This window comes from candidate division KSB1 bacterium (assembly GCA_034505495.1).
In the GTDB taxonomy this organism is placed as follows: domain Bacteria; phylum Zhuqueibacterota; class Zhuqueibacteria; order Residuimicrobiales; family Krinioviventaceae; genus Fontimicrobium_A.
Window position 1 is genome coordinate 1 of sequence record JAPDQV010000031.1, and the last position, 47,823, is coordinate 47,823.

The following is a 47,823-nucleotide window of genomic DNA, read 5'->3' on the forward strand; positions in this document are numbered from 1 at the left end:
AGACGCCGATCGGAACCATGACCATGTTGTCCATGCTGTCGCCGAACATGTTGCCCTTTTTTTCGGCCACGCCGATGACCGTAAACTTGCGTCCTCCGATGCTGATGCGTTTGCCGATCGGATCGCCGGTGGGAAAGAGCACTTTCAGCACATCCTGTCCCAAAACACAGACGGACCGGCGATGCCGCACATCCGTTTCTGAGAGAAAGCGACCGGTCTCGGGCAAAACGTTCGAGGTCTCCATATAGTCTTCAGTGGTGCCGACAATGATGACGCCGTCCGCGGTGCGGTCGCGATACGACACAGGGCGCCGTGCATAGAGCGTCGGCGCAACCGCCACAGCCGTGGTCATCATCTCCTTCAGTTTTTGCGCTTCATGAACCGTCAGATTCGGTCGATTGCGAAAGGTGAACCATTCGCGACCGCCCATTATCCAAGGAAATTTAGAAACATAGAGCGTCGTTGTTCCGATTTTGGAGATTTCTGTAGCAAAAGCGCGGTTGAGGCCTTGAATGAGCGCCACAATCGTGATTACCGTCATCACACCGATGACAATACCGAGGGTCGTCAACAACGAACGCAGCTTGTAGGAGAGCAGAGCTCGGTAAGCGATCTTGACGCTTTCGCCGATATAGATGAGCCAACGTCTCATAAAGGGTGTTACTCCACGGCTTCGTCGCGTTCGATCATGCCGTCCCGCAGTCGAATAATGCGGTCCGAATGCTCGGCGATGTATTCTTCGTGTGTGACCAAGATGATTGTATTGCCGGCGTCATGCAGTTTTTCGAAAATCTCCATAATTTCCTCGCCGGTGCGACTGTCCAAGTTGCCGGTGGGCTCGTCGGCAAGAATGATGGAGGGGTTGTTGACCAAAGCGCGGGCGATGGCCACGCGCTGCCGCTGCCCGCCGGACAGCTCATTGGGTTTATGATGCATGCGGTCGGCAAGTCCCACACGCGCCAACGCCTCTTCGGCCAGTTTGCGCCGCTTGGCGGCCGGGGTTCCATTGTAAATCAAGGGCAGCTCGACATTGTGCAGCGCATCGGCGCGCGGCAGCAAATTGAAGGTCTGAAAAACAAAGCCGATTTCCTTGTTGCGAATTTCGGCCAGCTCGTCGTCGCTCATTTCACTGACGTTGATGCCGTTCAGCCGGTACGTTCCGCTCGTCGGCGTGTCCAAACAACCCAGAATATTCATTAGAGTCGATTTTCCGGACCCCGACGGACCCATTACGGCGATATATTCGTTCCGCTCCACCTTTAAATTCACACCCCTAAGCGCCTGTACCGCCACCGCACCGACTTCGTATATCTTGACCAGATCGTTCAATTCGATCAACATCGAGCCGTTCCTTTCTACTCGGATTTTTTCGCTTTGTCCGATTTACCTTCTTGTTTGATCTTTATCGGGCTCCCGTCCTTCAAGTCGCGCGAAATGGCCCGAAAGCTGCCGGACACCACTTTCTGTCCTTCCTCCAATCCGCTGATAATCTCGATATTGGCTTCGTCGCTGATGCCGGTCTTGACTTCGACCATTTTTACCTTACCGCCTTCAACCACAAAAACGACCTGCTTTTCCTCTTCTTTCTGCTTTTTTTCGTCCTTCTGGGAAGAAGGCGAAGCGGTTCCGGCCTCTTCTTTTTCCTTTTTTTCCGGCTTTCCAGCCTTTTTTTCCTTTTCGCTTCTCGTCGTCACACACTGAATGGGGATATAAAGCACATCATGCCGCGTCTCTGTGGTAATGTCGACGGTGCACGACATGCCGGGGCGTAGTTTGGGATGCTTGGTCAGGATTCCTACTTTGACTTCAAAATTGGTTACCTGCTCCTGGGTGCCGCGGTTCCGCGTGGTCGCCTCGTGGGCGATTTCCGTTACACGGCCTTCGAGCACCGTATCAGACAGGGCGTCCACTTCGATCCTGGCCGGATCGTCGAGCGACACCAGCACCACGTCGTTCTCATCGATTTCGGCCAGAACTTCCATGCGATCGAGATCGGCAATGGTCATGATGGGATCGGCCTGAAAATCCGATCCTACGGCGATTTCTCCTTTCTCTTTGTTGATTTTGGAAACGATGCCGTCCATCGGCGCGGTGATGCGCGTCTTGCGGATGTTGTCCAGCGCTTCATCCAAGCCGGCTTTTGCCTGGCGCAGCTGACTTTCCGCCAGCAACCGCTCGGCTTCGGCCGCATCGAGTTCAGCCTGCGAAACAAGATGCTGATCGAACAATCCTTTGACGCGATCATAATCGGCCTTGGCGCGCTTGAGCGACGCTTCCGCAGACATGACCGCCGACTCGGCGCGCGCCGCCAATGCCTCATAACGCTGCCTATCCAGTTCAACCAGCAGCTGACCCTTTTTGACCTGATCCCCCTCCCTTACATGGATGGAGGTAATTTCTGCCGAAATGCGCGCCGAAATGCGGACGTCCGTCTCCGGCTGTACATAGCCGGCGCCCGACACCGTTTTGACAATATCCCCCCGCTTTACTTCCGTGACCGTGACTTCGACGGCTTTGCCGCTGCTTTTTTTCAAATTGAGCACCGCCATGACGGCGATCAATATAATGAGGCCCAGCCCGATCAAAAGCTTCTTTTTCCCAGACATTCAAATTTCCTTTCAGTCGAATCAATTCTTCGGATTCAGCCAAAAACCGTAGCTGCGGACGAACTTGTTGTCCAAATAGACCTCCGCTACCCACTTTCCTGTCGGCGCCGTCAGGCTGGTATCCAACCACATGTAGGTCACCATCTTGCCGGTCTTGGATTCGAACGTCGAAGTTGCTTCGATGGTCTTGTCGTTAGGATCCACCCAAAGAACCTTCAGCTCATGCTGACCGGAGACGTTGACCCACGACAACCAAATGTAGATGACGTCATCGACAAAGAACTCGTTGTCAATGCCGACCGGGCGGCCTTCGAATACATTCGCGCAAAGGAAACCCTCAATGATTTCGGGATCCGTACTGCCGGGCTCCAATCCGCCGCCGCCTTTGCCTTCCGAAGTACTGCAGGCAAGGTAGAGAATTAGGGGCAGCAGCAGAAAGACAATAATCCGTTTCGCCATTACTCTTCCTCCCTTTATTCGATGATACCGATTGCCGCCGCAAGATAGGCCTGCGCAATCTGGGCATTGTATTGAGCGCTGACCAGCGCCTCCTGAGCCTGCACGACCATCAACTGCGCCTGCATGACTTCCAGCTCAGTACCTGCACCGACACGCCGCTTTTCCTCCTGCAGCCGCAGGTTTTCTTTGTAGGCGTTGAGATTTTCCTGGTTGATTTTAATCATATCCATATAGGCCTGAAGGGCGAGAAAGAACTCGTTGATGTCGGCCACCAGCAGCCGCTTTCTTTCCTTCAATTCTTCCAGCGCCTGTTGTTTTTGAATTTTTTGCTGCTCGACCCGCGCCTTGTTGGCAAAGCCTTGAAAGACGTCTAGGTTGATGCCGGCACCGATCGATGCGGTATAGTCTTCATCCAGCTTGCCGGTGTAAACGCGGGTAATGTCGTCGTTATCGCGATTGTAGCTCACCCGCGCACCGATCGAGGGCGCATACTGCGCCCTGGCGGACCTGACGCCGTACTCGGCGGCTTTGATTTGCTCTTCCAACATCTTGAGCTGCTCGTTGCGCTGCAGGGCAATTTCGACTGCTTGTTCAAAAGTAAAATCAGCCTGCACCGGCGCCAAGACATCCTCCAACGCAGCAATCGGAGTATCCGGCGCGCGTCCCATGGCGCTGTTCAATTCCGCCTTGGCAAACTCGACGGCATTTTTCTGGTTGATGAGGCGGCTTTTTTGTTCACCCAAATTGACCCTGGCCTGATAGATCTCGGCATTGGATTTCAAGCCGACGTTCATCATCGTTTCATTGTACTGCAGATTTTCTTCGGCATGCCTGACCGCCTCCTGATACACATCATAAAGCTTCATCGCCATAAGGACCTTAAAGTATTTGTCCTTGACGTTGGCGATCACCATATGACGTGTGTTAAGGAGTGCATGCTCATAAGCATTGCGAAGCGCTTTGGCCTGCCGAATCGCATTGGCCGTCAAACCAAAATCATAGATGTTTTGGTTTAGGAATATCGACGCACCATAATTATTCCTCTCGGTCTGGCTGATGGTTACGCTTTTTTGTTCATAGATGTAGCGACCGGTTGTCGGATCGACACCTACAGGCGTATCCTGGAGAATGTTGCGTCTGCCTTGGATCCATTTTCCAAAGGTAAACGAAGAGCCGATCTGAGGCAGCCACGCCGAACGCGCCAAGACGATCTGCTGCTCCGCATTGCGCATCTGCAGCTCGGCCGAACGCAATGAATAATTGTTTTCCAAAGCGATGCGGACGCACTCTGCAAGCGTCAGAGTCTGTGCCTGTGCCGTGATAAAACCTAAAAAGATGAATGTCGCACTAAGTGCTGAAAATCGTTTTTTCATACCAGCTCCATCTTTCTATTAGATATCAAGCTGCTAAAATCCGAAAGCGGACTGCATTGCCGCCGCGCCCAAAAAGTAAATCAGGAAAAAGAGCGCGGTCCACGGCCAAACCTGCTGCGCTTTTTTACCGGTCATCACTGCAATACCGATCGTGACCAGGAAAAAACACCAGATATTGAACAGATCGAATTGCGCCAATAGTTTGTAAATAAAAGAATCCTCATTGGAAAGGATGACGGCCGGTGAAAAATGGACGTTGATGCTCTCTTTTGCCGTCATGATCGGCGCCTTGATAAGCATGCCCACGGCGACCACCAGCCAGCTGTAGGCGGTTACGCTCAACATTTGTACATAGCGCACATTTCCGGCTAAAATGACATTGGCAACAAAGAGCCACAAAGCGGCGATAATAAAAAAGGTCGCCGTCTGGATCAACACCGCCGGTACAATCGTCATGACCGCGCCCATGTTTCTGGTCCGTTCGAGCGCCTCATCGATTTGCTCCTGCGGCAAGCCCTGCTTTTCCATGGTTTCGACTATTTTTTCTTCCTGAATTCTTTGCGTCAGCGGCCGCATTATCAGCGTGCCGGCAATTGTCAGAACAAGAAAAAGTACAAATGGAACATACCATAGTGACTTTTCTTGCTCCGCTTGAAAGGCGGCATGCGGCGCTGCAAAGGCATTAATCACACGACTCACCGAATTCATCGTTTTCTCTCCTTTTTGATGACGGTTCAAGGACGTGACAAAATAGGAAAAGTTTCACCTCGGAATTAGCTTTAACGATATTAAAATTTATCGAATATAAACAGAGGCAAGTTTTTTATTCGCAGGATGTCTGACCTTTTTATTGACAAAATCACTTTGTCAAAACATGAATCTGATCTATGAATCTTCCCCCAAAGACGGCAGCGGCGGCGATTTCGGCCGCCGCTGCTCAAATCCTGTGTTAAAAATAGATCGAAAGGGTGTACTGATGGACAGAGTTGAGGAGGCCAAAGTCTTGATAGGCATAATCCAAAGAAAGGCGTGAATTTCCCGAATGAAATTTGATGCCCCCGCCGAAGGTCAACCCCAACGTATCTTTGTCATAATTGAAATGGTGGCCTGCCCGCAGGGAGAATAGCGAATTCCATTCGTATTCAAGTCCGAGATTTGCGCGCAAAAAGTGATCAAGAGGATCGTTGGCATCGGCAATCAGCGTAAATCGATGTTGTTGGGAAACAAAAAGCTCGCTTGTGCCTCCAACGATGTCCATCATGATGCCCATCCGAAAAATCATCGGCAGAGGCCAATCAAGCGTCGCGAGTCGGCTTTTGGTGTTCCGATTGCCGGCCAGCTGCGGGTTGGTGTCCGTTGTCGCCGACAGGTCAGGGCCGTCGAGCCGCATTTTGCCGCCGAAATTGGTTACGGCCATGGCCAGACGAATGCCGTAGAGTCCGGTATCGAATTGAGAGCCGATGTCAAACGCCAACGTGCTCGCCGATTCACGGTAGATGGCCTCCCGCACCATTTTTAGGGTGACGCCGACGGTTAAACGATCGGTCAACCAACGGGCATAAGAGACGCCCAGAACCATGCCGTTGTAATCATAATAGGTGCCGGTACCGTTCGGCTGCGCGATGGTCGTGATCTCGATCGGATCGGTGGTAATAAACATGCCGGAAAATCCGAGCGTGGATACACGGTCCACCGGCAGCGTCAATCCGATAAAGCTGTAGGTGATGTCGGCAAAATATCTGTTGTAAGTGCCGCCCAGCGAGCGCTGCTGAATGCGGCCGATGCCGGCCGGATTCCAAGCCATGGCATAGACATCTTCCGAAGCGGCGGCATAGGCGCCGCCCAGCGCCGCACCCCTCGCTCCGGCCGGTATCTTGAGAAACTGAGCCATCGAAGTGCCGACGCGCGAAAACGGCTCGGGAAAAACCGCCTGTGCCGTCACCAAGACGGCGGCGATGAGCGATATGGCTTTGTTCATGCTCTTACTCCTGCTGTTGATGAGCTCGAAAAGCTCTCCGATCTTTGCCGCTTTTACTAACGAATGACGGCAAACTTGCCGATCTTTTTCCTGCCCTCCGGCGTCTCGACCACATAAACGTAAAGCCCGGCCGCGATCTCTTGACGATTGACAGTCCACAAATTCCAATCTTCGGTGCCGCTGCCGGGACTGTCGTCCGGTGCCCAATGCTGCAGCGTGTTCACCTTTTCGCCGGAAAGCGTAAAAATGTGAATGGTACACCGTCTCGGTAAATTGGTAAATTGAATTTTAAGATGATTGGGGTCCGTCTCCCAATATGCCGATACAATATAAGGATTGGGAACGACGCGAACATTGGCCAACGGATCCGTGCTGTTCGGATCGACCATCCAGTGGGTGGTAGTGAACTCGAAAACATCATCGGCAGACAGAGGTTTCCAGGTGGTGATAAAAAGCGTATCGCCGTTTGCCCACGGTTTGTTGGCGCGGACGTATACTGAATCCGCCGGAATAATGGTCGTGTCGGAGACAGTCTGGTTTGTCTGGGGATCGACTGTGGTCGTAATGATTGTATCCGGCGGAAAAACGATCCACTGATCGCGATCGTACCAAGTAAAACTCAGCCGCCAAGTACGATCGCCGCGGGGAATCTTGCCGGACGGCGTCTGCAGAAACGTGGCGTTTTCGATAAAGCCGATATAGTCTTTGCTGCTGAATACTCCTTTCGGCTCTTCATCCACATCCATCCACAGGGCACCGACCGGAACCGCTTTCTGTTTTCCCGCCGTTACATCGAAAGCTTTGAAGGGGACAGGAATCCGTTCAATGGCGGTGCCGCTCACCTTATAGGCTGAATCGGGAAAGCTTTGGTTCCACACCAGCATATAGTCGCGGGGAAGAGCGTTCGCCCATTTGTCAAAAGTAATCTTGTAATCGCATGCTCCCGTCCATTTTGCACGCCGGAAATAGGGGCGTTTAGTGATATTTGTTATCTTGAGCCGCAGCCCGTCAAAGATGGGAGCGTATTCGGTACCGTTTATGAGCCCGCGGTTTATGCTGTCGATCGTCGCTGCAACCCCGATCGCCTCCCCGTCCAGGTGCAGGATATGAGTGTCAAAAACCGGTGCCCCTGTCGCATCGGTGAACATATACTTGCCGGTATTGATATCCAGAACGTTATAGGTCAGAACCGTTTCTTTTTTGACGACCATGGTGTCGACAAAATAGTCATACAGCACCACAGTTTTTGTGCGGCCGATCAGCGTATCGACGGCCGTCGAATCCAGGAATGCTTGAGTCCTGGTTATCGTCGAATCTCGAAAAACGATCTGATAGGTATGACCGGTAATCTGATAAGGATCGACGACTTCGATCGATATTTTCGCCAATCCGTTACCTTTCACCTTTCGCAGGGTGCCGTCGAATGCCGTATCGACCTTTACGTCGACAAAGTCGCTGGCGCGCGGCTGCGGCGTCACTCTTACAAACTGTGGTTCCGCTTCACTGCTGCCCTTAAAGTTCTCCAAGGATTCCAAGTTGAACTGAAAGCGGAGCGGATTGAGAAGCAGGTTGTCCTTATCGATGCCGTAATCGTAAGCCGTTACGGCGTAACAATAAGTTACGCCGTCTTCGACATCATAGTCGGTATAGCTGTGGAATAGCCCGTCTTTGTCTTCACCCTTGTCGACCTTATCATTACCAAGATAAATCCAGGGCGCAAATTTATCCCTACCGCCGATGCCGTCGATGAGATCACACTGAGCAATCGGCCGCCAGCCGCGAACATTGCCCTGTTCGTCGCGAATCAGATCCTTTTCCGGGTTGCCCCAGGTCTTGCCGTTGTCGGTGCTCTTGTAGACACGATAGCCTTCGAAATCCTGGTAACCGGTCATAATGTCGCGATAACGCTCCGAGCGGCGATCCCAATAGAGAACGACTTTATTGCGTTTTTGGCCGGTTTTATCCGTATAGGGTTTAACCACTGCGTTTACCTTCGGTGCTTTCGGCGGATCGGGGCCTTGATAGTTATTGTCGTACATCAATTGGGCAATTTCGGCGTTCTGTTCCAAGTCCAGCGGACTGTCCCCCATGATGATGGCAAACGAGGCGTTGACCGATTCGCCGACGGCAAGATCGAAAGGACCGGCCGAAGCGATGCAGACGCAGTCGAGGCCGTTGGGGTAATCCGCCATCAGATCCTCGAGCGAGTTAAAATGGAGGTTTTTGCCGCTTCCGGGATGCTTGTGCCAAAAGTACCAGTCTTTTTGCGACTCGGTGAGGCCGGTGGTATCGCCGCTCATGACGCGGAACATGGCTTCTTCGGCGTTTTCGGCAATTGGGGTCTGGCCGTCGCCGATAAATGGCCCCGAGGATTCCACAGCGCGCACACCGGGACGGGCATACCAGTCGAACCAATGCCAGTCGGTCATCCCGAGTTTTTCGCCTTTGCGGACATCGATCACGCCGTCGCCGTCCAGATCCAGGTCGCGCGCTGCCGGCGGCGAATCGAGAAATTTAATTGCTGAATAAGCCATGCCGGTCAAATTGCCGGACTTGTCGTCCAAATCCCAAATGTAGGCAAAATTTAGGCGGCGATTGTAGGCCATCATGTCGTCATCGTTTGTACGGCCCGCCAGGCTTCCTTCAGCCGTTTTGTTATAGGCATCGACGTCAAAGTAAAAGCCGACGTACATGTCGCGATAGTTCCACCCCTTGCCGTTATTGGTATAATCGATGTATTTACGATTTTGCTCAATATAGCCGATCCGGTCGGATCTGTTGATGAGTTTGACGGGGAAAAAAATAATGTCCTCGGCAAAAGAGCGGCCGTAGGAAAAGCCGGAGCATTGCACTTCGATGCCCATCGCATAGCCTTGATTAGGATCAACGTCGCGAATCGCCCAGCGGTCGTCGAAAGCCATAAAAATGTCACAGTCGGAGAAAAACGTACCGGGAATCTCTTGACCAAATGTGGGCGAGTTGGGATTCGGGTCGCGCGCCCAGGGACCGGGCCAAAAATGCCAGACTTTGTTTTCTTCATCATAAAAAGCCCTGAGGCTGTCGACCACCGCTTTTTCTTTATCGGTCAAATCGGCATACGGTCCGGAAGGGCTCGGCATCCATTCGCCTTCACGCGTGTAATAGCCCGTCGGCCAACTCAGGGGCTGATCGCTGGTCGCCAATAGCGGCGTCCGATCGTTGATCGGCGCATAAGCCGCGTACTCGGGCACCTGCGAAGCGATCACTTGGCCTGAATGCAGTCTGCCGCGATGATCCTTTACCGGCATCCAATCGGGACGCGTCAGATTGGAGGTGCGGTCGAGAATTGATTCCGAAACCGTCGGCCCCCACCAATAGAGGCTGTCGGGAATTTTGGGATGCGGCCGATAAGACCAGGGGTACTTTTCCTTTAATTCCTGCGGAGAGTTGTTTCGCGCTCCATTCACGCCGACCAAAAGCCCTACAGACGCCAAATATTGGAAACCTTTGTACAATCCTTCGGGATTAGACCAGTTCGAAAAATCGTGACCAACGAATTTTCCCGTGTTGGCGGTCATGGTTTTCAGCTCTCCCTTGAGCAGGTAGCCTTTGGCTCTGTGGGCAATGGCCTCTTCCGGCTTTTCGGCGAGAGAAGAGCTGCTCTTTGCCAAGGAGCTTGGCTCTTTGCCGGAAGCATGCGGTCTGCGGACGTCCTCTGCCGCCGCGCCGACCCAGAGCGCCAACCACATAAAGCATACCAGTTGTATAGTCCTCATAACATCCTCATTGCTTGCGATTCACGGTTTGTTCATCGACTTCCGTGACGATCAGAACTCGATTTCCGTGTAAAACTGAATGCTGCGCCGCGGCCCGTAAAAGAAAGGCTGGTCATACACCGTCAACGAGTTCAGACCTGCCGCAATCCGATTATTGGCACGTCGGCCGGGGTCGTTCGGCTTGCCGGTTTCGTTGTAGACATCATAGACATTCTTTTTGTCAAAAAGATTATCCACCTGCAGACCGATTTTGAACTGAAACCGGCTAATCGGGATGATCTTGTGCCAGCTGAGCGTAACGCTGTTGATCCAAGGCATTCTTTCAGAGTTGGTTTCCTGAGGAATGCCCTCGATGGTCGGCGTATAAGGCGCTCCGCTTTGTGCGAAAAAGATGAGATTTAATAGCGAATTGCCGAGCGGATAAAAACCGAATATTTTGGGTCCGTTACGCTTGCCGAAACGATAGGCCGCCAATGTACTGAAATCGTGCGTGCGGTCGTAGCTCATAAGAATTTCCCGCTTGGGCATGGTTTCCGGGGTGTCGGTGTTACGGTAGCCTTCCCACGGATCGGCGCGGTTTGCCTTGGCCACAGAATAGGTGTACATGATACGGGCGCTCCACGGCGTTTTGAGCGACACTTTTTCGACCGTCACGTCGATACCGCGCGCGGTACCGTAATCGATGCCTTTGCTGATCGTATAGCTGAAAGGAAAAGCCGGCACGCGCTCGGTCGCATCGAGCTCGCTGTACTCTTTTGACCAGCCGACGAGGCTCACGGCCCACTCGTCGGCCACTTGATTTTTGACGCCGAATTCGTATGCCGTCAGCTTTTGCGCGCCGATCAGCGGATTGCCGACAATCGGCGACCAGGTCGTCAAGTCACGCTGACTGTTCAAATAAATATTGCGGTAGATCGGCAGCTGATGAAAGATGCCGTAACCGAAAGTGAAGGTGGCCTTGTCAGTAATGACATGCGAAATGCCGATGCGCGGACTCCAGCGGTACTGGGTTTTGGTCCGAACCAAGGGACTGGTGGGATCGTTGGGATTCGACCAGGCTGTAGTGTTATAATTGTTCGCATCGAACCGAAGTCCTACGTTGATGGTCATGTAGGGATATTCGATTTTATCCTGCACGTAGCCGGCAAATTCATAGGGATATTTGTGGTAAAACTCTTTGTAGGGCGTCTGCAGCCAAGGGAGTTGGATTTCGTCGAAAAAGAGATTATGCTGCTTTCCGTTTACGCCGAATTGGATTTGATGATGCCGGTTGATTTGGCTCGTCAAATCGAAGCGGGTTTCAAAAGTTTCCGCGTAGGAACGATGAAAATATCTACCGGACCCTTCGATGACATAGTCATAATAAGGTGCCTCGTAACGCCAGCCGTTATATTGCCAATAGTCGAGCCATTTCCCCTTTAAAGGGAAAACGGCCGGATCGGGATGCACATTCGGATCCAGCTCTGCGCCGTCCGGCAGCTCATCGCCGTCATAATCGTCGCGCATCAGGGTCAGGTTTTTTTCAAAGTCGTCCGGATAGCCGTCGCCGTCGCTGTCTTTCGGCTTTTGATCCGGCTTGCGAGGATCGGTATGAAGCCGCGTCTCCACCCAATCGGGGTAACCGTCGCCGTCCAGATCGTTGTTGCGCACCAAATAGCGCCGCATTTGAAAAAAGCGCGATGCCCGCAACGTGTAAAAGGTCTTGCTCGAAAGTTGATGCGTCCACTCTAAATTCTGCCGGTCCGAATTGAGCAGTGTATAATTCTTGCCTTCCGGGTAATACCGGAACATGATCGATTCGCCGGAGTTGCCGTACAGCATCATGTCGGTAGAGACAACCCAGTTCGTAAAGACCAGCTTTTGCGTCGGACTCAGTTTCCACGCCAGCTTTCCAAATACATCCCAAACATACTCGTGCCCCAAGGCGTCCCATCCTTTCTTGCGGTCAAGAGGGTCGGAATGGTCATTGGGGTCATTCGGATTATAGGGAGGGACGATGTTTGCAACCGGATTGTACGGATGATTTCCAGGAATCGGACCGTCGGTCCACACTTTGTCGTCGAATTCCAACACTCGGCCTTTTTGCCGCGTCGATTGCCCGGAAATGTAAAACGAGAGCTTGTTTTTTGTATACGGCACCGGACCGCCGAAAGCACCGGCAAAGTCTTTCAGCCCCTGCAGGTACATGGGATAAAGAAAGCTGTTCGTCTTGCCGGCAATGAGCGAGCCGCCGATCTCCGAGGTTTGGTAACGAAAGACACCCTCGTACTTTTCGAAACTGCCGGTGCGGGTGATCCAGTTTTGCGTGCTCGACATCGCATCGCCGTATTCGGCACTAAAGACGCCGGTTTCGGTGACCATTTCTTCGATCGCATACTTGTTCAGACGCGTACCGTTGCCGATGCCTCCGTAAGTCGGATTCTTTAGGTACATACCGTCAAAGACATACCCTATCTCTCCCGAGCGGCCGCCCCGCACGTGGATTTGCTCCACACCTCGCTCGGCAAAGCCGGGTATACCGTACGACTGATAGTTGATGGCCACAACCCCCGCCTGCAGGGCAAACATCTGCGACAAGTTCTGCACCGGAGCGCTGCGAATTTCAGCAGCCGAGATGACCGTCTTTTTGACCGTAACATCCTTTTCCACCAAAGGTCGTTCGGCTACCACCTCTACCGTCTCTCCTTGGATCACTTCGACGCCGAGCTGAAAATCGACCGTCGTCGTTTTATCCATATTGACGATCACCTGGGTCTTGATGACCTTTTGATAGCCGATCATGCTCGCTCTCACACTATAAACACCGGGCGGAACATTGATGATGAGATAGTTGCCCTCCGCATTCGTGGCAGCGCCCATTGTCGTGCCGACGACCACGATGTTACAGCCCGGCAGCGGCTCTCCGGTCTCCTTGTCGGTAACCTTGCCGACAATTTTTCCGACCGTGCCGGCATGCAAAAAATCGGCGGCAGCGAAAAACACCCACATCCATAACACCAGTGAAGCGGAACGCCTCATAACAACACCTCGCGGTAAAGTGGGTTAAAATGAGATGCGGCGCATCTTTTGAGGCGCCGCATCTCTTCGACCTTTATTGTAAAAAGATCATTTTGCGCGTTTCTTGAAATTCTCCGGCAGAAAGCCGATAAAAGTAGACACCGCCCGGCAGCTTGTCAGGGCGCCATTCGAGGCGCCGACTGCCGGCTTCCATTTGTTCGTCGAACAGCACTGCGACCTCCTGTCCCATAAGATTATAAACCGCCAGTCGCGCGTGTGCTGCCCGCGGAAGGGTGAATTGAATAACTGTGGAAGGATTAAAGGGATTGGGATAGTTTTGCGTCAGTTCAAAAAGCAGAGGGGCATTGCCTTTTTGCGCTACGCCGACGGGAACGTATTTTCCCTTTCCGCGCACCGGAATGCCGGCATTTCCTTCGTTCGGGTCGTTGTTGGGCAAAGCGACAAAGCTGTCAAATTCACCGTCATAAAGAGGACGAAAAACGATTTCAATTTCGCGGCTTTCGCCGGGAGCAATCATAAAGCTCGCGGGTGAAACCGAAAACGACTTTTCGCCGCCGAAGGCGTTAATGATCTTGAGGTCCTGATCTCCTTCGTTTTTAATAACCACCTTTTTGCGTGCTTCTCCGGCATCGCCGATGTCGCCGAAATCGACGATGCCGCCGTAAGTGCCTGTCTCAATAGTGATCTCAGGACCGAAAAAGATTCGCTCATCTGAAAACAGCGAAGTCGGACACTCCCAATAAACGATGTCGGCGGTGGAGACTTTGGTGTGATCATCACCGGCGGCGTCGCCGATGGCGCGCCCCGGGACCGGCGAGTCCTGATAGAGCAGATGCAGTTTGCCGCGTGGATTACGGGGCGACAGAGCTACGAACCTTAGATCGCGATGCCAGTTGTCTTTGTCGGGGGTCAGCTGCACCGGCTTGGACCAGGTTTTGCCGCCGTCTTTGGACTTTGAACCCCAGATTTTGCAGTAACTCAACGGCCCCCAACTGGTTTTTTGCTGATCGATACCGTCCTCAGGTTTCACCGTATCAGCTTGAGAAGCACGGACAAAAACACAATAAAGCGTTCCGTCTTCATCGACACCGATTTGCGGCGCAGACAACACGTTGTAGCCGCCGCCGGCATAAACACCCTGCAATTCATCAACCTTTTCGATGGTCGCGATGCCTGTCGAAGGACTCCAATGCTTGATTCGGAAACCGGCTTCCCAATGCACAGAATCGCCGTTGAGGCCGCGATAGTAGGGAACTCGCCAACGCACACCACGACCGCCGGGATAGTAGCTCATGCCGCCCGGCGTCTTGGCTTCAGCCCAGACAATGTGCGGCTCGTTGTTGATGTACATGAAATCAAGTTGCCGCAACGGCCGGCTTTGGATATTATATTCTTCTTCCCAAGCGGCGATCAAGGTGTCGATGGGCACATTGGTGTCTAAACTGTCATACCGAACGACTATATCGTACTGTGGGGGGAAGCTGACGGAATCGGTCGAAATGATCGGCTTGTTGCCGATGATTGCCTTCGGATCCTTCCAGGTTTTGCCGCCGTCAAGGCTTTCGAAATAGATGACGTCATGTGCATAGTTGGGAATAACAATGCCGATCTTGTTCTCCGTTTTCGGGCCGTCCAAACAGGCTTGGATTTGCTTTTCAATGTCCAGCTCTTTGGGCAGAGTTTCATCGAACGGCTCCAACGGGATGGCGTATGGGCCGGGGACAATGCCGATGGGCGTCGACCACTTGGCACCGCGGTCTTCGCTGCGAAAATAGATTACGTTATCTTTGACGTTGTTTAAAATGTCTTCCTCGACGCCGCTGCCGTCGCTATAGTTCGTAGCAACCACATGCCAAGCGCCGGTTTTATCGACGGCAATATCCGGCCAAGTTGGATTGTACGCCGGCTTTTTTGTGCCTTCTTCCCAGACGAGAAATTCAGTAAAAAAGCCGAATCCGGCCATAAAGTCAGCCCAGACGCTGACGCCGCTGCCAAAGTGGGAGACGGCTATGGCCGTATTGGCTGCATCAACAGCCAGGGAACCATATCCGGAGCGTTTGGTCTCGATCGGCACACCGGTTCCATGCACCCAGGAGGTACCGTCGAAAAAATTATAGTACATTCGTCGGTTCTTCCAGCCGACATTAGCCTCGGCAATGTCGCCGAACATCCATTCTGCGTGAATGGTTTTCGATGCCGCATCCCAAATAATTCGTTCGTGCAGAATGCCGTTGGTCTGGTAGTTGTAGGCGGTCTTGCCGATGACCTTTCCCTGCGGTGGAATGCTGCGGTTAAAAGACAAAACAGAATAGTTGCGAAAATCCGCAGGAAGAGCGTCCTTTTCCGCCTCCGGCCATATCGTCGGAGCGTTATTCTGAGTCGGCACAGATACCCGATTCTCCCCAAAAGTTGCTACGGTTAGAATCAGGATGAACATAAAATGTTTCACAAGGCTCATCCTATGACTCCTCTCCTCTTTTAGAATACAATGTTGAATTATTTTTCTTGCGGCATTACTTAGAAAGATTTAATCAAAAAATCAAGAAAAAAAGTAATCCAAGGTAACAAAGTTACATTGTTCGGTTAATATTTTTTCGTTATCTTTGCAAAGACTTTAAGATTTGGAAACCAAAGCGATGATTAAGCTTAGATTTTTGCCCGTTTGGGTTTTAGGATTGATCGTTCTTCAGTGCCGACAGGATGTGCCGATCGCCGACAAATGGATCGAACTGAAATCCAAACAGGATGCGGAATTGGAACGCACGTTCAGAACCGTCGGCAAAGGGGTCGGGCCGGTCACCTGGTGGGCGGGCGGCTATATGTGGGAAGGCGGGAGTTTTGAGATTGCCTTGATCGATGTCCGCAAAAACAAAGTTATTTTGCAAAAAATTTATCGATACGGGGACACCAAAACCGGCAACAGCGAGATGCCGCTCTTTAAATGGTGGCATGCGGAAGAAAAAGACCGCATCATTTTGCAGGCAGGACGTGTCTATCGCATGACACTCAAAACACGTAATCTCGCTCAGCCCGGCGCCGGATGGGGATTATGGCTCTATCCGATCGGTGAAGAGCCGAAACGGCATGAACCCCCCAAACGCTAAGCTCTTGCCGTCAACGCAGCAGCAGAATTTTATGGACCCAAAAGCGATCGTTCGTTTCGAGACGGCACAGATAGATTCCTGAAGCGGCTTCATGACCCTCTTTTGTCAGTCCGTTCCAGACTGCTTTATATCGGCCGGCCGGTTTATTCCCCTCCGCAAGCACCATTGTTTCGCGTCCCAGGGCATCGAGAATCGTCAGGCGAATATGCGTCTCCTGCGGCAGTTCATAGAGGATGCTGACTGCGGAGTTGAAGGGATTCGGATAAGCTTGAACCAGACGGGCATCGAATGGCAGTTCTGTTTTATTAACAGCAATATGAGTGCGAATAGGCAAAAGCTCGATGTCGTCGATGAACCAGCCCGGTCCCGTACCGGCATCGTTGGAAATCAGACGAAAACGGATAAGGACTTCTTCGTGACCCGGTCCGGTAAAATTGTTCAGATCGAATTCCGCTTTATAATATTTGGCAGCCGCGCCGGTTATGGGCGGCGCCAGAGGAATCCATGTTCTGCCGAAATCTCGCGAAGCCTCGACCAGACCGTAATCTTGATCGCTGAAACCGTAAAACATCCAGACGGAAAGCGTCGCCTGCGAGAGACGGGACAAGTCCAGACCGTATTTTAACGTCAACGACAGATCGGCATTGGCAGGATAGTTAAAGCCGTTTTCGGTTCGATTATGGGCGCCGTATCGCCCGGACCGCATGCGTACCGTTTCCAAATTCCAGTCGCCGGCGCCTGTCTCCCAATCGTCGAGTCCGCCTTCGAAACCTTCGAATCCCAACAGCAGCTTGTAAACCGGCGATTTACCGCGCAATCGATAGGGCGAGAGATCGCAGATGCTGAATTGATAATACAGCGTGTCGCCGAAAGAAAAGTTGCCGCGGAGCCGAGTGGTAAACAAGTTATTGTTTCCAAGGACGGGAACGGCGCTGTCGGGCAAAGTTGAGCGCGTCCAAAAATAGACTCTGGCCGTGCTTTCATCTACGCCCGAGGCATCCGCAGCAGTCATGGCGACAATAGGATGGAGGGCCAGGCTGGATGCTTTCGGATTCGCAGCGGCAACCGTCGGCGGCTGGGCGGTTAAATTCGCCCGCAGCAATTTGATCGGCGAATAAAAGCCGTCCTCGCTGACGGCCTGGACGCCGTATTCGATGATGGTTCCGTTCGGCTGACGCGGCAGATCGACGAAAAAGGTCGTATCGCTGACCGCGGTCATTTCGAGGCGGGAAAAGACGTTTTCGTTTATCTTTCGCCAAAAAAGATAGACACGGCTCGGCTTTCGGCTGCCTTTAACAATGGCGCCTATGTACATATCCTGATAATAGCTCTCTATATTTTGAAGCGGTTCGACGCTCACCTCCAGACCGGTGAAATCGGCAATGATCCGCCTCATCAACAATTGTCGAACGGAATCCGAAAGGACGTTCTCCAATCCTCCGAAGGCAAAATGGATAATCTTATGATTGAGCTGTGTGTAAGAAACGGCGCCGCCGCGGTTGTCCGGATAGGCAAAGATCGCCTGTCCGCCTCGGATCGGTTCGACAACATCCGGCGAATACTCGCGCCACTCTTCGGGGGGAGAGGAAACATAAAAGCTTAGGCCGCGGCTGATCGGCGAAGTATCCAGTCCCTTTATTTGCCGCCAGGATGTTGCGTCTTCCAGGTACTGGGCGTGGAGATGAGTTTCATAGAACGATTTGGCGTCGAAACCATTCTGGCGATATTGATTGTAGTAACCCCGCTGTTGAGCATCTTCAGCCGTCTGCAGCGCTGATAAATCCCAGGCAATATTTTCACCGCTAATGAAAAGCGTTCTCTTTTCTCGAAGAAAAGAGATCAGATCTTCACGGTCTTCTCCGTTCAAGGTGGGCAAAGCGTTGGCGCAAATCCACATGACAAAATCATAATTTCGCAGGCGCGCGGCAACTCGACCCTGTACCTCCCGATCCCATCGATCATACGGCATTCCAAGCGAATCAAGAAGCGCCTGGTAATATTTTTCAACTTTTTCGCTGTTGCCGTCGTCATCGACAACGAGGAGCTTGGCTTCGACTGCCAGAGTAAAGCTCATCGTCTGCTCATAATCCCCGGATCTGGCCGTCAGCACAAAAGGGATGTTATGCGGAAAAGAGTCCTCCGAAAGTTTGATCCTAAAGAAAGGCTGAGTGGTTTCAACGAAATTGGGGCGATCGGCGAAACTCGGCAGCTGGGAGAAAAAAATTCTGCCGGTGATGATGGAGACGCTCGGGTCTTCGGTCGTAAGCAAGAGTTCGACATTGTGCGCAGCAGCCCAATTGTTCGTCAAACGGATCAACAAATCGACCGTTTCACCGACATTCAAGCGTTGGTCATCGTTGCCTGTCCCCATATCCTCGACAGAAATGCGAGTGATGGCGAGATCCGGCTTGGAAGCAAACGGCTCCGAGACGGCGCGATAGGCGTTCACACGGCCGTGTCGGCCAAGAAGTCCTGCGTATCTCGGATTGACCGAATCGATATCATCTGCAGTGTCGACGACGTGCATCAAGACCTGCGCTGGCGACCAGTCGGGGTGGACAGCCCGCACCAGCCCTGCAACGCCGGCGACGATCGGCGCAGCCATCGAAGTCCCGCTTAGAATGCCGTAACGGTTGCCCGGAAGGGTTGAAAAAACATCGCCGGGTGCAGAGACTTTGACCCAAGAACCGTAGTTGGAATAAGAGGTCTTTCGATCGCCCGCATCGACTGCGGCCGTCGATAATACCCAATTCTCCACATCCGGATAGTAGCCGATGTTCGAATTGTTGTTACCGGCGGCTTTGACAATAACCAGACCGTTCTCGAAGGCAAAGCGCATCCAATCGCGCAGGGCATAATCGTTGCCGATGGCGCCGAAACTCATGTTGATGATTGAGGCTCCATTATCAACTGCATATTCTATGGCCTTCAAAGCGGATGAAGTGGAAATCGATCCGCCTCCGTCCGTCGTCTTGTAGCCGATTCGCAGAGGCAGAATCCGGCAGCTCCAGCCGGCGCCGGCGACACCGATACCATTGTTGGTCACCGCAGAAGCCAGTCCGGCCACATGCGTACCGTGGCCATGCCGATCCATCGGATCGTTGTCTTCGAAACTCACGTCCTCGCCGGCTGCGGCATTGACGCCGGAAGTCACAAAATCCCAACCGTACAAATCGTCGATATAGCCGTTGGCGTCATTATCGATTCCATCTTCTACCTCATTCGGATTCCGCCAAATGTTATCCTGCAAATCCTGATGAAGATAATCGACGCCGGTATCCAAAATCGCAATGAGGATCGAAGGGGAACCATGCGTAATATCCCACGCCTGAGGTGCATTGATTTGTCGCCAAAACGCCTGATTGGGAAAGTTCGGGTCGTTGGGTATTGCCTGCAGGCGATAGATAAAGTTCGGCTGTGCATACTCGATTTCCGGCTGCCGGCTGACTTCGGCGGCCGCTTCGAACGGCGATTTGTTCACAGAGTACTTGGCCAGGTAAAATGACGCAAAATCTGCCGAGCGGCTTGCTTTGCCTTGTGAGCGGGCGATAGGCTCCAGCGAGTGGATGAAGCCGGCCGAGGCGGCGAGACGATCCTTCATCGAACCCCCGGGCGTTTGTCGAAATTTGATGATCAGTTCCCCCGGCACGGCATCGGCCGATTGAACGGCAAATACAGACGAGGCGAACATCAGCACGGCAGCAAAATAAACCGGAAAAAAATTTTTCATGCAGATGACTCCCAAAGACCCTTACCAATTTGGATAAATAAAAAAAAGCTCCGTCACTTGGACAGAGCTTAGGAATGTGGAGACGGCGGGAGTCGAACCCGCGTCCGAGATACCGGCCATAGCAGCCTCTACATGTTTAGTCTGAACCTTGATCTCGATCAGCCGAGGCGGTTCAGACGAGCCTGACTGATCCAGTTCCGAAGCGTGTCATCGGCAGCGCCGGAACACCGCCGCCGACCATCCCGCTGATGCGGCGTCCTTCCCTTCACCCAGCGGGCGCGGCGAAGAGAGGACGTTGGCTGTCTTAGGCAGCCAAGGCGTAATTGTAGTTGTCTGCAATTACATTTTTCTCTCAGTTGATTAACGAGGTGACCGAGAGATCCTCGACATGCAGCCGCTACCACCGCGTAACCCGTCGAAACCCAATTCGTCCCCGCTTGTCAAAGAACTGTTGGAATATACAAAAATTTCCGTCTAAAAGCAGCATCAAACTTGGGCGATGCAGACGCGCGGTGGATGTATGCGCTCATATTCTTCAACTTGTCGGCTGAATTTGAGCAGATAGCCCAATTGATCGAGGCCTTCCAATAGGCAGGTTTTTGAAAAACCGTCAATAGGAAAGCCTGCCTGTCGACCGTCCGGAAGCACAACCACCTGGTTCGGAAGATCAATGGTCAGCTCCGCTTCGGGCGACTTTTCCGCTATTTCAAAAAGCTGCTGCAGCGTCTCTGCATCCACAACCACCGGCAGCAGGCCGTTTTTGAGCGCATTATTGCGAAAAATATCCGCGATGCGCGTGCTGATGACGGCGCGAAAGCCGAAATCGACCAGCGCCCACGGTGCATGCTCACGGCTCGAGCCGCAGCCGAAATTATCGCCTGCTACAAGAATTTTGACGTCGCTGCCGATGCGATTCAAAACAAAGTCAGCTTTTTCTGAGCCGTCGGCGTTGTATCGCCAATCATAAAAGAGATTTCGCCCCAACCCTTTCTTATCCGTCACCTTTAAAAAGCGCGCCGGAATGATTTGATCCGTATCGATATCGTTTATCGGCAGCGCAACAAATTTACTTTTTAAAACGACAATAGGTTCCATTTCATCTCTCCTGCGCTTTTACATAAGCGTCCGCGGGTCGGTCACTCGGCCTGTCACCGCAGCGGCAGCGGCGGTCAGCGGGCTCGCCAGCAGCGTTCGGCCGCCTTTTCCCTGCCTTCCCTCGAAATTTCGGTTGCTCGTACTCACAACATACTGACCCGGCAGGACTTCGTCCCCGTTCATGGCAATGCACATGGAACAGCCGGGTTCACGCCATTCGGCGCCCGCCTGCTTGAAAATATCCGCCAACCCTTCAGCTTCCGCCCGGCGTTTGACGGCATAAGAGCCCGGGACAATCAACACGCGTACCCCATCCGCAACTTTACGTCCTTTAAAGATCTTTGCCGCCTCCCGCAGATCGTTGATTCGACCGTTGGTACAGCTGCCGATAAAAACAACGTCGATTTTATGGCCAAGCATAGGCTTGTCGGGTGCTACGTCCATATAAGCAAGGGCCTTTTCCATAGCCTTGCGCTGATTGATGTCCGGCTGAGCAGCAGGATCGGGAACGACGGCGTCGATCGGTATTGCCATCCCCGGAGTCGTGCCGAACGTGATCATCGGCTTTAACGCGGAACCATCAAGCGAGACATAGGCGTCAAATGCGGCTTCGTCATCGCTGCACAGAGTCCGCCAACGCGCCACGGCTTCGTCCCACGCCTTTCCCTGCGGCGCAAACGGACGACCGTGGAGATATTCAAAGGTCGTGTCGTCCGGTGCGATCATCCCGGCGCGTGCACCGCCCTCGATGCTCATGTTGCAGATCGTCATGCGGCCTTCCATATCAAGCTGCCGGATGACTTTACCCGTGTATTCGATGACATAGCCGGCGCCGCCGCCGACGCCGATCTTGGCGATAAGCGCCAGAATGACGTCTTTAGCGCTGACGCCCGGCTGAAGCGTACCGCTGATTTCGACGCGCATCGTTCTAGGCTTGTGCTGCAGCAGGGTTTGGGTGGCGAGAACATGTTCCACCTCGCTGGTGCCGATGCCGAAAGCCAGCGCGCCGAAAGCGCCGTGCGTCGCCGTGTGGCTGTCGCCGCAAACAATAGTCATACCCGGCTGCGTCAATCCCAGCTCCGGGCCGACCACGTGCACTACGCCCCGCTGCGGATGGTTCCTGCCCAAGAGCGGTACACCGAATTCCCGACAATTTTTTTCCAATTGTTCCAGCTGGGCCCGTGCAATCGGATCGGTAATCGGCAGCGAAGGATCGTGGGTAGGTATTGAATGATCCATAGTTGCCAGATTCTGCAAAGGCCGCCGCACCTTGAGGCCGCGGTCCCGCAATCCCTGAAAAGCCTGCGGCGACGTCACCTCGTGAAGAAGCTGAAGGTCGATATACAGCACCGCAGGCGAATCGGGCTCCTGCACGACCACATGCTCATCCCATACTTTTTCGAATAAAGTTCGTTTTCGTTCAGCCATGAATACCCTCTGACTTTTTTAACCCTCAAAACGCTGCGGATCAAGCCGCTTAAGAATCATTTCACTGACGGCCGCTCCGCTCGGCACCATGGGGAAAACCATTTCCTCCTTAACGGTCACAAACTCGAGTACGACCGGGCCGTCATTTACAGCCAGCGCCCAATCGAGCGCCTCGTCTACCTCTTCCGCATGCACGATCCGCCTGGCCCTGCATCCCATGCCTTCAGCGACTTTGACAAAATCGGGATTGCTGTCGGTCAAATCGGTGAAGGAAAATCGTGAATCATGAAACAGTTCCTGCCATTGCCGCACCATACCGAGATAGTTGTTGTTAAAAATGATGAACTTGATGGGCAGCTTGTTGTAAGAAGCGGTAATCAATTCCTGAATGTTCATCTGAAATCCGCCGTCGCCGGAAATGCTGATAATCGGCCGATCGACGACGCCGAAGGCCGCGCCGATTGCCGCCGGCAGAGAAAACCCCATGGTCCCCAAACCACCGGAGGTAATGTGCGATCGGGGCGCCTCAAAAGTAAAATACTGGGCCGTCCACATCTGATTCTGGCCGACATCGGTGGTGACCACGACCCGGCCCTGCAGGCGATCGGAAAGCTTTTTCAAAATCGTCTGGGGGCGCAGACGCCCGTCCTCAGGGGGCAACTCAAGAGGACACATTCGCCGCCACTCATCGATCTGCGCCAGCCATTCTTCCGTGGGTAACGGTTCCTGAAAATGGTCGTTCAATTCAGCCAGAACCTCGCGCGCATCACCCACGATCGGATACTCGACCCGCAGATTTTTGTTAATTGAAGACGGATCGATGTCGATATGGATCTTGACTGCACCGACGGCAAAGGCGCTCAGCTTGCCGGTGACCCGATCGTCGAATCTGGCACCGACGGCAATCAGGCAGTCGCAGTTGCTCACCGCCATATTCGCAGCAAACGTTCCGTGCATACCCAGCATGCCGAGGAAAAGCGGATCGCTGCCCGGGAATCCGCCGAGGCCGTGCAGCGTCAAGGTTACAGGAATCTGCGTCGTCCGCGCCAATCGAGTCAGCTGCTCTGCAGCATCGGAAAAAATGACGCCTCCGCCGGCGTAGATCAGCGGCCGCTTCGCCTTTTTTATAGCCGCAGCAGCCTTTTGAATGCTCACCGGATGCCCTTTTGTCTGCGGTTTATATCCAGGCAGATCGAGTCTTTCCGGATAATTGAAGGCACATTCTCCCAACAGCGCATCTTTGCACATGTCGACGACCACCGGCCCGGGGCGGCCTGTCGAAGCAATGTAAAATGCCTTACGGATGGCCGGAGCAAGCTGCTCCGTACGGGTGACGAGGATATTCCACTTGGTGATCGACCTGGTAATGCCGGTGGTGTCCGCCTCCTGAAACGCATCGTTGCCGATCAGATGGCTGGAGACCTGGCCGGTAAAGACGACGAGCGGGATGGAATCCATATAGGCATCGGCGATACCGGTGACCGTGTTGGTTGCGCCGGGGCCGGAAGTAACCAGAACCACACCCGTCTTACCGGCGGCTTTGGCATAACCCTCGGCCGCGTGCACGGCGCCCTGTTCATGTCGTACCAAAATATGTTTGATGTCGGAAACATCATACAGCGCATCGTAAATGGGCAGCACGGCACCTCCGGGGTAGCCGAAAACATGCGTCACCCCTTCGCGCCGCAAACATTCGATAAAGATTTCCGCCCCTTTCAACGATTTTTCCTTATGCACTTCCTTCATACGTACAGCTCACCTTAATTGAGAGAGCTTTACTAACGATGCACGAGCGAGATACATTCCCTCTTTTATCACCGAACCTATTTTAAAACCGCGCCGGTGTTCGCCGATGTTACAAAGCGGGTATAACGGGCAAGCCAGCCTTTCTTTATCTTGGGCTCGAACGGCGGCAACGCAGCCAGACGGCGCTGAATTTCCGCATCAGAGAGATCCACGTTCAGAGTCCGTTCGTGAAGGTTGATGCGGATGATGTCGCCGTCGCGAAGAGCGGCGATGGGGCCGCCTGCCGCGGCTTCGGGACTGACATGGCCGATGCAGGCGCCGCGGGTGCCGCCGGAAAAACGGCCGTCGGTGATGAGCGCCACGGAACTGCCGAGACCGCGTCCCATGACGGCGCTGGTCGGCGACAGCATTTCCGGCATGCCGGGTCCGCCTTTCGGCCCTTCATAGCGGATAACGATACAGTCGCCGGGGTTGATGGCGCCTTCGAGGATGGCCGCCATGGCGGCGTCTTCCGAGTCGAACACGCGCGCTGGTCCGGCAAAATCCCACATGTCCGGGTGCACAGCGCCGGTCTTGATGACGCTTCCCTCGGGCGCCAAATTGCCGAACAGAATCGACAAACCTCCGCGGGTCGAATAGGGATTGTCGATGGGGCGTATCACCTCATGGTCAAGAATTTCTGCACCCTTCAGCACCTCGCCGAGGGAAACGCCTGAAACCGTCGGACAATCGAGATCCAGCAGACCGTCGATCTTGCTCAGCTCATGGAGGATGGCGCGAATGCCGCCCGCCCGATCGACATCCTGCAGGTGAACCTTGGGCGTGGCCGGAGAGACTTTGCAAAGATAAGGAACACGATCCGAGATTTCATTCAACTCGGCCAAATCAAAGGTAATTCCGGCCTCATTGGCGACGGCCAAAGTATGAAGAATGGTGTTGGTGGAACCGCCCATCGCCATATCCAGCGCGAAAGCGTTGCGGAGGGAAGCCGGGGTGATGATGTCTCGCGGTTTGATGTCGCGTCGCCACAGATCCATAATCCGCTGGCCGATGCGGGCAATGAGCTCATCGCGTCGCGGATCGACGGCCGGAATGGTGCCGTTGCCGGGCAGTGCCATGCCCAGCGCCTCGCAGAGACAGTTCATGCTGTTGGCAGTGAACATTCCGGCGCAGCTGCCGCAGGTGGGACAGGCGGCCTTTTCGAGCTCCAGCAGTTGTCTCTCATCTACGGTACCGGACTTTACTTTGCCGACCGCCTCAAAGACCGAAATCAAATCTACAACCTCTCCGGAAGCAAGTTGTCCGGCCAACATCGGCCCGCCGGAGATAAAGATAGTCGGAATATTCAAACGGACCGCCGCCATCAACATGCCGGGGACGATCTTGTCGCAGTTCGGGATGCAAACCAGAGCATCGAGTTGGTGCGCTTCGACCATGGTCTCTACGCAGTCGGCGATCAATTCGCGCGAGGCCAGGCTGTAGCGCATGCCGATATGCCCCATGGCAATGCCGTCGTCTACACCAATGGTATTGAATTCGAACGGTACGCCGCCCGCCTGCCGCACCGACTCTTTGACCTTGCGGCCGAATTCCTGCAGATGGACATGCCCGGGGATCAGGTCCGTGTATGAATTGGCGATGCCGATAAACGGCTTGGAAAAATCTTCATCCTTCAGGCCGGTAGCGCGCAGCAGGCTGCGGTGCGGAGCACGCTCGATGCCTTTTTTGACTTTATCCGATCTCATGCAACAGTCCTTTCCAAAAAATGTTTATCCCCAACTCTTGACCTCAATTTGAATCGACGGTGGAAAATGTGAGGTGCGAACAATTACTTGAGCAACAGCAGAATGACATCCGGCAGGATGATGAGCAGGAAAATGATCGAGACGCTGCTTACGGCGATCCCCGCAAAAAATCTTTTAAAATTCGGATAGTGCCACATGCGTCCCGTTTTCCCAAGCTGTATTCAATTCATTTTAAATTTATGATTTTTTCAGCAACATTCAAGAAAAAATTCTTTTCACAGGATAACCCCGCTGAAACTCGGTCGAAAAACAAACTTAACCCATGCAAAAATCATAATTTTTTTCTATATTGAGTCACATTCGGAACTAAAAGTATCATCAGCAGGGAACGAGAAAACTATGGCAAACACCGAAACGACCATGGATAAATTGGTCTCGTTGTGCAAACGACGGGGCTACATCTATCCATCCAGCGAAATCTACGGCGGATTGGCCGCGGTATACGATTACGGCCCCCTCGGCGCCGAACTCAAGCGCAACATTAAAAACTTTTGGTGGAAATGGATGGTGCAGTTGCGCGAGGATATTGTCGGTTTGGATTCGGCCATCCTCATGCACCCGAAAATCTGGGAAGCCTCCGGGCATGTGGCGGGTTTCCAGGATCCGCTCGTGGACTGTCGCGAAACCAAGAACCGCTATCGTGCCGATCAAATTTATGTGCTTTGCCCGCCGTCGAACGCCGCCGACCAGAGGATGTTCGCCTTTCGCGAAGGCGACGATGAGGCAGCAGCGAGAAAAGTAGAAAAGATGGCCAAAGCCGATCCGTCGACCTATCGCAAAGTTGTATTGACGGATATTCCGCTCAATGACTTTAAACGCATCGTCGGGCCGGACGCCAAAGAAGCCGGCACGCTGACCGAACCGCGGCAATTCAACCTCATGTTCAAGACCTTTATCGGCCCGGTCGAGGACAGCGCCAACGTTATCTACCTGCGGCCTGAAACGGCGCAGGGAATTTACGTCAACTTTTCCAATGTCGTCAATTCCTCACGCGTCAAAATTCCCTTCGGGATTGCTCAAATCGGCAAAGCGTTCCGCAACGAGATCACCACGGAAAACTTTATTTTCCGTACGCGCGAGTTCGAGCAGATGGAGATGCAGTTTTTCGTCCGTCCCGGCACCGACATGGAATGGTTCGAATACTGGAAGCACGATCGAATTACTTATTATCAAAAGCTGGGCATTCGGCAGGAAAAGCTGCGCTTTCATCAGCACGGCGAGGGCGAGCTGGCTCACTATGCTGCGGCCGCTTTCGACATTCAATACGAATTTCCCTTCGGGTGGAAAGAGTTGGAAGGAATTCACAACCGCACCAACTTCGATCTCAGCCGCCATCAGGAATACTCCGGCAGGGACCAGAGCTACTTTGATGACGAAATCAAGCAGAAATACATCCCCTACATCATCGAGACATCGGCAGGCTGCGACCGCACGCTGCTGACCGTGCTGGTCGACGCCTTTGAAGAACAGCAGTTGGAAGACGACGTCCGCACCGTGCTGCACCTGCATCCGGCATTGGCGCCGATCAAAGCCGGCATCTTCCCGCTGGTCAAAAAAGAGGGACTGCCGGAGGTTGCCCTCAAGCTGCGCGACGAGCTGAAACGCTATTGGCCGGTCTTTTATGACGAAAGCGGCGCCGTCGGGCGTCGTTACCGTCGCCAAGATGAGATCGGCACGCCGTTCTGCATTACGATTGATTTCCAGACGCTGCAGGACGAGACGGTGACGATTCGCGACCGCGACACAATGCAGCAGATTCGCATCCCCTTGCGCGGCGTGTTCGACTATTTGTTCAATAAAATCGAAAAAGGCGAGTAGCGACCGTTACAAGCCTCTTAAGGCATGCAGCATTGCTCCTTGAGTCGTTAAGGACGGCAAACCCGGGTCTTCCGCTCGGGTTTTTTTATGGCCGCAGAGCCTCATCCGGGGCGGGTTGTGCTGCTGCTCCCGTCGAATCGACCGGCACAGGAGCACTCTGCGCGGGCGCTTCGCCGCCTTCAAGCAGGGTTTCGGCAGTCGGCGGCTGTGACTGCGGCGCTTCAGCCCCCGATGACTCTTCTTCTTTCTCGGAAGGGGCAGCCGTTCCAACCTCTTTAGGCGGCTCTTCGAGTTGAGGCTTTTCCAAGGATTCTTCCCGGCTCGTCGCTTCTTCCGCCGCACCGGATGAGGACTTTTCCAGCTCTTGCCGTTGAGCCTCTTGGGCTTTTCGCGCCTCTTCGGCGGCGCGTTTGGCCTCTTCTTCGGCGCGCGCCGCTTCTTCCGCCGCCCGTTTGGCTTCGGCTTGCTCTGCCAGACGCTGCCTGAGCTGCTGCAGCAACGCATTCATGCGCTCACGCTCCCGCTGCATCCGTTCGAGCCGCTGCTCTACGCTTTCCGCACCTGCCTCCTGCAGCAGTCGCCAGCGCCTCTCCAGCTCCTTGACATCCCCCAAATCGATCTCTTTCTCCTGCTGCCCGTCCGTGACCGACCCCACTATGCCCGGTTTCTGCGATTTCGTCTCTTTTTCCTTTTTCGGCGTCCGCGGCCGAGCTTTCTCCTGCGATTTTTGCTTGGGTTCCTGCTGCTCTTTCGGTTGCTCTGCTTCTTTGGGTTTCGCTTCGACTGTTTTGCCTTCTCGCAATTGTAATGACACACCGAGCTGAATCCGCCAATCGGGATAATTCGGCAGCGTATGCCAAGGCTTAGGAACCCCCTTGATTTCTCCGGCGGCATAGAGCGTGTTGTCGATGTCGCGGCTCAACCGCCGATCCATCTTGAAATCAAGCTGCAGAAATGGACTGACTCGATATATCAATCCTATCGCGCCCCACAGAGCATCCTCGCGGCCGTAAGCAGTGACGGGCGGTGATTCAAGAAACGCGACCGAACGAACTTCCGCAAAGCCGCCCCAATTTGCACCAAGCAGGCGAAGCGCGGCGCCGCCGTAAAGCTGCTGCGTTCCTTTCGCCATCAATGTCTCGTTCGGCAAGTCGGTTAAATGCCTGCCGCGATCATTATGGAAAAAATAGCCGAAATTGAGATCGATCAAGCCCCCCTTGTCCGGTGAACTGCCGAAAAGCTTCAGAGTCGTCGATCCGGCGCCGCCGAAACCGACGGTACCGCTGCTGTATTCGTAAAGCGGTACGTTTTGCCGCTCGGCGGTCGGTATCCGCACTTGACCCTGCAAAGAAACCGCAAGCTTGCGACCGGCAAGCAGCGGCGTCTTGGCAAAAAGATCGATGTTTCCCGGCAAATTGTCGGCTTTTCCTTGGACATGAGTCGACTGCAAAACCACAGGTGCCGCTTCGAGTTGAAGCCGTGGTGAAAAACAGTAGGACAAACGGGCAAAAAGGTATGAATCCCAAACGATGATTGCAGAAGATTGACCGTCGACGGTTGTGTAGAGATCGCGCGCCCTATAAAAACTCCCGCCGATCTGCAGCGACATTGCGCCGACGTTGGGTAATCGCGCCGATTCGATTTGCCGAAACATCTGGGCCGATACTGAAGAAGCCGTCAAGATCATGGCGGGCAAGAGAAAAAGCGGATAACATATAATGCGGGTTTTGTTAAAGACAGCAGGTAAAGTACGCATCGTGTGTCCGGTCGGTTGGAGGCGCGATTTATTGCTAAGAATATAGTATGAGGATCAGCCAGTTGCAAGACTTTTCCAGCACATGATACTCCTTTGCCGAAGGAAAACTCTTTGAAAAGTCATGAAATATGAAAAACTTTATAAACAGTCAAACCCTGGAATCGTCTAAAGGGCGATCGTGAGGAGGGTCAGCATTATGTGTAAAATATTTTGGATTTGGCTGCTGCCTGCGGTGACCGTGGCGCAGGACATGCTTGCCGACATTACAAAAGTAATCGAAACGCCGTTCGGCATCTATTCGCCGCGACTGGTGACCGTGGTGCCGAATGCGGAAAATTGCGATCCCGGCCCGAATTTGCAGCACGTCGTAAATCTCGCGGATTTTTCTTTCTCGCCGGAACAGCTGCAAAAATTGAAGGAAAACGGCTTTGTGGTAACGCCCGCTTTACGCGGCAATCGATGCGGCTATAATGAAATGTTCGACCTCTACACCGATTGCCGCGAAAACGGCATTCCCCAATTCATTACCACCGACGTCATGCTGCACGGCTTTCACTTGATGTTCGACCGCATCCTCAAAGCGTGCGAGGAGCAGCGGTTCATCGCTCAACTTGATGCGCTGTTGGAAGCCGTTACAGAAAAGACGCGTGCCCAGTACGATGCGGCGACCAATCCCTCGGCGCGCGAGGCCATTTTTCGCAACTTGGACTATCTGTTGGTCGCCTCTCAATTGCTGACGCCGAAGCAGTTTTTCGTCGATCCGTTGCCCGGCGGCCGCTGGTCGGAAGAAGTGGCCCTCATTCTCGACGCCGCAGCCGCGTTTGTGCCTTCGCCCATTTTCGGCTATCCCGAGGACTATACGCAGTATAAACCGCGCGGTCACTACACCCGCAGCGAAGAACTGCAGCGCTATTTTCGCTGCATGATGTGGCTGGGCAGAATGACTTTTTCCTGCGAAAAGGATGAAGCCTATGACCGCAGCATGACGCTCAGCGCCGTTCTGCTGGTTCAGGCTCTCATTCAGGCCCGAGTCGACGGCCGCAGCGGCGTCGACGTTTGGGAGGACCTATACCAACCGACGGTTTTCTTTGTCGGTAAAAGCGACGACATCCACTATCAGCCTTATCACGAGCTCGCCTACTCGATTTACGGCAAGAGCTTTCCAATTTACCCGCCGGACACGTTTGCCAACGAAGAGAAACTGCGTCTTTTTGTGCACGAAATCAGCAAAATCGCACCGGCGCAAATCACCTATGAAGGCCAACCCAAGAAGGGTTTTCGCTTTATGGGTCAGCGGTTTGTGCCCGATTCGTGGATTCTCGACGAGCTGGTTTACGGCAAGCTGCGCAACCGTTTCATGCCCGCCGGTCTGGATGTGATGATTGTACTCGGCCCTTGTGAACAATCTCGCAAAGAATGGGCATTTCGACATCTTCCGGCAAACGATCAGGCAAACGAGTTGTATGTCGCAAAGCTGGACACGCTCAAAAAGATCTTTCGCAGTTACGATGATACGGTGTGGGCGCAGAATCTTTATTGGAACTGGCTCTATTGCCTGATGCCGCTGCTGATGCCCAAAGGCGAGGGCTATCCCTTCTTTATGCGCGGCGAGGCTTGGCGCGATAAAGACCTGCACGCCGCGCTGGCCTCCTGGGCGGAACTGCGGCACGACACGATTCTGTACGTCAAACAAAGCGGCACCGAGAGGGGCCTGCCGCCTGCCGCCGCTCAGGTGCAGGGCTACGTTGAACCGAATCCGCATCTGTTTGCCCGTTTGGCTTCCCTGGCGGATTTTATGATCCTCGGATTGAAAAGCCGTAACCTCTTGTTCGACGAATTTCGCGATCATCTCGCCGCTTTTTACGAGCTGGCGGACAATCTGGCCGGCATAGCGGAAAAGGAGCTCAGCCGCCGGCGCCTTTCTTCCGACGACTATCAGCTCATTTTTGACTTTAGCAAAACCTTTTACAACATTGTCACTTTCCAGCCTTCGCTCTGCTCCGAAGGCCCGCCGCCCCTAGGCGATGCGCCGGAACCCATGCCGGTCATTGCCGATGTGCATACCGATGCCAACAGCGGCCTGGTGTTGGAGGAAGGAGTCGGTTTTCCTTACGCCGTTTATGTGATCTGCTGCATCGAAGGTCAGCCGACAATTGCTAAGGGTGCGGGATTTTCTTATTACGAGTTTACCCATCCAATGAGCGACCGCTTGACCGACGAGCAATGGCGCAAAATGCTGACCTCGGATGATCCGCCGCAGCCGCCGAGCTGGATCGAGAGCTTTTTCTGTGCGGGCGAAAACCAAAAAGCAGGCGAATCTGCGGCATGGGAAAAACCGAATTCGACGACGGTCCGCATCGATCTGCCGGAATACGTCGACAGCGGGACCTCATTTACTCTTACCTTCAGGCTGCTGAACGATTGGGACGATGCCGAACCGCGGGTGACGTTCTTCCCGCCTAACGGTGAGCCCATTTCCCTTCCGCTCGCTAAAGAGGGTTTGGACTGGCGCGCTGTCGTGTCGACGCTGAATCTCGCAACAGGGACGGCTTTTCTCAATATCGAAAAAGTGAGCCGCGGGCAAAAACTTTTTTACCGCACGCACTTTGAAATTATGCCCTCCTCTACCGTCCAATCCAATCTGCCGCCGTGCTCTTATGAGTTGACGCAGAATTATCCCAATCCATTCCCCGGCCATACTCTCTTGTGTTTAAATTTGACGGAAAAAAGTCGGGTTCGAGTCGAGTTGTATGATCTCCGCGGCAGATTGGTCGTCGTGCTCCTAAATCAGGACCTTTCGGCAGGCACACATTCCGTTTTTTGGGACGGGTTGGATCGCCAAGGTCAGATCGCCCCGAACGGCGTCTATTTATGTCGATCAATTATTAACGATAAAGTGGAAATAAAGAGAATGGTGATGACGCGATGAAGACAAAACGATTAATCACAGGAATACTGATCTTATTTGTCGCCTGCAGCCGATCCTTCTCCCCGGTTGAACCGCAGGCTGCCGAGAGCGAAGAACAGGCGGTTTATCGCGCGATTCTAAACGACATGGGGAAAGAAGGAAAGGTGATCGTAGTCATTCCCGACTCGACCGCAAACTTTACCATCACGGCTTCCGAACGGCTGTCCGAGATGCTGCCGGAGCTGCAGCATGAGACGTTGGTGAATTTTAATCTCGCCAACCAATCTTCATTCCCGCTGCACCTGCCGACCCAAACGGCCGTCCGCTATTACCTCGTTCACCAGCGCGACATACCGCCGATTTTCGAGCTAAAGACAAAATTTCCCGACGCCTCGGCGGTTGTCCACTTTTCCCGCGTCGGCTTTAACAGCGATAAAACTCAGGCGCTTGTTTATCGAGCCACTTATTGGGGACCGCTGGCCGCGATCGGCGAGCTGGTATTGCTCAGCAAAAAAGAGGGTTGGCAAGTAATCGCCGAAGCCGGCTTATGGATTTCTTAGCCGGTTAGAGCTTGTAGCCGATATCGCGCAGGAACTTTTGCCGCTTGGCGACATCTTCTTCACTTTCCACACCGAGAGGACTCTGACCGTCGATGACGCCGAGAATGCCGCGTCCCTGCTCATTTTCGGCAATCACCACCGTTACCGGGTTGGACGAGGCGCAGAAAAAGTGCACAATTTCCGGCACGTTCCAAAGCGTTTTGAGAATGTTGATGGGGTAAGCATCCTTTACAAAAAGGATGAAACTGTGGCCGGCGCCGATCGCCAATAGATTCTTGACGGCCAGTTCAACAAGAGACGGATCGGTGCCGGTTCGGCGCACCAGGCGCGGCCCCGACGCCTCACAAAAAGCCAGCCCGAACTTGATGCCCGGAACGGCTCCAACCAGCGCTTCGTGCACGTCGGTCACCGTTTTAATGAAATGCGATTGGCCTAAAATAAAGTTGAGCTGATCAGGATTCTCAATTTGTACTGTTTTGATTTGCATGTTCCCCTCCTTCTATCCGTTAAAGGCTTTCAGGACTGTCTCCAAGTCGGTCAGGTCGGGAAATAAAAGATCCGGTTCATATTTGCGCAACTCGTCGACCGAGTGAGCTGCAGCCGCCACGGCCACAGAAACGACGCCGTGCGGTTTGGCGCACAAAATATCGGCCGGCGTATCGCCGATCACATAGATTTCACGCGGCGACGGCTCAAAGCCGTGCAATCTCCTAAATCGTTCGACGGCAATCGGCACCAGCGCCTCTCGATCGCTCGCATCATCGGAAAAAGCGCCGAACGGGAAATAGGAATCGAGGCCGAAATAAGCGATCTTGATGCGTCCGCTGCGCTCCCAGTTCCCAGTCAAAAGCCCAAGCGCCGAGTCGTTTCGGCGAGAGAGCGCCGAGAGCAGCTCCTTGACGCCGGGCATCACCCTCTTATCGCCTCCGTTTTGGGCCATTTCGGTCGGCAACAAGGAAAAATAGCGCTCTTTAAAGCGTTCCAGCTCGGCGCGGGAAAACTCAATGCCCGCTTTGGCATAGGCATCCATCATGATCCGGTCATCGGTGCGGCCGGAAAGCGGAATACCGTCCATCACGTCCTCAAAACCGTAAAGGTCGGCAAAAGCGCGACTCATGGCGCGCTTGCCCGCTCCGCCGCTCAGCACCAGCGTACCGTCGATATCAAACAGAAAAAGCTTCACAATTTATCCTATCATTCGTCTATTTTTCCTTATGTCGGATAAGGCCGTTTTATGCTTTAGCAGAGTCTTTTCCGCGCTGCCGTGAACACGAACGTCATTTACGGTGATGCTAAAATCTGCACCAACCGTTTCACCGCCTGCAGCAGCGGATAGCTGAAAACGATCAGCAAAAGGATCGCCATCCATTTACGGTGCCGCTTGATGACGGGAAATTCATAGCCGCAAATCGGACAACGCTCGAATTGTTCCTCCACTTCAAGCGCGCAGCCCGGACATTCCTTCATTTCATTTCTCCCGCACTTTGTATTTTAGCCAAATTCCTGGTGAATCGCAAGCGAAAAGGCGACCGGCAGTGCATGGATTTGTTGACAATACCGGCGATATTTTCTATATTTCAACCGTTGAATAAATGGAGCTCTATGCAGGACCCCCGATATGACCGCTTGGCCGAAGTGATCGTCTCTCATTCCACCCGTCTGCAACCGGATGAGAACATCCTGATTGAAGCAACCGACGTTCCGTCGGAAATGGTGATTGCGCTCATTCGGCGCATCAAAGCGGCCGGTGCGCATCCGTTCGTCAGCCTCAAGCAAAATGCCGTCCTCCGTGAACTCTACCGTTGCGAAAGCGAGCAGGCGATGCGCCTTGCCGGCGAATTCGAGGCAGCGCGCATGCGCAGGATGCATGCCTACGTCGGATTACGCGGCAGCCTCAACGCTGCGGAATTGTCCGACGTTTCCGAGGCGGGGATGAAGCTGTATCAGACACATTGGCTCAAACCGGTGCATCTTGAAATTCGAGTACCGAAGACCAAGTGGGTGGTTTTACGCTGGCCTCACCCTTCCATGGCTCAATCCGCCGGCATGAGTACTGAAGCTTTCGAAGAGTTCTACTTTTCCGTCTGCACGCTCGATTATGCCAAGTTGTCGCGGGCCATGGATGCGCTGGTCGCGCGTATGCAAAAGACCGACCGCATCCGCATCATCGGGCCGGGCACAGATCTCAGCTTTTCCATTAAAGGCATGCCGGCGATCAAATGCGCCGGAGAACGCAATCTACCGGACGGCGAAGTGTTTACGGCACCGCTGCGGGAATCTGTCGAAGGCGTCATTCGTTATACTGCCAAAACGATCTATCAAGGTGTGGTGCATGAGGGCGTGACGCTCGAGTTTCGACAAGGCAGGATCATCCGTGCATCTTCGGACAAAAGCGATCATTTGAACCGGGTTTTGGACACTGATGAGGGTGCCAGGTACATTGGTGAATTCTCGCTCGGCGTAAACTCTTTCATCACCCGGCCGATGTTGGACATTTTGTTTGACGAAAAAATCAGCGGTTCTTTTCATTTAACGCCCGGCGCTGCCTATGAAAACGAATCCGATAACGGCAACCGCTCCAGTATTCATTGGGATATGGTCTGCATTCAGACGCCGGAATACGGCGGCGGCGAAATTTATTTCGACGACTGCCTCATCCGACGCGACGGCAGGTTTGTCGTCGAGGATTTGTTCGCTTTAAATCCTGAAAATTTTAACTAAATGAGGACACTATGAAGGTGACTATCGAATTCTGCATGATGTGAAACTACTATCCCCGAGCAGCCGGTCTGGCGCTGGAGATAGAAAAACAACTCGGCATCAAGCCGGAACTTGTCCAATCGAGCGGGGGCGTTTTTGAGGTTTACTACGACGGCAGGCTTGTCTTTTCCAAAAAGGCGACCGGAAGATTCCCGAGCCATGAAGAAATACTTGCGGAACTTGAACAACGAAAATCGGACGGCTAATCATCAGGGAAACGGCGCATGACGCTTGGGCCTCGTTTACAAAAGGTTCTCATCTACTTAAAGGACGGGCCGCCCGATCTGGCGGAAAAGGAATTGAGCAGCTTATTTGCCGATCATTCCGACGTTATTGCACAGGAAATCGAGCGCGCTTTGGCGATCAACGATGAAAGCGCAGAGCTGCACTTTTTGGCCGCCTTGAATGCCTATCGTCGGGGCCACATCCTGGAGTGCCGTCAGCAAATGGAAGACGCGGCGGAGCTTGGTTTTTCATGGGATGAAGAAACGCCGTTGGATGCGGTCATTACGTCGCTTTTTACTCCGGAAGAATATCGCGATTTAGAGAACCTCTATCTCGACGCTGCGGAGCCGACGCCGCGGAACCGCTGGTTGTCCATCACTTATGCTGTAGATGAGTGGCTGGATTCCCGCAAATCCCCGAACGGCGCAACGCCGGGCCGCATCTTTGCCGAGACTTTTGATGCCGCGTTTCTGCAGAACGGCAAAGCCGAGTTGTGGCGAATCATCGATGATCTTGCGAAAAATCCTGCCAATCAGGAGGCTGCTGCAGAGTTGAAAAAGCATTTGCGGGCGGAAGACTATCCGTCTGTCGCTGAAATGATGTTGGGGATGACTTTGAATCATCTTTGCCAATTTTCCCACTTTTTCGGCTTGACAGAAGAAGAAATCCGCGGATCGGAGCTGCAGAGCCTTTTGCTGCTGCTGCCGCTTCGGCTTGCCGTCGCGCTCTTTTTACTCTACGCCGTCAGTCGACCGCTCGATGTTCTGCATGAATCACGGCCTTTGCCGAAGGATACCGCGGCGATGATCGCGGCGGCCCTGATCACTTTTTATCACGAAGCAGACCGTTACCGACCGTCGGCAGCACAGAATTTTTACACAGAACATAATCCTTAATAGCGCGTCACAGCAGGGAAAGGAGGTTGCCATGCTGACCGAATTTAGAAACGAACCTTACACGGATTTTTCGGTTCCTGAGCATCGTAAAGCGCAGGAAGAGGCGATTAGAGCAGTAGAAAGACAATTCGATCGCAAGTATGCGCTTTGGATCAATGACCAGGAAATTAAAACCGATCGGCTATTAAAGAGCTACAATCCTTCCGAGAAGGATCAAGTGGTCGGCACCTTTTACAAAGCGGGCAAGCATGAGGTGGATCGGGCGATTGCCGTCGCGGAAGAAGCGTGGCAAAAGTGGCGCTGCATACCGCCTGCCGAGCGTGCAGCCGTGCTGTTGCGCGCCGCCCAGTTGATGCGCAAGCGCAAGTACGAATTGAATGCCTGGCTCATCCTTGAAGCGGGAAAAAATTGGCAGGAGGCCGAGGCTGACACCTCTGAAGCCATTGATTTTTGCGAATTTTATGCGCGGGAAATGATCCGTTGGAGCGAAATCAAGGGCGTAACTCCATTCCCCAACGAAATGACCGAGCTGCGCTATCTGCCGTTGGGCGTCGGCGCCGTTATTCCGCCGTGGAATTTCCCCCTGGCGATTCTCACCGGCATGACCGTGGCGGCGCTCGTAACGGGGAATGCCGTCCTGCTCAAACCGGCCAGCGATACGCCGGTGATCGGCTATCAGCTGGTACAGATTCTCCGGCAGGCGGGTTTGCCTGCGGGCGTTTTGAGCTATCTCCCCGGCAGCGGAGCTGAAATCGGCGACTATTTGGTGCAGCACCCCAAGATACGATTCATCTGCTTTACCGGCTCCAAAGAGGTAGGGTTGCGCATCAACGAGCTGGCGGCAAAACTGAGTCCCGGACAAAAATGGATCAAGCGGGTCATCGCCGAAATGGGCGGCAAGGATACGATCATCGTAGAACCGGATGCCGATCTGCAGGAAGCTGCCGCTGCGGTCATTGCTTCTGCTTTCGGCTATCAAGGCCAAAAGTGCTCGGCCTGTTCCCGGCTGATCGTTGCGGCGGAAATCTATGAAAGATTCGTCGACATGATCGCCGATCGAGCGAAAAAACTGACGATCGGTCCGGCCAAAGAATTCGACACATTCCTGGGTCCGGTGATCAATGCGGCATCGGAGCAAAAAATCCTCGAGTATATCGAAATCGGCAAGACGGAGGGTGAGTTGGTTTGCGGCGGCGGCAAAGCGCCGGGCAACGGTTATTATATCCAGCCGACGATCTTTAAAAATGTCGAACCTGGAGCACGCATTGATCAGGAAGAAATTTTCGGCCCTGTTTTAGCCGTCCTCAAGTCGCATTCCTTCGAGCAGGCGCTCGAAATGGCGAATGCCACCGAATACGGACTGACCGGTTCCGTTTTCACACGCGACCGCTATAAAATAGATTTGGCAAAGCGTCGGTTTTTCGTCGGCAATCTTTACATCAACCGCAAATGCACCGGCGCCATGGTAGGGGCACACCCTTTCGGAGGGTTCAACATGAGCGGCACCGATTCAAAAGCCGGCGGTATGGATTACCTGGGTTTGTTTATGCAGGCCAAATCGATCAGCGAGAAACTGGGATAGCCTAGGCAAGCCCGAGGCCCGGACCTATCCTTGAAATTGGATCGGGCAAAAAGAAGAGGTTTTCAATGAGAATAACTGCTACCGTAACAGCTGTGCTGCTGACAATTTCCCTAACGGGAATGCTTTCAGCACAAACCTTCATTCCGCTGATCAATCCCAGCTTTGAAGAGCCCGGCGTGGGCAAGATCAAGGGCTGGGACGGCGAGTGCGCGGATCCGAATTGGACCGGAGCGCTGGATGATATTCCCGGCTGGACCAGCGATACCGTGCCCTGGGATTCCGGCGTAGAGACCGGATATACCCCGACTGACGGCGAATATACGGCCTTTTTGATGGGCGCCGATTCCTCTGTCTATCAAATTACCGACTATGTGATTCAGCCGAACGACGACATCCGCTTGGCGTTCGATTCCCGCATTACCTGGGCGGCGACGCTGTTGGAAGCTTTGTTCATCTATGTGGACGATGCGGGGAATAAAGTGCCTATCGCGGGTGACATTTTCGAGATTACAGGCGAAATGATGCCTTATGAGATCGCCTTCAAAGCGGCGGAGCATCCGGAGGCAGTCGGTCATTTGCTCGGGATCTGGTTCGACAACGTCAGCGAAAATGGTCAGTCGTGGCTGGGATTGGATAATCTGGTGCTTATGAACTTTGCTCCCTCTGCCGTTGCCGACGCTGTAAAGCCGGCCAAGTTTGCTCTGGCGCAGAACTATCCCAACCCGTTCAATCCACAGACCGAAATCTGCTATGCATTGGCCCGCGAAGGCTGGGTACGCTTGAGCGTTTTCGACGCAACGGGCAGGGTAGTTTCCGTTTTAGTCGATGGGCGGCAAACTGCGGGTGAGCATCGGATGACTTTTGCGGCAAAGAATCTGCACAGCGGTATCTATTTCTTACGTCTTGAAACGACGGAAGGCTCGCTGACGCGCAAAATGATCTTGGCCAAATAAATGAAATAAGCCTTGGCCGTAAAATCCGCTCGTTTTCCAAGACCGAGCCCTTATTACTGTAAAGGGTCGCATTCTGATTGCAGACAAAAAGTAAAAAAAAGCCCGACAGATTTACTGTCGGGCTTTTTTGATGCATGAAAGGGGCGTTACTTGAATCTACTTGACCAGAATCATTTTTTGCAGCATAGTTTGCTCTGCCGTCTTTAGACGGCAATAGTACACACCGCTGGCAAGGGAATTACCGGCGGCATCGCGGCCGTCCCACACCACTTCGTGACTGCCCGCAGGGACAATTCCGCTCATCAGCGCGGTAACGAGTCGACCGCGCGCATCATAGACCGCAAGTTCTGTCTCAACCGCTTCCGGCAGGTCGAAGCGAATCAACGTCTGCGCATTGAATGGATTGGGATAATTGGGATGCAAGGCAACCACTAGTTTATCCGCCGAGTTTTCTAAAGCCGTGACGGCAATCGGTTGCGACCATTCTCTGCCGCCGTCCAGATGAATCAACTCCAAGCGGTACCATTGCTTTTCGGCGTTCGGTGTTTCATCCCAATAAACGTAATCAGCCCCTCGAGTCTGCCCGCCGTTTGCCGGAATTACGTCGGAACTGATGCGTCGGAAGGGACCCTTTTCCGATTCAGCGGCATGAAGAGCAAAGCCTGCCAGATCGGCTTCGTTTTCAGTCCTCCATGAGATGCGGACCCGCTGCCCCTCTTTCGATGCTCGGAAAGCCGCCAGTTTAACGGCGATCGGCGTTTCATAGGTGATCGGGTTGTTGTTGGAAGTGTTGGTATTGTAATAGACCGAACCGTTGATGTATTCGCAAACGTGGATTCGGTAGGAAGTCCTGGAATTAAGGCCGGATATTTCGACGCTTGTCTCGGTACCGTTATAAACACAATACCAGCCGCTGTTGCCGATTTGATCGCCTTGGCCGAAGGTCGCATTGGCGGTATATATGGTGTTGTCCACCGGCTCGGCGCTGCCGGAAGAGCCTTCCTTGACGAACACGGCACAGCCGTCGCCGTTGCCGCGCGTCCAGGAGACCCGCACCGATCCGCCGACAAGCGGTTCGACTTGAGCTGTTGAACATTGTTCTGAGGGGCCGATTTTAAAGACGTAGGCGGCACCGCTGTTTACTGTCACACCGTCTTCCTGTGTCGAACTGACAAGAAGGTAACTATCATCAATAGATACTGCTGATCCGAAAGAATCCTTCTCTAAAATATCCAAAGGTTTAAGAGTTAAAAATTCGCTCCAATTATTGTTTGTGTCGTCAAGTTTATAGACATAAGCTGCACCGGAGTTAGTAGACCATTCATCTTGTCCATAAGCTCCGATGATGATAAACTTTTTACTAATATCAACTGCAGCACCAAAATTTCCATCATTTTCAGATTTTTTAGGTTGAAATTTTATTTGCTTAGTCCATTCATCTTGGCTATTCCTTTTAAAAAGATAAGCAGCACCAGCGTTTGAATTCTCCCATGAGCACCCTATTATTGCATAATCACCGCTCATGGCGACAGAACATCCGAAATTATCTTGACTCATTGATTCGTATAGTATAGCCTGCTGTTCCCAAGAGCCTTCGTTTCTTGAAAAAATAAATGCTGCTCCCTGAATGTTTGGTAGAGATTCGTGAGTATAAAAAGGAGCCCCTATTATGACAGAGTTGCCATCAAGATAAACCGATTGACCGAAATTTGACCAGTCTCCCGGCTCATTTGCTAGTATTATGCCATCTTCTTGCCAGTCATTCAACTCGAAAATATAAGAAAAAACTGCGCCTGCATAAACAAGAGGATTTGTTGGCAGCGGCCTCCATGGGGAAGAAATTAATAGATAATTTTCACTCAAGGCGACTGAATATCCAAATCCGTCCAACTCTTGAGCATCATTTCCTAATGTAAGCTTCCGGTAAAATCCCCATGAATTTTGGCTATCTTTGCGAAAAAGATAAGCAGCTCCTTTGCTATTGCTCTCAAAAGGCGCCCCCACAATAGCAAAGTCACCGGCTATATCGACAGACCATCCGAAATTACCTTCCTCTTCAGGATTTTGGCTAGCAAGAGAACTTTTCAGCTGCCATTCATCTCCTACACGCTCATAAATATAAGCTGCACCCGACCTAACCTTGTCGCTTGTGTTTTGATAAGGGGCACCAACTATAGCTAAGTTTCTATTTATTTTTACAGCACAGCCAAAAAATTCATTTGTCAAAGGATTTCCCGACTTTAAATAGCCCTGCTGATAAAACAACGAGTTACTTATAAAATCTTTTATGTCTCGGCGACTTTCGACTGCTCTTTGCTGTCCCAAGTCTGCTTTCGAGTACCGCGCGGCAACAGGTCGATTTTTATGCAGCATTTGTATTGCCCGTGGGTCAAAACCTCGCATTGAGGTATCGTTATCCCTAACTTGTGACGATGGAGTCGAAAGATCCTTCCATGCCTGCACGTCAGTCGCTTTGACTATTATTGCAAAAATAATAAAGATCAAAGAGACTAAACTTGGAATCGCTTTCTTAGTCCACATGGTATTTCTCCAATATTTTCAGATTAGACTATGTTGTCAAGTCGTGGATGACTTTATTTCGGAATTAAAGGATACTGTTTTAAAAGATTTGGACAAGCGGATTATTCAAAAATTTCTAAAACCTGAAAAAAGACCGCGCTACTCAGGCCAAAAACGCTGGGAGTAAGAACTGAATTAAGATTAATTATTATTATTTTATTAATTTAATTTTATTTTGTCAACAACAAACTGCAGGGAAGATGCTGCAGAGCTCCATCCAAATCCTGAAAGAACAGCCGATTCCAAAGGCTGAAACGGTTGGTCGGACCGTGCATCACCAGCAAATCGGCACCCAAATCACGGGTAAAGGCAAGCGTTAAGGTCCGCTCCGGATCGTGCAGACAACGGTGTTGGTAGCCCTGATACGGCAAATGGAGCGAGGAAAGATACTCTGCCAGCTTGAGATCCTGTTCACGGTAGATGTTACGGATCTGCTCGGCGGTAAGATTGTTGTCTTTTTGCAATGTTTCAGAAGTAAAGGAATGCGTAAAGTAAAGATGCCGGCTCTGCTCGGCGGCGGCTAAAATTCCCGCTGCGATCGGAGCTTTTTCCGCCCCTTTTTGATATTCGACTGCGCAATGAATTCTCTGAAAAGTATGTCCGTTCACAGTGGGTTCGGTCAGCAGAAAAACAGAGCAGGGCGCTTCGCGCGCCAGCTTACGAGCTACGGAGCCGAGATAGTATTTGAACAACCCCTCCTTGGCCAAAGCTCCGGCAATAATCAGATCCGCGCCCAATTTATCTGCGGCCGCCGGCAGCTCATCGCCTGGGCTTCCTTCCCGCAGCACGATGGAGGGCTGCAGTTCCCAAATCTTGGTTGAAGCGGCGATTTTGCGCAGCTTTTCCTCACTCTCTCTGCCTGCATCGCCGACGTGCACCAGGATCGCCTCGGCTCCAAAAGCGGAGAGGATGCGGTGGGCTTCGTTTAATACCGCCGTCAACCGCGGTGAAAACGCCGCAGCAACCACGGCTTTGCGAAAAATCGGCTCATCATAACGGCTCAACGAATGAGCGGCCGGAGACCCTTCACTTTCCTCGACCTTCATTTGATTCACCTGCTCGACGGGTAAAATGACGGAATAAAGCAAAAGCAATGAAAAAAGAAAACGCAAACACTGCTGCCGGAATCACCACTCCCAGCCAAGGACTGCCGATTCGGTTCGCAGCCTGCAATATTATTGATGCCATATCAACCCTTCTTGTAAGAATTTTTGCAATCTTTTCAGATAATCTTGTATTGCAGCTTTATGTGCGAAAGGAGACCTTGTCAAAACGGCTTAAAGCCTATACACGATCCGATGCGACGACAGTAATTGCGGTTTGAAACAATGCCGATCTTTAGGATGTAGAAAGATCTTTTTGATCGCGATTCGGCTTTTGAGTCGATGCGTTCTTTTTATTCCTGCGATAAAACGACCAGGCGAACAACATCCCCCCGACTGAAAACAGATAGGAAATCGTCATACCGATGACGATAATCAGCCCTTTGTCCATCGCTATTCCTCCCACCGCTGATGCTTTTCCAGCTCCTTCAGATACTCCTGCTGTTTCCTTTCATAGCTTTCGGAAACAGCCTTTAATTTCGGATCGATGATATAGAACATCAGCGCGGTCACGATGATGCCAAGGCCGAGAAAAAGAAAACCGATCGGCAACAGAAACAGCGACATGGCAACGCCGAACGTGATGAAAATATAGCTGAACGGGGAAAGGATGACCGCGATCCAATCTTCCTTTGTCCATTCATCCGCTTCGTGAGGGGTCCAGTTTCTTCTGATCCAAGACATAACTATGCTCCTTTCGCCTCGCTCTCCGCCTTGCGTTCGATTTCCGCCAAAGCCTGCAGCAGACCGCGCCGCTCGGCCTCGCGCTTTACCGGTCCCCAAAAACCAATCGGACGCGTCTGCACATAAAGCTTGACCAGTCTGTCCATGTCGTCGGGTTTGGTCAACAACGTTACGGGAATGTAGACCATTGCGACGAGAACGATGAGAATCCAAAACTGAATGTGCTGCGGCAGATCGTTCGGTATGACGCCGAAAGCCGGCAGAATCCAGACCACCAGCCAGCATATGCCCAGGTTGGCGATCCAGGCCGACAGGTAGCCCCAGGCATTGAAGCGCCACCAAATCACCTGAAGAATGTTGGGCAGCCACGTACCGGCAACCATCAGCCAAAGGGCAAAAAAGAGCCAATCGACGATATCCCTGCCGATCATAATGCCGAAAAAGAAGGAACCGAGCAGAACCACGACGGTCATCCATCTGCCGACGCGCACGACTTTATCTTCGCTTGCCTGCGGGTTGATATAGTGGTGGTAAAGGTCGCGAGTGGCGTACATGGAACCTAAATTTAGAATACCGGCGATGGTCGAAATATGAATGGCAAGAATCGAGGCGAAAAAAAAGCCGACCATGCCGACGGGAAAATATTCAAAGCCGACTTTGAACCAAGCGAGGGCTGCTTCATCGCCGGAGAGTTTACCTTCGGTCATTACCACGACGGCAAGCACGGCCAAGGCCCAGATTGCATTGCGGAAAATGACGGCAGCTGCGCCCCACCAGATGGAATAACCGGCATCTCTGACGTTGCGGGCCGACTGAATGCGCTGCGCCTCGACGAACCAGTCGAAATGCGTCGCCATGCCGAATCCGCCGAGAAAGGGAACGGCAATCATGGTAATCAGCCAAAGAATCGGATAGTCGCCCTTGGCAAAACCGGTGGAGCGGAAAGGATTGAGCATTTCGCTCATCCCCAGATTATGGAGACCGGCGACGATGTTGGCTGGACCTCCGGCAGCCATTGCCGCCCAAATGGACACCAAAATAATGACGATAAACATAGTAATGCCCTGCTGAACGTCTGCGATGATGACGCCCCAAAATCCCGCCGTGATGACATAAAGGCAACACAGGCTGGAAAAAAGCACCAATCCCACCCACAGCGGCCAACCGAACAGATAGTTGCAGACGTTGCCCATTGCAATGCCCACCCATCCGGCGATAAACATATTCATCGCCACCTGCCAGCCCGCCAACCAGCCGCGGATCAACTCGGCTCCAAGGCCGGAAAAGCGCTGCGTCGCCCATTCTGCTTGAGTTCCGGCCAAAGAGCGGCGAAATATGCGCGCCGAAACCCACGCACTTACGGCGCACCATCCGGCAAACAGCGAGTACCACATGCCGTATAAACCATGGCGATAGACCATGCCGGAAAACCACATCGGCGTATCGGTGGCAGTATGGGTTGCAAAGTTGGAGGTGGCGGGAAGCCACCAAGGCAGCCCTCTGCCGGCGAGAAAAAAGTCGGCCCCAGACCGCTTGCCGAGACGATAGAACACGGCTCCGCAACCGATCATCAGCACCAGATAAGCGATCGTCCAAAAATAATCCAGGCCGGTAAAGTGAACCATTCGAGTCTCCTCTAACAGATTGCGGATAATTAGGCCGGTTTAGCGGAATCGGAAAGACAAAAACAATATAAAAATTTTTTATTCAACAACAATTGTTTTCAATTGAAATGTTCGAGGAAAAAATTTATCTGCCGTCCAATTCATGCAGGGCAAAAGCATAGGCGCCGACAAAGATCGCTCGTTCCGTTCCCAGGCGCGTCAATCCGACCCCTACCCGCTTGTGCGGGTTATAGCGGCAGGTTCGCTTTGTCCCTGGTATGAGCACCTCTATGCCGGTATCGGCGAGAAATGCCTCCCGCTGCTTCTCGTCTTCCAGATTGAAAACGACGGATTCGGTGCGGCGAACCTGAGATCCGTCGGCAAGGCGGAGGCTGCCGTTCATTTCCGCAACCGCCGCCGGCAGAAAAAACGAAGCGGCGCCGGAAATCCCGCCGCCGATGACGACCAGCCCGTCGATCAAACTCGAAGCCAATGCAAGCGCATATCCCAACGCCTGGCCGAAAAGACGGTAGGCCTCCAAAGCCGCCTCCTGATCGCCGGGCAGATCGCCGCAGGCAATCGCAAAAATGTCGCGCGGAGAGACCGCAGATCCAGGAGGTATTCGGCAACGCTCCAAGTACAGCTTGACGACGCCGCGAATGCTGACGGTTTCCTCCGCCGACATATCTGGATGAAATTTGTTGGGAAAGGTCCAGATTTCTGCCCCGGCGGAGTTATCGCCCAAGAACAGCTCTCCCCTTCTTACAATTCCGGCGCCGAAACCGGTTCCGAGCGTTACCCCCAGCAGATTTTCATAATGTTTGGGATTCCCTGCCTCCTGCAGCCAAAGATTCACCTCCGGCAGGAAACCGGCGATTGCCTCGCCATAGGCGAACAGATCGCCGTCGTTGTTGATAAATACCGGCAGCTTGAAATAATCTTCAAGCATCGGTCCCACGGCAACGCCGCCGCGATACCCGGGCAAGTTGACCAGATCACCGATGACGCCGTTTTCATAATCTGCCGGGCCGGGGAAAGCAATACTAACGGCAACGGGCGCACTAGGCAGACGATTCAGAATCCGGGTAAAACCGTCCCTCAGTGTCTGCAGGCTTTGCTGCAGGTTACTTCCGTTGGATGGATAGCGAACGGGCTCAACGATGAGCCGATTTCCTTGGACTGCGGAAAAGACAAAATTCGTTCCTCCTGCGTCCAAAGTCATCACAATTCGTTCGTCATGCTCGTAACGCACATCCATCTCCTTAAATAAAAACATAAGCGGCTGAATCGGACAACGACGATAAAAGTTTTTTTCTCTTGCCGCTTTAGAAACCTTCAAAACCGAAAACTTTATGATCGGTTCATATCAGCGCCTCAATGAAACCGAAAGCGCCAAAGCAGTCAACAGAACCAGGACGGCACAGTAAAGGGATCTTTGCAGGCCGAATAGAGGTATTGCCAGTCCGCTCAGCGACAAAGCCGAAAGACCGCCGCCGATGACATCCGCAGCATAAAGGCCGCCGAAATCGACGACACCGGTGACGAGACGAAATCGAGCGCACAGAATCGCAAACGCAGCCCCGCCTGCGGCACCGGAAAGGAGAAACAACAGGAGCGTGCCGTACAAAGAGAGACGACCGCCGATCCATTCCAGCACCGGCAAAAGGATGAAGGCGAGGAGGATCATAAAAATCAGAACCTGTTCTAAAGCCGTGCCGACGGCAAACTGTTCACTTCTTTGATTGACGAATGCAGCAGAAGAAGCCATGCCGATCATAAATGCTGCACTCAAAACGGCCAGCCAAGCGTAAATATAGCCAAATGCAACCTGGAAGGCAAGCAGCAATGCCAAGTTTAGGGCCATCACTGCAAAACCGACCATGCCGGCAATGATAATAAATCCGCTGCCGCACCTGCTTTTTCTGTTCCAATATCCTAAGGCAAAGATTGTTGCCAGGACAATAAGAAAAAATACAATAAATCGCTGAAAGGAAAGCTTTAATAAAACACCAACATGGCTCCTGCCGCTCGTCATCTTGTGCCATAATAGAAAGTCGGCCAGGTATTCGGCTGCGAGATCAATGTTTTTGCCCTGCTCTGCGAGTTCGCGGACTTGATGCAAAAGCGAGACTGAGCGAAGAGAGTCATAGAGAACGCTGAACATGGCGGGATGAAAGAAATCATGATGCGGTCCGAGCTTTTCATAGCGCCGGGCCAGCGAATCGACGGAAAAAGTAAAGTCGGCGTTCTGACCGGCTAAATAAGCGGCTTCGTCTCCAGGCAGCAGCACAACATGC

36 protein-coding genes and 1 other RNA gene are annotated in these 47,823 nt (G+C 52.9%); 10 read left to right on the forward strand and 27 right to left on the reverse strand.

From position 1 onward, the window contains the following. From ONB24_11535 to ONB24_11580, 10 genes are all read right to left on the reverse strand, one after another. Positions 1–652: ABC transporter permease (locus tag ONB24_11535; protein MDZ7316748.1), on the reverse strand; the 652-nt coding region annotated here is incomplete at its 3' end. A gap of 8 nt (positions 653–660) precedes the next feature. Continuing rightward, positions 661–1,338 carry an ABC transporter ATP-binding protein gene (locus ONB24_11540; GenBank protein ID MDZ7316749.1) on the reverse strand — a complete coding sequence of 226 codons (678 nt, stop codon included), beginning with the start codon at positions 1,336–1,338 and terminating at the stop codon, positions 661–663. A 17-nt stretch (positions 1,339–1,355) separates the two neighbouring features. Continuing rightward, positions 1,356–2,606 (reverse strand): efflux RND transporter periplasmic adaptor subunit, encoded by a 1,251-nt coding sequence (locus ONB24_11545; GenBank protein ID MDZ7316750.1) that lies wholly within the window; start codon positions 2,604–2,606, stop codon positions 1,356–1,358. Positions 2,607–2,627: 21 nt separating this feature from the next. Continuing rightward, positions 2,628–3,065 (reverse strand): hypothetical protein, encoded by a 438-nt coding sequence (locus tag ONB24_11550; protein MDZ7316751.1) that lies wholly within the window; start codon positions 3,063–3,065, stop codon positions 2,628–2,630. Positions 3,066–3,079: 14 nt separating this feature from the next. Beyond that, entirely contained in the window at positions 3,080–4,438 is a 1,359-nt protein-coding gene (locus tag ONB24_11555) for a TolC family protein (GenBank protein MDZ7316752.1), read from the reverse strand. Between the two features lie 33 nt (positions 4,439–4,471). After that, positions 4,472–5,146, reverse strand: a complete 675-nt coding sequence (locus ONB24_11560) for a YIP1 family protein (protein MDZ7316753.1) — start codon at positions 5,144–5,146, stop codon at positions 4,472–4,474. A 241-nt stretch (positions 5,147–5,387) separates the two neighbouring features. Next, a complete protein-coding gene (locus ONB24_11565) occupies positions 5,388–6,416 on the reverse strand; it encodes a PorV/PorQ family protein (GenBank protein ID MDZ7316754.1) in 1,029 nt (342 codons plus the stop codon). 56 nt (positions 6,417–6,472) lie between these two features. Then, complete coding sequence (locus ONB24_11570; GenBank protein ID MDZ7316755.1) at positions 6,473–10,171, reverse strand: hypothetical protein; 3,699 nt, start codon at positions 10,169–10,171, stop codon at positions 6,473–6,475. A gap of 51 nt (positions 10,172–10,222) precedes the next feature. Beyond that, on the reverse strand, positions 10,223–13,189 hold the full coding sequence (locus tag ONB24_11575; GenBank protein MDZ7316756.1) for a TonB-dependent receptor: 2,967 nt from the start codon (positions 13,187–13,189) through the stop codon (positions 10,223–10,225). A 73-nt stretch (positions 13,190–13,262) separates the two neighbouring features. Further along, complete coding sequence (locus ONB24_11580; GenBank protein ID MDZ7316757.1) at positions 13,263–15,647, reverse strand: T9SS type A sorting domain-containing protein; 2,385 nt, start codon at positions 15,645–15,647, stop codon at positions 13,263–13,265. A 178-nt stretch (positions 15,648–15,825) separates the two neighbouring features. Here ONB24_11580 and ONB24_11585 point away from each other — a divergent pair, with 178 nt between their 5' ends. Then, positions 15,826–16,293: a hypothetical protein gene (locus ONB24_11585; GenBank protein ID MDZ7316758.1), complete on the forward strand. Its 468-nt coding sequence runs from the start codon at positions 15,826–15,828 to the stop codon at positions 16,291–16,293. 10 nt (positions 16,294–16,303) lie between these two features. Here ONB24_11585 and ONB24_11590 read toward each other — a convergent pair whose 3' ends face one another. The 6 genes from ONB24_11590 to ilvD form a co-directional block, all read right to left on the reverse strand. Beyond that, entirely contained in the window at positions 16,304–20,023 is a 3,720-nt protein-coding gene (locus tag ONB24_11590) for a S8 family serine peptidase (protein MDZ7316759.1), read from the reverse strand. A gap of 74 nt (positions 20,024–20,097) precedes the next feature. Continuing rightward, positions 20,098–20,458: a transfer-messenger RNA gene (gene ssrA, locus ONB24_11595) on the reverse strand. Positions 20,459–20,509: 51 nt separating this feature from the next. Further along, positions 20,510–21,118 (reverse strand): 3-isopropylmalate dehydratase small subunit, encoded by a 609-nt coding sequence (leuD, locus tag ONB24_11600; GenBank protein MDZ7316760.1) that lies wholly within the window; start codon positions 21,116–21,118, stop codon positions 20,510–20,512. Between the two features lie 18 nt (positions 21,119–21,136). Further along, entirely contained in the window at positions 21,137–22,546 is a 1,410-nt protein-coding gene (gene leuC, locus ONB24_11605; protein ID MDZ7316761.1) for a 3-isopropylmalate dehydratase large subunit, read from the reverse strand. An 18-nt stretch (positions 22,547–22,564) separates the two neighbouring features. Beyond that, on the reverse strand, positions 22,565–24,292 hold the full coding sequence (ilvB, locus tag ONB24_11610) for a biosynthetic-type acetolactate synthase large subunit (GenBank protein ID MDZ7316762.1): 1,728 nt from the start codon (positions 24,290–24,292) through the stop codon (positions 22,565–22,567). Positions 24,293–24,369: 77 nt separating this feature from the next. Then, the gene (gene ilvD, locus ONB24_11615; GenBank protein MDZ7316763.1) at positions 24,370–26,037 is read right to left on the reverse strand and encodes a dihydroxy-acid dehydratase; all 1,668 of its coding nucleotides are present in this window, start codon (positions 26,035–26,037) and stop codon (positions 24,370–24,372) included. A gap of 399 nt (positions 26,038–26,436) precedes the next feature. Between ilvD and ONB24_11620 the strand changes: the two genes are divergently transcribed. Next, the gene (locus ONB24_11620; protein ID MDZ7316764.1) at positions 26,437–27,915 is read left to right on the forward strand and encodes a glycine--tRNA ligase; all 1,479 of its coding nucleotides are present in this window, start codon (positions 26,437–26,439) and stop codon (positions 27,913–27,915) included. Positions 27,916–28,000: 85 nt separating this feature from the next. On the opposite strand, the gene ONB24_11625 is transcribed toward ONB24_11620, so the two are convergent. Next, positions 28,001–29,671: a hypothetical protein gene (locus ONB24_11625; GenBank protein MDZ7316765.1), complete on the reverse strand. Its 1,671-nt coding sequence runs from the start codon at positions 29,669–29,671 to the stop codon at positions 28,001–28,003. A 196-nt stretch (positions 29,672–29,867) separates the two neighbouring features. On the opposite strand from ONB24_11625, the gene ONB24_11630 reads away from it, so the two are divergent. Then, on the forward strand, positions 29,868–32,600 hold the full coding sequence (locus ONB24_11630; protein MDZ7316766.1) for a DUF3160 domain-containing protein: 2,733 nt from the start codon (positions 29,868–29,870) through the stop codon (positions 32,598–32,600). Beyond that, positions 32,597–33,139 (forward strand): hypothetical protein, encoded by a 543-nt coding sequence (locus tag ONB24_11635; protein ID MDZ7316767.1) that lies wholly within the window; start codon positions 32,597–32,599, stop codon positions 33,137–33,139. The genes ONB24_11630 and ONB24_11635 overlap by 4 nt, the downstream gene beginning before the upstream one ends. A 4-nt stretch (positions 33,140–33,143) precedes the next feature. Here ONB24_11635 and ONB24_11640 read toward each other — a convergent pair whose 3' ends face one another. The 3 genes from ONB24_11640 to ONB24_11650 form a co-directional block, all read right to left on the reverse strand. Then, positions 33,144–33,626, reverse strand: a complete 483-nt coding sequence (locus tag ONB24_11640; protein MDZ7316768.1) for an adenosine-specific kinase — start codon at positions 33,624–33,626, stop codon at positions 33,144–33,146. 12 nt (positions 33,627–33,638) lie between these two features. Beyond that, on the reverse strand, positions 33,639–34,322 hold the full coding sequence (locus ONB24_11645) for a haloacid dehalogenase-like hydrolase (protein ID MDZ7316769.1): 684 nt from the start codon (positions 34,320–34,322) through the stop codon (positions 33,639–33,641). 98 nt (positions 34,323–34,420) lie between these two features. Then, positions 34,421–34,606 (reverse strand): zinc ribbon domain-containing protein, encoded by a 186-nt coding sequence (locus ONB24_11650; GenBank protein MDZ7316770.1) that lies wholly within the window; start codon positions 34,604–34,606, stop codon positions 34,421–34,423. A 135-nt stretch (positions 34,607–34,741) separates the two neighbouring features. Between ONB24_11650 and ONB24_11655 the strand changes: the two genes are divergently transcribed. The 5 genes from ONB24_11655 to ONB24_11675 all read left to right on the forward strand — a co-directional run bounded on the left by ONB24_11655 (position 34,742) and on the right by ONB24_11675 (position 39,555). Further along, a complete protein-coding gene (locus ONB24_11655; GenBank protein MDZ7316771.1) occupies positions 34,742–35,860 on the forward strand; it encodes an aminopeptidase in 1,119 nt (372 codons plus the stop codon). Between the two features lie 11 nt (positions 35,861–35,871). Continuing rightward, positions 35,872–36,105 carry a SelT/SelW/SelH family (seleno)protein gene (locus ONB24_11660; protein MDZ7316772.1) on the forward strand — a complete coding sequence of 78 codons (234 nt, stop codon included), beginning with the start codon at positions 35,872–35,874 and terminating at the stop codon, positions 36,103–36,105. Between the two features lie 18 nt (positions 36,106–36,123). Then, complete coding sequence (locus ONB24_11665) at positions 36,124–37,020, forward strand: hypothetical protein (GenBank protein MDZ7316773.1); 897 nt, start codon at positions 36,124–36,126, stop codon at positions 37,018–37,020. A 31-nt stretch (positions 37,021–37,051) separates the two neighbouring features. Beyond that, a complete protein-coding gene (pruA, locus tag ONB24_11670; GenBank protein ID MDZ7316774.1) occupies positions 37,052–38,602 on the forward strand; it encodes an L-glutamate gamma-semialdehyde dehydrogenase in 1,551 nt (516 codons plus the stop codon). A gap of 65 nt (positions 38,603–38,667) precedes the next feature. Then, positions 38,668–39,555: a T9SS type A sorting domain-containing protein gene (locus tag ONB24_11675; protein MDZ7316775.1), complete on the forward strand. Its 888-nt coding sequence runs from the start codon at positions 38,668–38,670 to the stop codon at positions 39,553–39,555. A gap of 156 nt (positions 39,556–39,711) precedes the next feature. Here ONB24_11675 and ONB24_11680 read toward each other — a convergent pair whose 3' ends face one another. Both ONB24_11680 and ONB24_11685 read right to left on the reverse strand, forming a co-directional pair. Further along, positions 39,712–42,096, reverse strand: a complete 2,385-nt coding sequence (locus tag ONB24_11680; protein ID MDZ7316776.1) for a T9SS type A sorting domain-containing protein — start codon at positions 42,094–42,096, stop codon at positions 39,712–39,714. 209 nt (positions 42,097–42,305) lie between these two features. Continuing rightward, positions 42,306–43,181 carry a universal stress protein gene (locus ONB24_11685; protein MDZ7316777.1) on the reverse strand — a complete coding sequence of 292 codons (876 nt, stop codon included), beginning with the start codon at positions 43,179–43,181 and terminating at the stop codon, positions 42,306–42,308. 47 nt (positions 43,182–43,228) lie between these two features. Between ONB24_11685 and ONB24_11690 the strand changes: the two genes are divergently transcribed. After that, entirely contained in the window at positions 43,229–43,459 is a 231-nt protein-coding gene (locus ONB24_11690; GenBank protein ID MDZ7316778.1) for a hypothetical protein, read from the forward strand. Between the two features lie 14 nt (positions 43,460–43,473). On the opposite strand, the gene ONB24_11695 is transcribed toward ONB24_11690, so the two are convergent. From ONB24_11695 to ONB24_11715, 5 genes are all read right to left on the reverse strand, one after another. After that, on the reverse strand, positions 43,474–43,629 hold the full coding sequence (locus ONB24_11695) for a hypothetical protein (protein ID MDZ7316779.1): 156 nt from the start codon (positions 43,627–43,629) through the stop codon (positions 43,474–43,476). 2 nt (positions 43,630–43,631) lie between these two features. Continuing rightward, positions 43,632–43,922: a hypothetical protein gene (locus ONB24_11700; protein ID MDZ7316780.1), complete on the reverse strand. Its 291-nt coding sequence runs from the start codon at positions 43,920–43,922 to the stop codon at positions 43,632–43,634. 2 nt (positions 43,923–43,924) lie between these two features. After that, the gene (locus ONB24_11705) at positions 43,925–45,547 is read right to left on the reverse strand and encodes a sodium:solute symporter (protein ID MDZ7316781.1); all 1,623 of its coding nucleotides are present in this window, start codon (positions 45,545–45,547) and stop codon (positions 43,925–43,927) included. Between the two features lie 124 nt (positions 45,548–45,671). Then, entirely contained in the window at positions 45,672–46,784 is a 1,113-nt protein-coding gene (locus ONB24_11710; protein ID MDZ7316782.1) for an ROK family protein, read from the reverse strand. A gap of 108 nt (positions 46,785–46,892) precedes the next feature. Then, a partial coding sequence (locus ONB24_11715) for a hypothetical protein (protein MDZ7316783.1) occupies positions 46,893–47,823 on the reverse strand: 931 nt, incomplete at its 5' end.

Coding starts and splice junctions, on each gene's coding strand:
- ONB24_11545 (MDZ7316750.1), bottom strand. CDS start 2,606: ATGTCTGGGAAAAAGAAGCTTTTGATCGGGCTGGGCCTCATTATATTG.
- ONB24_11550 (MDZ7316751.1), bottom strand. CDS start 3,065: ATGGCGAAACGGATTATTGTCTTTCTGCTGCTGCCCCTAATTCTCTAC.
- ONB24_11555 (MDZ7316752.1), bottom strand. CDS start 4,438: ATGAAAAAACGATTTTCAGCACTTAGTGCGACATTCATCTTTTTAGGT.
- ONB24_11560 (MDZ7316753.1), bottom strand. CDS start 5,146: ATGAATTCGGTGAGTCGTGTGATTAATGCCTTTGCAGCGCCGCATGCC.
- ONB24_11565 (MDZ7316754.1), bottom strand. CDS start 6,416: ATGAACAAAGCCATATCGCTCATCGCCGCCGTCTTGGTGACGGCACAG.
- ONB24_11570 (MDZ7316755.1), bottom strand. CDS start 10,171: ATGAGGACTATACAACTGGTATGCTTTATGTGGTTGGCGCTCTGGGTC.
- ONB24_11575 (MDZ7316756.1), bottom strand. CDS start 13,189: ATGAGGCGTTCCGCTTCACTGGTGTTATGGATGTGGGTGTTTTTCGCT.
- ONB24_11580 (MDZ7316757.1), bottom strand. CDS start 15,647: ATGAGCCTTGTGAAACATTTTATGTTCATCCTGATTCTAACCGTAGCA.
- ONB24_11585 (MDZ7316758.1), top strand. CDS start 15,826: ATGATTAAGCTTAGATTTTTGCCCGTTTGGGTTTTAGGATTGATCGTT.
- ONB24_11590 (MDZ7316759.1), bottom strand. CDS start 20,023: ATGAAAAATTTTTTTCCGGTTTATTTTGCTGCCGTGCTGATGTTCGCC.
- leuD (MDZ7316760.1), bottom strand. CDS start 21,118: ATGGAACCTATTGTCGTTTTAAAAAGTAAATTTGTTGCGCTGCCGATA.
- leuC (MDZ7316761.1), bottom strand. CDS start 22,546: ATGGCTGAACGAAAACGAACTTTATTCGAAAAAGTATGGGATGAGCAT.
- ilvB (MDZ7316762.1), bottom strand. CDS start 24,292: ATGAAGGAAGTGCATAAGGAAAAATCGTTGAAAGGGGCGGAAATCTTT.
- ilvD (MDZ7316763.1), bottom strand. CDS start 26,037: ATGAGATCGGATAAAGTCAAAAAAGGCATCGAGCGTGCTCCGCACCGC.
- ONB24_11620 (MDZ7316764.1), top strand. CDS start 26,437: ATGGCAAACACCGAAACGACCATGGATAAATTGGTCTCGTTGTGCAAA.
- ONB24_11625 (MDZ7316765.1), bottom strand. CDS start 29,671: ATGCGTACTTTACCTGCTGTCTTTAACAAAACCCGCATTATATGTTAT.
- ONB24_11630 (MDZ7316766.1), top strand. CDS start 29,868: ATGTGTAAAATATTTTGGATTTGGCTGCTGCCTGCGGTGACCGTGGCG.
- ONB24_11635 (MDZ7316767.1), top strand. CDS start 32,597: ATGAAGACAAAACGATTAATCACAGGAATACTGATCTTATTTGTCGCC.
- ONB24_11640 (MDZ7316768.1), bottom strand. CDS start 33,626: ATGCAAATCAAAACAGTACAAATTGAGAATCCTGATCAGCTCAACTTT.
- ONB24_11650 (MDZ7316770.1), bottom strand. CDS start 34,606: ATGAAGGAATGTCCGGGCTGCGCGCTTGAAGTGGAGGAACAATTCGAG.
- ONB24_11655 (MDZ7316771.1), top strand. CDS start 34,742: ATGCAGGACCCCCGATATGACCGCTTGGCCGAAGTGATCGTCTCTCAT.
- ONB24_11665 (MDZ7316773.1), top strand. CDS start 36,124: ATGACGCTTGGGCCTCGTTTACAAAAGGTTCTCATCTACTTAAAGGAC.
- pruA (MDZ7316774.1), top strand. CDS start 37,052: ATGCTGACCGAATTTAGAAACGAACCTTACACGGATTTTTCGGTTCCT.
- ONB24_11675 (MDZ7316775.1), top strand. CDS start 38,668: ATGAGAATAACTGCTACCGTAACAGCTGTGCTGCTGACAATTTCCCTA.
- ONB24_11680 (MDZ7316776.1), bottom strand. CDS start 42,096: ATGTGGACTAAGAAAGCGATTCCAAGTTTAGTCTCTTTGATCTTTATT.
- ONB24_11685 (MDZ7316777.1), bottom strand. CDS start 43,181: ATGAAGGTCGAGGAAAGTGAAGGGTCTCCGGCCGCTCATTCGTTGAGC.
- ONB24_11690 (MDZ7316778.1), top strand. CDS start 43,229: ATGAAAAAAGAAAACGCAAACACTGCTGCCGGAATCACCACTCCCAGC.
- ONB24_11695 (MDZ7316779.1), bottom strand. CDS start 43,629: ATGGACAAAGGGCTGATTATCGTCATCGGTATGACGATTTCCTATCTG.
- ONB24_11700 (MDZ7316780.1), bottom strand. CDS start 43,922: ATGTCTTGGATCAGAAGAAACTGGACCCCTCACGAAGCGGATGAATGG.
- ONB24_11705 (MDZ7316781.1), bottom strand. CDS start 45,547: ATGGTTCACTTTACCGGCCTGGATTATTTTTGGACGATCGCTTATCTG.
- ONB24_11710 (MDZ7316782.1), bottom strand. CDS start 46,784: ATGGATGTGCGTTACGAGCATGACGAACGAATTGTGATGACTTTGGAC.